Source organism: Sphingobacterium sp. UBA6317 (assembly GCF_002440385.1).
In the GTDB taxonomy this organism is placed as follows: domain Bacteria; phylum Bacteroidota; class Bacteroidia; order Sphingobacteriales; family Sphingobacteriaceae; genus Sphingobacterium; species Sphingobacterium multivorum.
Map to the genome: position 1 here is coordinate 37,098 of NZ_DJTD01000065.1, position 57,671 is coordinate 94,768.

Below are 57,671 nucleotides of genomic sequence, written 5' to 3' on the forward strand. Positions count from 1 at the left end.
CCTTCTCCTTCTCCTTCTCCTTATAAATTCACACATTTATCACCTCAAAAAACTGTATCAGGAAATTAATGACATCGATAGCAAAACCAGATTTCAGCTAAAAAAATTATTTTAGGTCTCGGTTTCAGGACATTTTTGTATATTAATATTCATATAAATGCCAAACTTTCGACGCAATGGACAATTTTTTAGCGACATGTATCAAGCAATTTCAATATTATAAATCTTTGGGTGATAAAACATTGGCACAGTTAAGCACTGAACAACTCTTTTGGCAACCCAATGATTCGAGCAATAGCATTGCATTAATTGTTAAACATTTAGGTGGAAATATGCTTTCCCGATGGACCGATTTCCTCACCACAGATGGCGAAAAACAAAATAGAAACCGCGACCAGGAGTTTGAGAACAGTTGGGTAGATCGCGATGAGCTTATTACCTATTGGAATGCTGGATGGTCCTGTCTGTTTCAAGCAATTGAATCCCTCGAAGAAGAAGATCTCGCTAAAATCATTTATATCCGTAATCAAGGACATACCGTCATGGAAGCGATCTTGCGGCAGCTAGCACATTATCCCTACCACATCGGTCAGATGCTCTATATTGGGAAAATATGTTTGGATGATAAATGGACCTCCTTATCAATACCCAAAGGTAGTTCAGCGTCCTATAATAGGGAGAAATTCAGCCATGAAAAACAGCAACAACATTTCACGTCGGAGTTTATAAAAGGGAATCAGGACAATTTGTCTTAAATAAGCTTTTTCACTTAGTTAACACAATAATTACTTGATTAGAAAGCATCGGATGCTAACCTAATTTCCGCAAACTTTTAAGTATATTTGTCATACATACAACTATTCCTTTTTTTTGATTTCATTGGTAAGTAGGTTGTCTTTAAAACTATGAAAAATTCGATTAAGATCATCAACAATTACGAGTACAAAAAGTTATTTTTACCGGATGTTTCTGAGCACAATTTATTCAATGAGAATAAAATTCAAGTCTATCGAATCGAGAATTACCTCCGCAGTATCCTGATGCCTGTCATCCCCTATCGTACGACGTTTAATTTTCTCATTTTTGTAACGAAGGGGTCCCTGACCCAACATCTCGAAAGCGCATCTTATACCTTAACCGAAAATCAAGTCATTAACATCAAACAAGGTAATATTACGGCTACGCTGGCAATCTCTGATGATGTAGAAGGTTTTTTCGTGGTTTATGAAAATGAAATTGTAACTGATATTGAGCTTGGCATAAACGATATTAAATTTTTCAATTCCCATCCTTTTACCACACTTAAACCACATGTAGCACATTGGATCCAGCAAATGTTGATGTTATTGGAACAGGAACTTTTTACCGAGGGCCGCGTAATGGAAGTCTGCATATCCATGATGCAGTGTATCCTATTGAAGGTGATAAAATCGGATATAGAGACTAAGGCGCCGATGAGCCGACAGCTCGATATTGCTTTCCGTTTCCGCGAATATGTACAAAAATTTCATATCGATCATAAAAACGTGTTATTCTACGCCAATTTATTGCATATTTCAGAAAACTACCTCAATAAATGTGTAAAGGAAGCGACAAATAAACCTCCGAAGCAATGGATTAGTGAAATAAGTATCTTACATAGTCAGATTCTGCTGCAGGATGCTACGAGAGATATTGCCGGTATAGCCTTTGAATTGAAATTTCAATCGCCCTCCTATTTCACCAGGCTATTCAAAAAAATCACTGGGTATTCACCCAGTGACTATCGGAAACATAAGTTTATGGCGGGCTAATGTTTTTTACGGTAAGGCAGATTCCAGATTAAATCTACGGCTAAATAATGAACCCCAAAATCCACTTTGTCATAGCCTTTAATTAAGTCGTTCATATAACCCAGATCCAATCGCAAAGGTGTCTTTGGAATATCTGTCATGTAATAAAAACCCAAACGGGTCTCTTTATAGCCAAAGCTAGACCAGGTACTAACAGGTTCGTAGAGCTTGCTGATTGCAAAAAGTCCTTCAGCGCTCAACGCCAATTCCTGCTTATTTTTAGCCGAAATTTTGAAATTTAGCTGCGACTTCAAGCGGGTCCTAAATTGAAAATTCTCTTCTGCCTTTTGAAAATCGGCTGTAAAGAACTTTCGGAACTCTTGCCTTAATGTATTTTTCCATTTCAAACGATCATTAAGGGTCAATGTATACGCATATCGTCCATACAACCTAAACTCTTGCTCAACACCTTCGTTATGATATGGGGCAGCCTCATCGTAAACGTTTTGGCGACGATAACTCAACGCATAACTATATTGTTGATTTTTAGCAAATTTATGATAGACCTCATGGTTTAACACCCAAATAGCCTGCTTGTGAAATGGATTTGAATCGTCGGGTGTACTTTTAGTTCCCAAACCAATATAGGTCAATGCTTCCTTCGTTCCAGCACTGTCTAACTTCCTACGCAAGCCCAAAACCGACCAAGATGCGGTCCTTGCTTTTCCTAATCCCGGCGGACTGACTTGTCCGTACACCGTATTTACATGAATTCCCAATAAGAGCATTATTGGGAATAGTTTTATTAAACGAAATTTAAACATACATAAAATTTTAGTTCACAAAAAAGGACTAGGAAGTCCCTTCAGCTGATGAAAACCTATTCACCAACCATTTATCGATAAGTTTGACAGGGTGCATAGCCCACATCGCAAAAACAAATGGAAAAGTCAATGTTGTCCATCCGTTGTGAATCAAAAAATGATCGAAATATGTTGCGATAATCGTTCCGATTAGAACATATACACCATCTCTAACGCGGGGGCCGCTTAGGGCAATCCCAACCAAAACTGCATTGAAGCTAAAAATGCCATTATTGGTCATATCTACAGATTCATGGCCATGGTGTGATATATAAACACTGATGATAACAGCAGCGAAACCGTAAAGTGCGCCCATAGGATTGCTCAGGAAAACCCCGATGAAAAAGATCAATCCAGCAATTAAACTACCCTGAAAAATAACCTGACCAAAGGCATGGCCTTCAATTAGGAAGTCATCCATTTCCTGAATATCAACAAAATGCTCGGGTACAGTCCGCAAGGCCAGTTCTGGAATACTCAACACATACAATGCGATCCAGGTAATTAAGATAAAAGGAAATGTAAATACCGGCAGATTCTTCTTTAATGCAAACCCCATCAAAATGGTGGTCAACGCAGATCCTACGATTAAGGCTCCCCATACCCAAACGTTTGTCTGGAAATAGAAAACCAAAGCAATACCGTAAAGCGTAGCATTAAATCCGAAAAGTCCATCATTGATATGATCCTCATCAAATTTCATCAACTTGGCCGTCAGTACGCCTACGATGTTAGCGAGAACCCCTGCAAAGCCCATAAGTGCCGAATCATAAATAATGGCTCCGATAAATAAGATACCCGTCCAAATGTTACCCTGTAACATAATCTGCCCAAATCCTTTAAAAAAAGCTTTTATAAAAGCTAGGATGTTATTTTTCATTGGAATATAATTAGTTGTTATTCAAAAATATGTTGTCCCATAGTGCGCTTTGCATTTCTTTAAAAAGAAGATAAAGCTGTTCGGCACCGTTACCTAAAACACGAACCATAAAACCGTCATGCTGCAATTCGCTAATCCCAAACGCGACGTCTTTGGTTTCCCCGTACTGTTCATGGAAAGCCTCGATCCAGTCGCTTGGATTCAAGCCGGCACTATTCAGATAGATCAACGTTCCCTGGTGCGTATAGCCTTCCAAAATACCCAGACCTTGTATAGGCATACGATCTGGCTGAAGCAATACATTATCCTTCACCACGAGCCTACCATTGACATAACATTCTGTCAGATTTTGAAAGTGATTGTACATAAACTCTTCACCGGACATTTTCCGGCCACAGGTCACGATTTCACTCAGCAATAAGTGACAATTTGAAGCAAGACGTACAATGTTATGGCTCAAAAAATGAGACGAATGCTGAGGTACGACGGGATGGGGTACATAAGAAAAAACAGCATTTTCGCCTACATTCACTTCCATCGTTTGGGACGATTGACCTTTCATATGAAACAAACGCTGATAAGCCTGCGTTTGTAACTGTAACTTAGACCCCGGAGCAATATCAACTTGAATACGATGGTCATCTCCATCCAACAAACCAGGCGATGAACTCATAATCATCAAGTACGCTGCATTGTCTTTTTGATATTGCCCAACAGGAACGATACGAAACGGTTGTGTCGCATATGCATCTTTTAAAAAGGATTTTCCTTCGCGATGTGCTATCTTAATAGCTAAAGAACAAATCATAATTAACGTAGTAAATTAGGCTCCTCAATATCTTGAAGGAGTGCGTATTTTTTAATCCAGCCTACGATCTCTTCCAAACCATCGCCGGTTTTTAGATTTGAAAACAGGAATGGAGAACCTTTACGCATTTTACGCGCATCATGTTCCATCACTTCTAGGCTTGCGCCCACATAGGGTGCCAAATCTTTTTTATTAATCAACAACAGGTCTGATCTTGTAATTGCCGGCCCACCTTTACGCGGCATTTTTTCACCTTCGGCAACATCAATGACAAAAATGGTGATATCGGCAAGATCCGGACTATAAGTAGAAGTCAGGTTATCACCGCCACTTTCAATTAAAATCAACTCCAAATCCGGGAAACGGCTAGCTAGTTCATCTACAGCTTCGAGATTCATACTCGCGTCTTCCCGTATCGCCGTATGGGGGCAACCGCCAGTTTCCACACCGATAATTCGTTCACGGGGAAGCAAACTATTTTTGGCCATATATTCCGCATCTTCCTTGGTATAAATATCATTCGTAATTACGGCAAGATCAATTTCATTCATCAACCGTCTGCTCAATCGTTCCAATAATGCTGTTTTACCAGACCCTACTGGACCACCAACCCCTATTTTAACATATTTTCTATTTTCCATTTTAATTGTTTTTTAAGAAATATAAACTCTAGAATATAATCGTTCGTGTTGCATGCAACGGATGTCAAATCCAATGTTGCATAAGCCCACTAAATTCCGTTCAACGGTTAAGGTCTCTTTGCAGAGATCAAGTATATCATCATGTAAACCAAAAAGTATATCTTGGCCATCCAACTGTCCTAATGGCACAAGTTTTACAGCGTTGGTCACCATCGTAATGGCGGCATTATAATAAAAGCCGTGTAATGCTTCTTCCAAAGGAATTTCTAAAAGTGACGCCAACATGCCATACATCAAACAGTAATGGCTATCTACTTCCTTCTTTTGGATTAATTCACCCCAGGATAGCATAAAATCCTGGTGTTGATAACGACTGAATATTTTATAAATACGTACACCCAGTTTTTTACTGGCATCGCGAATTTCTCTTGGGCTTTTTAATGCTGTACATTCTTGATCTAACGCGATCAATGCATCCATGTCCTGCGAAGAAGTTGCTTCATAGGCCAATTTCATCAAAGCAGCATCATTGTACTTCAGATTATACCAGAGGTTATGACGCACATAATTATCCGCCGTAACTTTATCACAGACCAAGCCCTGTTGCACATAAGTCTCCAGTCCATTTGAATGGGTAAACCCTCCAATTGGTAATGTAGGATCTGCTAGATGGAGTAACTTGCCTAGAAATGTATTTTTCATTGACATTATTTTTTTATTATAAGTATATATCTTCAAGGACCAACCCGCCCCTTGTGTAATCTTCTCTACCATTGGATATTAAAGCTGTACCAAGTTTTTCCTTTTATGAAAAGAAAGTACTGCTCTAATCCTTTTTATCTGATCCATCCCTTTTTCCTGATTCCTATTTTTTACATTATAGGATCAATGAGCTAGCTACGCTCGGTTATCGAGCAGAACGAAACTTCAGCCTCCCTTCATAGCTGTTGGCGCTTGCGAATTCATGAAGGCTTTGTCGTTGATCAAAAGCGGGATATTTTTAGTCGAAGACTTTATCTTCTGATGATGCTTGGGATCGACATTTGCATTGAGCTGACGTAAAAGTTGACGCTCGCCACGCTGCGGGTCAAATCCTTGTTTCTTTAGCCATTCGTACATTAACCGTTCATAAGGCATAAGCAATTCATTTGCCTCCACAAATAGAGGCAAATGTTTGTTTCCAATTTCGCTGCTTACAAAAGCAGTTCGCAGGAAATCAATTGCCATGACACGGATGACTTCACAAGGTTTGATCGTTACCACAACAATTTTCTCTTCATCTTCGTACAAGACATCACCATCCTGCAAGCTGGATGTATTACCCAACAATTTGACGGCAATATCCATTCCCTCCGCTGTACGTAAACGTTGAATACGTTTGGTCGACTCATACCATTCAATAGCAAGCAAATCCAGACGCTTAGTGATCTGCTCCCCCTGAATATTCCTTGTGATTTCCGTGATTATCATTTTTTAATTTTTAATAAATAGATTTTTAGACAAGCCTAAACCTACTGTAGATCCATTGATTCCCGTAATAACTTCGTGATCATTGGGAATAGCAGCATCTTTACTATTTTTCTTTTTATAAGACAGTTCTGCTACTTTAGCTTTTAATGCCCAGCCTTTTCCCAAGGCGATACCCACAAGCGGGTACACTCTGAATAGATAGCCATTGTATTTACCATCTACCATAGTACCACCGGTAGCGACATGTTGATCGCCCCACAAATAATGCACATCAACCTGGCCAATTAACATAAAATGCTCACTCAGGGGCCAAGTATTGCTATAGAAAGGTCCTATTTCATGCGAATGATCCGTAAAATCCAGTGCTTTATCCTTAGCAGAATTGAACCCATAGTTTAGCCCCGCATTCATATTGTCAGTGAAAAAATAAGCAGCACCCACCGGAGCGGCACTAAATTGATGCCCAGCTGTTGTTTCGTGGTAATTCAGTGACCCATAAACCATGATACCTCCCTTTTGCGCATAGGCCGATTGTATGGTTAAGCACGCCATTGCTATACAACAGCCTAAAAATGTCTTCAAATTTTTCATTAGCGTAAATCGTATTTTAGCTTAATGAAGCATCATGAGCAATCAGTATTCCCTCTCTTTTATGCGCTTTTGATAAGCCCATGATGATTTCATCAACCTATTGTTTTTCATAGCTTATGGCGTGACATCGGATCACGCCATAAAAAGTAGTTATAGGGTTAAAACAAGAAGTATCGTTGTCCCAACGAAACTGTATCAACAGGTTTTGACCGCAAGATCTCGCCGTCAAGACTTACCTCATAATTCTCTGGATTGACGATAATTTCAGGTGTGGCATCATTGTGGATCATATCTTTTTTGGAGATATTCCGACAATTTTCTACGGCAAGTAAGGTTCTTTCTAGTTTATACTCTTCTTTAATTCCCTTTTCCAATGAAATTTTAGAGACAAAGTCAAAACAAGTTTGGTGAACGGCTTTACCTAAACCGCCAAACATGGTTCTTAAGATGATAGGTTGTGGTGTAGGAATAGAAGCATTCGCATCCCCCATTTTTGAAGCGATAATCATCCCGCCTTTAATAATCATTTCTGGTTTTGCGCCAAATAAAGCTGGACGCCAGATAACCATATCGGCAATTTTACCAGGCTCGATAGAACCAACGTACTTCGAAATACCGTGGGCAATTGCTGGATTGATCGTGTATTTCGCGACATAGCGACGTGCACGGAAATTGTCGTTGTCCTTACCTTCATCTTCAGGCAATGGACCTACTTGTTTCTTCATCTTGTCTGCAGTCTGCCAAGTACGTGTGATGACTTCACCTACACGTCCCATTGCCTGCGAATCGGAACTCATGATACTGAATACACCGCGATCTTGTAGTACATCCTCAGCTGCAATCGTTTCTGGACGGATACGAGAATCGGCAAAAGCCACGTCTTCCGGAATTTCTTTGCTCAAGTGGTGACAAACCATCAGCATATCCAAGTGCTCGTCAATTGTATTTTTTGTAAATGGACGTGTTGGATTTGTCGATGCTGGCAATACATTTGGATACATCGCAGATTTGATGATATCCGGAGCGTGCCCACCGCCAGCACCTTCCGTATGGAATGTATGGATCACGCGTCCGTTGATTGCCTGGATCGTGTCTTCCAAGAAACCCGCTTCATTCAGCGTATCGGTATGGATAGCCACCTGCACATCATATTGATCAGCAACCGTCAACGCTCTGTCGATTGTTGCTGGTGTAGCACCCCAATCTTCGTGGATTTTAACACCCAAGGCACCAGCTTCAATTTGTTCAACAATAGGTTGTTCAGTACCAACGTTTCCTTTACCAAAAAAACCAAAGTTCATTGGAAGATCTTCAACAGCTTGTAACATGCGGCGTAAATTCCATTTACCCGGTGTTACTGTAGTTGCATTTGTTCCATCCGCTGGACCTGTACCGCCCCCGATCATTGTTGTAACACCACTATATAAGGCCGTTTCAACTTGTGTTGGACTGATATAGTGGATATGGGTATCAATACCACCTGGAGTTAAGATGTATCCTGATCCACCATGCACCTCCGTAGAAGCACCGATAATCATATTTGGTGTAATATTATCCATGGTATCCGGATTTCCAGCACGACCAACACCAACAATTTTACCATCCTTAATACCAATATCACCTTTCACGATACCCCAGTGGTCAATAACAATAGCATCAGTGATCACCATATCCAGTGTACCTTCATCACGTGTATGAACGGAAGATTGGCACATCCCGTCACGCACGGTCTTACCACCACCAAATTTGGCTTCATCGCCATAGTAAGCGTAGTCTTTTTCGACTTCAATAATGATATCTGTATCTCCTAAACGGATTTTATCTCCACTTGTAGGGCCAAAGATGGCGCTATAATTTAATTTGCTAACTTTTAAACTCATGACACTTTGTTTTTAAAGCCTTGTTCTTTTACTTTTTTCATTGCATTTGCTTTCGCAACTTCGGTTTCGGTATCTCCATTTGCCAAATCATTGTGGCCATAGATCCTTCTTGCACCTGCATACGGAACCAATTCGACCTCTTTTGATTCGCCTGGTTCAAAACGTACTGCAGTACTTGCGATAATATTTAAGCGCTTACCAAAAGCTTTCTCGCGATCAAACTCCATCATTTTGTTCACTTCAAAGAAGTGGAAATGTGAACCTACCTGAATGGGCCTATCACCTGTATTTGTCACAGTGATGGTTGTAACTTCTCTACCTTCATTGCAGATCACATAGCCATCTGCAATAAAAAATTCTCCTGGGATCATAGATTATATTTTTAACAATTAGCGAATCGGGTTATGAACAGTAACCAGTTTTGTACCATCTGGAAATGTTGCTTCTATCTGTACATCATGAATCATTTCGGGCACACCTTCCATAACATCTTCACGTGTCAACAATGTTGCACCAAACTGCATTAAATCGGCAACAGTACGCCCGTCACGAGCAGCTTCTAAAAGTTCACTACTGATCAATGCAATAGACTCCGGATAGTTTAATTTAAGTCCTCTAGCTTTACGTTTTTTCGCTAGTTCGCCGGCAAGATGAAGCAATAGCTTCTCTGTCTCTCTAGGTAATAAATGCATATAAATATTATTTAAATTGTTGTTATTCGAATTAAAAACAATTCACGGTGGGTACAGGTCACGACAAGGTCATACGACTTAAAAAAATCGTTCAAAATCGTGATGAATAGGACAGATTACACCCCTACACAGCGCAAGGTCTGTCTTTTCTCAACCCTTGTAAGAAATGGAAATTTTCACCCCAGAAATGGGATCTTTAAACTTTGGAAAAGAATATATTTTGGCGGAAGGATCAATCGATCCATATAAGGCCTTCTGTTATTCTGAATTTTGAGACGTACAGGATAACAGAATACAAAAAGACAAATTGAAAGCACGCCCCAATAGAGCAGCTTGCTCCATTCATCTTTGAGGTCCATCTGTTCGGTGATATCATAGACATCATGATCTTTAACCGCAGCTAACAGATTTTCCCGTTCTGACTGTCCTAAAGCTTTATCTACAGGAGAAGGAAATACAGACAGACTTAGGCGGACGAGGGGTAAATGCTGAACAGTAGAATGTGATGGCATAGCTATTCCTTTCATGAGCAGGGTGCTCAAAAGAAAAACTAAAAAGATTAAACTATACCTCATTCTTGCGTTCACAATACTATTATTTGTTGTTCAAATTTACAACCAAAGCGGGCTACTTGACTAGCACAAATCTTGAATTAAATAGTCCAAATTTGTTGAAAAAGCCCGCTTTGGCGGTTTTAGATTACTATTTCAGCATTAAAAAGAGTAACCCACTGATACCATGACATTTCGCGGTGCACCAGCAAAGGCTCTCGTGTAGTCAAAACCACCTAAAAAGTAATATTTATCGAATACATTGTTCAGATTTAAGGCCATTTTCATCGCACCAATGTGGTAATAGGCAGCAGCATTTACAGTGGTATACGAAGGCCATTGTCCCCAGAGTGCATTTCCTTCGCTATCCTTTCCGATACTGTTATCCATCCTTTTACGATCTACATAATAAACACCGGCACCAAAACCCAAACCTTTTAATGTACTAGCTGAAAACACATATTTCAACCAGGCACTCGCCATATTTTTAGGTGCTCCCGGTAGGGACTGCCCGATTTCAGAAGGAACAGAAGATGATTTTACCTCCGTATCATTATAGGTATAATTGGCCATAATCTGGAACTCCCTTGTCAACTGCCCACGCACATCGAGTTCGACACCCTGCGATAGCGCTTTGCCAGATTGTCTATACTCCGGCAACCCTGAATCGTTGATAGCCCCTGTGGCAATGAGCATATTCCGTCGTTCAATTCGGAATAAGGATAGATCAACTTGCAATTGCTCTTTAAAAAAACCGGCCTTCATCCCCGTTTCCACCTGGAAACTGCGCTCAGCATCAAAGGGTTTATCAGCTCCGTAATCTTTATAGTTCTGAATAAAATTGGCGCCCACAGGTACAAATCCTTGTGAATAACTTGCAAAATAGTTAATCTGGTTATTGATTCCATAGGTTACACCAAAACGAGGTAATAAGGCATTTTGCGTTGCATGAAAGCGATTTTGTCCGTCAAGTGTCTCAGAAGAATAATGCTCATGACGAAGACCTACAATAAGTTTCAATCGCTCGTCAATGCTGATTTGATCCTGAATATATTTACCCGTTGTTTTATAAGGGCTCAAAAAAGGATAAGCGACTCCCGTGCGCCACACATAATTCGTTAGATCATGCGTGGTATAAGTGGGATTGTTCAAATCAAAAGTCAACGGGACGACTTTGCCATCTACAGTTTGCTGCCGCGCCTCCCGCAATTGATTTTCTTTGTCGCCCCGATATTGTGCAAAATCAACTCCTGCAACAAAATGATGATCGACTCTATCGCCCAAAAGATCCCATTTAACATAACCCACAACATTATCTGTATAGTCACGTCCATGACGATCAAAAAAACGCATATTCATAATGGTATTATGTGGCGCATCAGCAAAGGTGTTCATTGTCCGATGTTCGTTGACATCCTCCTGATAGATGGATTTCATGTAGCTCAGATTCAAACTAACATGTTCTGCCAGACGCTGAGACAACCGGCCGCTTAACGAAAAAGTCTTGGAATTATAAAAATCGGAAGGCTGGCTCAACGTAAATGATCTTGGCAAAGCATAAAAGTTATTTTCCTTAATACCCATTCCCCGATCAAGATAACCGTTGAACTGATTATACACCATATCAATATCCACCACCGTGCCCTCAGCTGGTTTAAAGGTGAACGAAGGAGCCACCATGATTCGTTTCTGGCGATTTACATCGCGGAAAGTCTTTGTATCTTCGTAACCCGCATTAAAACGATATAAAATACGTTTGACACTGTCCAGAGGTCCACCGAGATCCACAGTTGTTCGCATCGTTTCAAAACTACCACCTGAAAAATTCACATGCCCTCTAAAATCTTCCAAAGGCTTCTTGGTCGTCATATTAATTGTACCACCCGGTACGATATCTCCAAACAAAGATGCTCCTGGCCCTTTCAAAACCTCGATATTTTCAAGATTGATTGTTAAGGGAGAATTATAATAACTGTTACCATAACCATACCCCGAGCGTAAGCCATTGACAAGCCGTACACCCGTTTCATAACCGCTTTTAAAGCCACGAATGACAACATCATCATAGGAAGATGCTTCGGTCACACCAGCCAAATCCTGAACCAATGCCCCTGTGGTGAATGCCTGCTTATCCTCTATAAATTCCTTACTTAAAACAGCAACAGATTGTGGAAGATCTTTTAATTTTCCAGCAAATTTTCCGCCCAACTCCATGTCGTTTGTCAGATAAGAATTGTTGCGTCTACCTGTTACCAATACCTCATCCAAGGTATTATCACCGGCCATCATCAGTAATCGAACTCCTTTTTTTGCATTCCAGCTAGCGGCGTTCAAATCCAGCAATACAGGCTTATACCCAATTGCATCTGCACGTAACTGTACAGGAAAGGAAATTATTCCGGTAAAACTAAATTCGCCCTGAGCATTAGAACTTGTCTGTTGTTGTCCATCGACTAAGGTCAGTGTAACCCCAGCGATGGGATCACCGTTTTCATCCTGAATTTTTCCAAATAATGCTACTCCTTGTTGTGCATATACGGCTCCCGGTACGGAAGCGCTTGTCAATAAAGCGAAAGCTAGCGCTTTCATCATGTTGTTCATTAGAATAATTTTTCTTTTTTTTGGATTACCCAAATCGGGTTTAAGCAATACGATCAACGAATAATTCCATGTGTATCGTTGGAAAATTCGATTCATTACAATAGTCCTTTAATTGAAAGCCTTGTTTTCCCCAAAACTCATAGGCTCCTGTCAAGAATGGATGCGTATGTAAATAAAGCCTTTCTATACTTTTCTCCTTAGCTACAGCGACCAAACTTTTGAACAAGGCTGTTCCTAAACCTGACCTACGGTAACTCGGATCCACAAAAAGCCGGGCAACTTCCACCGTTTTCCTTCTGTCTATATCCAAATGCGGAAAACGGTAGTCATAAGCCGACATACCAACCACGCCGATCAAATTACCCCGATGATCTTTTGCCTGCAAGAATGCAGCAGCTTCAGCCTCAAGATACACGGCTGAAAATGCGAGTAGATCCTTAGGAAGCTTATTGGAATCCAACATCGGAAACAACTGTTTCCGAAATTCAATGACATAAGGTAATACGACATCAATATCCTCCTCTTCAACACGAGATATGGTTATATTTTTCAACTGAGGTTGAGCGGGAAGAGATCCCTTACTCATCCGTTTATTTTCAATCAATATATGACCACTGTCTTTAAATATATTCATAGTGTTATCGCTATTTTAAAATAATCGCCCCGTAAACTGGGCATTTCACCTACAAACCATGATGTTTTTACAAAGGCGCTTACTCCACACTTCATCAGGGTGTATTCAGCTCAGTGACGGTTGCTGGACTATGTTCTGCCCCCTCAATGGGTTCAAATGCCGCAGCACCACTCAGCATCGGAACAAACATCCATTTCTTTTGATTTTCCAAACTAATCAAAGGAAGTTGATAGGTCTGTTCCAATAAATTTCTTACTTGTTCCCGATCCAGACCATGGAGGTCCACGAGCCTATTGTCTTTCATCAGATAAAACTGATCACCAAAAAGAAACGCCATGTTAGGGTCGTGCATTACACATAACACGGTTGTCCCCTCCTTGACCAGCTCTTTGGCGGTCTGCAGAACCGCAATCTGATATTTCAGATCCAAATGATTCGTAGGCTCATCAAGCAATAATAAATCAGGTTGCTGTACCAATACCCGACATAGTAACACCAATTGTCGCTCCCCTCCAGACAACGACGTATAGGGTTTGTCCTTTAAGTGTGTGAGGTTAAATTTATCCAAGATCTGTTCTACTGCCTCGAAGTCTTCTTTACTTGGTGAAAAACGAGAAAATGAAGCCCGTCCCGTCAGAATAACATCAACAACGCTAAAAGGAAATGTGGTCTGATGGAACTGGTTCAGAAAACCCAATTTCAATGAATTAGCCCGACCAACCTTCCAATCGCGACGCTCCGTTTCATTAATAAGAACCGATCCATCATATTTTTTTTCCAGCCCTGCAATAATATTAAATAGCGTGGATTTACCACTTCCATTCCGACCGAGAATAACAGAAAGCTTTCCTTTTGGGAATGACATGGTTACATCATTTAAAATGATATCCTTACCGTAGGCAAAAGAAAGGTTGTTGATATGAATCGAATTACTCATGAATTCCAGTTGATTTCATTACGACGCATCAGGTAAATAAACAAGGGAGCGCCAATAATCATTGTAAATACACCGATCGGAATTTCAAATGGCATGACCGCCCTAGAAAAATCATCGATCAGTAGAAGAAAAGTACCACCAATACTGATATTTGCCCACACAACAATATTGTTATTGGGGCCAAAGATCATCCGGCTGATATGTGGAACAATTAATCCAAATAGACTTATTACCCCTACAGCTGCAACGGCTGATGCTGTAATTAGTGTAGCTACAGCAATAAATCCCAGTTTCAATATTTTCGGATTGACGCCAACAGCAATTGCTTCTTGATCGCCCAAGGCTAAAAGATTCAGCTTCCAACGAAACAGGATCAGGATAGCCAATCCTATTGTTATCGGCAGAAAAGCATGCTGTACTTTCGACCAGGAGGCCGTATGCAGATTCCCCATTGTCCATTGTACAATAGCTTGTAATTTATAGGGATCACTGATGTATTGCAACAAGGTTAACATGGCTGTAAATACACCGGAAATAACCATTCCTGCCAATACCATCCCAATAATCGAGGTTTTCAAACCAGCATTTGAAACAAAATAAGTCAACCCCACAGCACATACACCAAACAAAAATGCGGATATATTGACCGGCAATAGCGGAAACAACATAGCCAATGCAGCCCCAAAAGCAGATCCCGAAGAAATACCCAATGTAAAGGGATCAACGATTGGATTCCTAAAAATGGCCTGCAAGATTCCGCCAGAAGACGCTAGAGCAGCTCCGACCATAAAGGTCAGCAGAATCCGTGGTAAACGTACCTGCCACAATATCGTATCCATATTATCCTTCAATACCGCAGTAGGGTGACCTAAATATCCCCCCACTTCCGATCCAATGCGTTGGCAGAGCTCAACAAAACCAATGTTCTGGCTTGAGCCCACCAATAGGGAAAACAATAAAACCAACAATGGCAGAACAACGAGCAATAACAGCTTTTTTAATTGATGCATCATTGAAGCAGTCCTGCTTTACCGTAAAGTTTTTCAAAAGCGATAGCCATATCCTGGTCAAGTTGCTGTTTCGTATAATCCGAAAAACACCAATGCCTTATCTGTTTGGCAAAAAGCATAAATTTGACGGTATGTGGGTCGAATGGAAACGACGGTGACATCACAAATACCTGTTTATTTCGCACTGCAGGTAAGGCCGCGAGTTCCTTTAAGTTATAGACGTCTGCCAATGTAGAATTCCAAAGAATAATGAGGTCCGGATTCCATTTATAAATTGTCTCTGCGCCGACATTTGGGGCTTCCATTTCCAACGGACAGGCGTTAGCTGCGCCCGAAAGGCGGATCGCCATATCAATCAAACTACCACGACCGGATGTCGAAAGTACCCGACCTTTAGACCAAGCGTAATAAACCTTCTTCTGTATTTGATCCTTGGGAGCAGTCATTTTTTTGATCTCCGCCGAAACAAACTGAACAATTTCTTCCGCTCGCGCTTTCTTTCCGAGTAATGCTCCCATCCCTGTCAGTTCATTAAAAATACTTTTTTCATCCTGCGAAGAAAAAGTGAACACTGGAATTCCAAGATCTTCTAGTTGGGAAATATTATCCTGATCGGTATTGAATGTCAAAACAAGGTCAGGGTTTAAGCTCACTATGCTTTCCACATTATTTGCCTGGCCTGCGAAAGTAGGTGTCGCCAGTGTTTTTTGTGCGATCCTATCATCCAATTTGGATAAAAACTTATAGGTATCTTCGACCTGATAAACCTGTTCAGGAATACCAACAAGGCTATTTTCAGCACCCAACATGTAGACTTCATCAACAAGGGACGGAAATAATACAACCACACGTTGTGCCATATGCGCTAATACCACTTCTTTTCCACGGCTGTCGACAGCTTTCACTTGATTGCTGACCGCACCTGCTTGCCGATTTTGGCAGGCGCTCACCAAACACAAACATGCCAAAAGCAATACAGGTATAATACGATTCACTTTCATCTACTTATTTTTTAGGATTTGCTTACGCGGATCAACATGTTCATCTGTTCCGCTTAAATCTGCTTTCTTTTTATTTCTCGCCTGCAGTCGAATCAAATTCTCGGATAACAGTAGGGCTTCCTCCAATTGAATCGAGGTTCCATACTTTGCCAGGACCTGCTCATAGAGCCGTCCATCGTAAGGAAGACGAAGTGATTGGGCATCTGTTACGTTGAATATGGGCAGATGTCTATTTCCAATAAAATAACCAAAATCTGCAAGCTGCACCAAATCTATTGGATTGAATCTTATGGTCAACGTAGGCTTGACAACCAGGATCGCCTGTAGCGTTTCCTGATGAAATAAAGCATCGCCATGATGCCATTCCGCACCTTGCTCCAATTGCATAAAGATTGTCTTTCCGCCCGTTGTATTGCGTGTTAGGCGCCTTTTGTGGACTTCATACCATTCAAGATACACTTGATCGACTTCACTAAGAGCAAACTCATGCTTTGCTACAATTTTATCTATTGGTACAGGTAGCTCATTCATATTGTAAACCTATCTTCTTCATTTCCTTAACGGCACTGACACAGTTTCGTTCTCCGTCAAATCTATTTCCTCTAAACACAAATAACATGTCAACATATACAGTATAACAATGAAGCGCGGATCATTGCTATACCACTCTTTTATCAATTGGCCGTTATTTTACTTCAAGCGCCTTATATTGATCTTTTTTCGCCTGAACTCTTTCTTTCAACCAATCACACCAGGTATCAAGACCGTCACCATTTAATGTACTGATTGTAATAACTTCCAAATTGGGGTTCACCTCGCGCGCATCTTTCGTTACCGCATCTACCGAGAAAGGTACATATGGCAGTAAATCAGCTTTGGAAACCAACATCAATTCGCTTGTTAAAAACATACGTGGGTATTTTTTCGGTTTATCGTCCCCTTCTGTGGTCGCCAATAATGTCACGCGGTAATCTTCACCCAAATCAAACGCTGATGGACACAATAAATTCCCGACGTTCTCAATAAACAACAGGTCTATTCCTTCGATATCGATATGATCCAGGGCTTGTAAGATCATTTGTGCCTCAATATGACACATTCCACCAGTGACAATCTGCAATGCATTAATGCCTACCTCACGCATACGAACCGCATCACGTTCGGTTTCCGGATCACCCACCAAAACAGCAATATTCAGATCTTTGGCCAAACGTTTTCCCGTTTCTTGCATCAAGGTGGTTTTACCCGAACCCGGAGAAGAACATACATTGATCACACAAACGTCTTTCAGTCTATCGCGGATGGCTTTTGCGACAAAATCATTTGCTTTTAATAAATGTAGCGTTGTATTTTCACATTGAACCGAACCTACACGGTTACCTAAACTTTTAGGATTTGAAGTATTGTCTGACATGATAAACGATTTTAGTCTTGTTTAAAAATTACTTTTGATATATAGAGTTCATTCCCTTGAACAATTGTACTAGAAGCTTGTCCGCAATCACATACAAATCGATGAAAATGAACCGGGAAGTTTTTCTGACAATGTTCACAATATGCAATGATATCGTTTACAACGACTTCCATTTCCATATCTTGGTATTGCGTATTTTCAGCAATAAAAGCATCAAATGCATTTTGGATTAATACAGGCTGGACGTTGGATAGCAATCCTGCTGTGACCTGAATTTTTTGAATATCATCTACCCTAGCCTCATAATGCGAGGTCAACGTATCAAAAATATCCTTTACTATACTTAGCTCGTGCATTGGTATATTTTAAGAAATAAATAAATTTAGAAAAGAAATGACAGTTCTCTTTGCCTGTATGATGTGAAGAAAAGCGTATGCTTTAGCATGGAATTTTGATTTGCTCAAACAGCAAAAATCGAGCGATGGGTATATGCTCTAGATCAAGGGTATGTTCATACCGATAATCTTTCTGTTGTGGGGATAGCAGAAGTTCATGCCATAGCAAATCAACCGTAACCAACCAACGCTCCATCATCCAATCTTGTGCCACTTCGGCGTCCAATTCCGCAACAATGGATTGAAGCGATGGGTAAAGCGAACAAAATTGACTATGATCTTTATGAAAATGGACGATGTGTGTATGGTCCGCATTGTTGGAAGGAATTTTTGCAGATAAAAACTGGGATTCGACACTTTCACTTTTCAGTACAAGACTGTTTGCATTTAAATTCTTAAATGATAACAACAGTGCTGCAAACAGAAAAATAAAGTGCTTCCACATAGCTTTAACCTAACAATGTATCAAAGATTCCTTTGAAACCATTACAAAGTTACTACCGATCAAAGAAGAAAAAGTAGCACAAATCTTGAATTTTATTTCACAAAATAGGAAACACCCAAAGAAAATTCCATAATTCTTCATATATTAAATTAAAATTTGGTTAAAGTGAGATTAAAATGATATTAGAGGCAAAAATTGGTTCTTTTTTGGCTGCTATTCTCATTAAATAAATTGGTCCATGTCGTAGACCATAGCGATAAATATTGGTCAGGTACATCATAAAAAATCTGAGCCAATCTTAGCGCCGGAGCAAAAGGTTAATTTCAGGGTTATCTGGATAAATCTAAAATATCAAGAAGCCAGGTTCGCCTTGGACCTGGCTTCTTGAAAAACTGATATTCTTAACAATTAGCGATGCAGATCAAAACGGTCTAACTCCATCACTTTAGTCCATGCCTTCACAAAATCTTGTACGAATTTATCTTTTGCATCGGCACTGCCATATATTTCAGCAACAGCTCTCAGTTCAGCGTTGGAACCAAAAATAAGATCTGCACGTCCGGCTTCCCATTTTTTAACACCAGATTTACGATCTGATCCTTCAAAAACTTCCCGGTCTGCAGAGATTGCTTTCCAAGCTGTTCCCATATCCAATAGATTGACAAAAAAATCATTCGTCAATTGGCCTGGCCTATCTGTCATCACTCCTAATGCAGAACCATCAAAATTTGCCTGAAGAACACGAAGTCCGCCGATCAATACCGTTAATTCCGGAACAGATAGCGTAAGTGATTGTGCTTTGTCGATCAATAATGATTCCGTAGACACGGTGTAAGCACCTTTACGGTAATTTCTAAATCCATCCGCAATTGGCTCAAGATAGCCCATGGATTCTACATCCGTCTGTTCCTGTGATGCATCCATACGCCCCGGATGGAACGGTACGTTGACAGCATGTCCAGCTGCACGAGCGGCCTGCTCTATCGCAGCAACACCACCTAAGACAATTAAGTCTGCCAAGGAAATCTTCTTTCCGCCCTGTTGCTTCCCATTAAAGTCCTGTTGAATTTGCTCAAGCGCAGTAAGAACTTTTTGCAATTGTGCTGGATTATTGACTTGCCAATAACGCTGCGGAGCCAACCGTATCCGCGCACCGTTTGCACCACCTCTCTTGTCAGACCCACGAAAAGTAGAAGCTGAAGCCCAAGCGGTCGTTACGAGCTCTGCAGTGCTGATCCCCGCGCTCAATAGGGTAGATTTCAATGTGTTAATATCATCAGCATCGACCAAAGCATGATCGACAGCAGGAATAGGATCTTGCCACAATAATTCCTCAGCAGGAACTTCGGCACCTAAATAACGCTCTCGTGGTCCCAAATCACGGTGCGTCAATTTAAACCAGGCGCGAGCGAATGCATCGGCAAATGCGTCTTGATCTTCGTAAAATTTACGCGAGATCTTTTCATAAATTGGATCAAAACGCAAGGACAAATCTGTCGTCAGCATCGTTGGCCTACGTTTTTTAGTTGGATCAAAAGGATCTGGAATAGTCGAATCAGCTCCTTTGGCTACCCATTGATGCGCTCCTGCAGGACTCTTTGTTAATTCCCATTCATTTTCGAAGAGATTTTTAAAAAAGAGATTGGTCCATTCTGTCGGTTTCTGTGTCCAAATAACCTCCAAGCCACTCGTGATCGCATCTGCTCCTACTCCACTGCCATAGGTACTTTTCCAACCAAGCCCTTGTTGTTCTATGCCGGCTGCTTCAGGTTCTTTTCCGACATTGTCGGCAGGACCTGCTCCGTGTGTTTTTCCAAACGTATGCCCTCCAGCAATCAAAGCGACAGTTTCCTCATCGTCCATCGCCATCCGACCAAAAGTATCCCGTATATCTTTTGCAGCCGCGATAGGATCTGGATTTCCATCTGGTCCTTCCGGATTAACATAAATTAATCCCATCTGTACCGCTGCCAACGGTTTTTCAAGATTGCGCGAATGTTGTTTACCATCTGCATCATCATCGGCAGATAATACACCGTGTGATTCCACTACGCCTTCTGAACCATGAGCATAGCGTACATCACCGCCCAACCATGTTTTTTCAGAACCCCAATAGACATCCAATTCAGGTTCAAAAGCATCCACACGTCCACCAGAATAACCAAAAGTCTTGAAGCCCATAGACTCTAAAGCAACATTCCCTGTTAAAATCAATAAATCTGCCCAGGAGATATTTTTACCATATTTTTGTTTGATAGGCCACAACAGGCGACGTGCTTTATCCAAACTCACATTATCAGGCCAGCTATTCAGTGGTGCAAAACGTTGTTGCCCAGACCCAGCTCCGCCTCGACCATCGCTTACCCGATAGGTTCCTGCACTATGCCAAGCCATCCGGATGAATAATGGTCCATAATGTCCAAAGTCAGCAGGCCACCAGTCCTGCGAATCGGTCATCAAGGCATGCAAATCTCTTTTTACGGCTTCTAAATCCAATTGTTTAAATGCTTCCGCATAATAAAAGCCCTCGCCCATCGGATTTGACTTGCTCGCGTGTTGTCTCAACAGATCTACACGAAGTCTATTTGGCCACCAGTCCTGATTTTGAGTTCCCCCTCCCGCAACGGCGTTGCGCATTGTACCATTATGAAATGGGCATTTGCTAATGTCTTTTTCGTTGTTGTCCATATGAAAAGAAAGTTTATTTATATAATATCTTAAGTGATCAAATTGTTTGACTCCCACTTTCATAAAATTACACAAATGAGATCCCACTTGTACATCGAATGATTCGATACACTATAATCAAAATCTATATACACAATATATAATTATATAAAATGCTAAAAATCATCTTTTAATGAGCAGCTAGAATATGACGATTTTTGGAAGTCTGAAAAACAAAAGCGATTCTTTTACTATTCTATAATTAGGTTGTATCAAAAATATTGACCATGAGTGAGCTATCCACATTTTTGGTAAGTGCTTTTATAGGCTTGAGTCTGGCTGCAGCTACCGGCTTCCGGGTTTTCATGCCGCTATTCTTATTGAGCCTTGGCTGTCGGCTTGAATTGTTGCAGGTTGGCAATGAATTGGCCTGGGCGGGCTCACCTATTGTTTTGGCAGCTACAAGCCTAGCCATGATCCTGGAAATAGCAGGATATTACATTCCTTTTATTGACAATATATTGGACAGCCTTTCAATTCCTCTCGCGACGATAGCAGGCACCTTACTTTTTGCCATACAGTTTACAGATATTTCACCGTTTTTCCGCTGGGCTATGGCAATCATCGCTGGTGGCGGTACCGCGGCGACCATCAGTACAGCGCTAGCTGGTACCCGTGCAGTCTCGTCTGTTGGGACGGCAGGTTTTGGCAATTTTATGATCTCGACCATGGAAACCATCGGTTCAACCATTTTGACCATACTCGCCATATTTGTGCCCTTTATGGCAATTATAGTTGTTATAGGCCTATTCTATTTCTTTTGGCGATTTGGCAAAGAACAACTCAATAAAAAACTTAAAAGAACGGAGTAGCTTTCACAACATAACATCTAAATAAACTTCACACAGTGCCATACGAGCTACAATAAAGCCAAGCCTCACCAGCACAGGCGTAAGCAAATTAGCTGATCTATAGCTGCGTAAACTCCAAATCCCTAACCTTTATACCTTTCAATCAAGCGAATACCTGGCAGGTATCATGTTATACCTTTCGACAGTGTTTATTCAGTGCTCGTTCAGTGCTTGTTCAGTGATCGCTCAGTGTAGACTGAATAAACAATGACTGAGTACTGTTTAAAAATTGATTAAAAATTGTTGTTACCTATAATCTGGTGTTAGTTCATTTCCGTTTTGAGATTATCTTGATCTAAGACCAAATAGGTTATTATGGCAATGATCAAAAATCGAGACAAATTCTGGGAATACTTAGAAAAGCAGTACGGATATAAGGACCATAGCGCCAAACAGCTATTCGAAATTCGTTTACTGTTCACTGCTTTTGGGCACCGGTTGGCGGTAAATTAAGAGACAGAAAAAGGACAGCAAAATTCGATGCTGTCCTTTTTCAACATCAGCTCTTACGCTGACTTAAGGCTACGCACATCAGCAGCCTTGATGTGCGCCCAGATCAAAACTGGTTTTTACTAATCAATAACAACCTCTTGTGGCCGTTTTACTTTTTCAAGATCTTTTGGAAGGATAACCGTCAATACCCCATCCTCGAAACTTGCATGCACATTATCTGTAAGTACTTGTTCATTTAATTGAAATTCACGTTCAAATGCCAATCCATCCTGCTCTTTATAGATATAATCTATGGCATTGTCCTGGGTGTTTTCTGTACATGAAATCTTCAGTATCCCGTCATTTATGCTGACTTGGAATTGTTCTTTCTTACGTCCAGCGGCAAAAAGCTGCACTTCATAGAACTCTTGATTTTCGGCAATATTTACAGGAACAGCTTGCTGTACGCCAGCATTGTGCCCGGCTTCACCATCAAAAAACTGTTGTTGGAATTTTTCAAAGCGGTCTTTGAAATGTTGTCCGCAAAATTTATTATGATTTGAATATCCGTTGGTATAATGATTTCTTTTCAACATGTCTTTAATTTTTAATATTGAATAATACGTGTAAACTGATGTGGGATGAATTTCCTCGTCTTGCAATTTTTAACCTTAGTAAACTGGAACTATTGTTGCTTTCTTAGCACGTTTTTGCCCTTGTAATGGAACAATTGCAACCACAGTGTTATAATGACGGTGAACGTTCGGATATACCGGAGCCCTATCCATTTTGAATGCTTGTCTATCTCTTCTACGCATTCTTGCCGCGGCAAAGCTTCCTATACCAAAGAGAATTGTCCCAAACAACAAGAGCTTAAAGATCGTCCCAATAATCAATGTTGCTAATCCTGCTATTGCCGTAAGCACAATAAGGCGTGGCAATATAAATCGAAGTTTATTTTTCATTTGAATACATTTTTTTAAAAATGATTGCGGATTATATCTATTTTCAGCACATTGCACATAGAATTTTCCTAGATCATTTGGTATTTGTAATTAACTATTTGTTTTATCCAACATCCCTGCTGACAGATCCTCGCGTTCTGTTACTTGTTTACCATCAGGATATCGGCATAAAAAAAGGCGCCTTTATAGAAGAAGACGCCCAACAACAGTTTTTACTTTAAAATTTTTATTCTTTTTTTCAGAACCCGCATCGTCCTCCAAAACGACGCTTCCATTCTTCGCGCAAACGTTCCCTTTCCTCATCGGAAAGATCTTCTCCTTTTTCCATCTGAGGCGGAAAATCCCGTCGGAATCGGCCACCTCCCGGTTTACCGAAGCCCCTGCCGAACAAGATTTTCGACAAGACAAAGAGTCCCAGCGCCTGCCAATAGGTAATTGCTTTCAGATTGAAAATATCAACCATTAATGTATTCCACAAATATTGTAGTAATGCTACCAACAAAAAAACACCAACGATGATAGCGACAACCATAAAAGCGAATTTACCTTTCCGCTGTCTTTTCATTCTTCCATTCATAGCTTAATCCTTTTAAAATTTTAATTCTTCATACAAACTTCGCAACCGTATTCTCAGGTGCTTCACTGCATACACTTTTCGGCTGATAATCGTCTTTAGGTTCTCATTTTCCATGACTGCAATTTCCTGAAGAGTTTTCTCTTCCAGTTCATTGAGCACAAAAACCCGACGTTGTTTTTCCTGCAATTCCTCCAATGCTTTCATCAGCTCATCCCAAAAAATATCCTTAAATAATTTTAGCTCAGGATTATTGGAGTCGTCAGCTAAAAGGAGCTGACGAATAGGAAACGTACTTTCGCTATCCTCGTCACCCGCTATAAGCTCATCAAGCGATTCACTTTTCTTTTTCCGGTAGCTGTCTGTAATCTTATTTCGTGTGACAGCATAGAGCCATGCTCCCGCATTCTCCAATTCGTCCATATTGGTCAAACGGCTAAATTGATACCAGACTTCCTGTAAGATATCTTCTGCATCCTCCGTTTTCTTTACCCTTCCCTTAACAAAACGTAGCAGCTGACTTCCATAAGTCTTAACGATATCCGTAAATGATCTGGAATTTTTTTCTGCCATATGATTTTGGTATGCAATGTCCATAGCAGCATAGACGAACTAGTCAAACTTTTACTTTAAATTATTTTCATGAATCTTTCTTCTTGCTGACTTCAACTTTCTGACCAATAAGCACACGTTCTCTACCGTCTTCTTTCGTATACGCTTTGTTAGGATAAAGATACGAGATAATCAGCTAATAGCTGATGCATTCAACCTACTGTATCGGGAATAAAACAAAACCTTCATGACTTAGCAGACACCAACAGCAATGAAAGCAAACTGAAGGTTCTTTCTGGCCAATAAGATCAGACACTTTCAGAAAAAAAATGATGCTGTGTGGTCTATTACTTCCACCGCTGCTGAATGACTTTACCTTTATCGGTAATAAAAATATAACGGTATGCTGGGAAACGCTGAATTAATTTTTTTCCTTCTTTCTCACCAAGTACCATGATTGAGGTACTGAGGGCATTTGCAATCTCGGCGGAAGGTCCATAAATCGTCACTGAAGTTAATCCCGTAGCTGGATAACCTGTCACTGGATTTATAATATGTGAATACCGTTTCCCATTGATCTCCGCGTATTTCTCATAGCTGCCTGAAGTGGCTACGGCCATTTCATTCAAATGAAGAACTTTGACCATTCGATGGGGTTTGAACGGATTGTTTACACCCACTTTCCAGGCGTCCCCCCGGGGTGGGTTTCCCCAAGCCGAAAGATCTCCGGAAGCATTAACTATACCTGCTTCAATTCCTTTTGCCTTCATTATGTCCCTGCCACGATCAGCAGCATAGCCCTTCCCGATCGAGCCGAAACCGATCTTCATACCGGGCAATTCCAGAAAAATTGTCGAAGATGCACTGTCGAGACGGATGTGTTGATAGCCCACCTTGGCGACAGACCTTTTAACCAGATCTTCCGTAGGCATCGTGGTCATACTACCATCAAATACCCAAACTTTATCCAAGGCAACAATACTAATATCAAAGGCTCCGCCTGAATTTTGAGCATACTGGATCGCTCGCTTTGTTAATTCAAAAACTTCCCGATCCACCTTAACGGGCTTAATCCCTGCATTGCGGTTCACCGCTGCTATTTGGGTTTGCGGACGCCATTCTGAAATCAGGTTTTCTATTCGATCTATTTCGGAGATGACTTCATCGATATGCTGATTTGTAATCGCGCTATCCCGATCTACCAAGCTGATTTCAAAAACAGAGCCCATAAGGGTAACCTGCCGCTTGACCAAGACCTGCGCAATCCCCGAAGTAATGGACACAAAGCAGAGCATTAAAAGCAGGACACATTGTTTATTGTTCTTCATGAGATTGATCCAAAAAGGAATTATAAAGTCGATCTATACCAAAAGTAGTCTTCGTGACGGGATTTACCATTGTACCATCAATTTACTAATAACAATCCGTTAAGATTTGTCCACTTTCTTTGTAGTCGGCAATAGTTTTGCCGACATGCGCCAGGAGAAGTTCATTTAAAGTATGTTCAACATCATGCTGCATACGCAATGCACCACAAAGCAATACACAACCTCCTTTTTCAAGCAATTCGACAAAATATAGCGCATCCCGACGGATCAGGTCCATGACATATTGTGGATTTTCCTCGCGCGAAAAAGCCAGTTCAAGCTGCTGCAGATGCCCTAATTTCAGCTGTTGATCAGCAAAATCCACATAGTGCGCAGTCATTTCATTTCGATGGCGAAAACCAGCATACAGACGCAAAGGCGTCCTACTTTCATTTTCTGAAATCATGCCAAGAAAGGGTGCTACCCCTGTACCATTCGCAATTAAAGCGACTGCATTTGCTGCTTTCGGGAAATGAAAACTTGGATTAACCATGACACGTGCCTGGAGGGTTTGATTCGGTTCCAATCGATAGAGGAAGCTAGAACCAAATCCATCAGGAAACAATTTCACCACGAGCTGCACCATTCCATCTTTGTAGCCGATCGAATAAAAACGTTCACGTTGATCTTGCGCGGGATAGATTGCCAATAAATCGCCCGATTGCATGTTAATTTTACTTGCAGGCTTCAGCACTAAAGTAAAGGTCGTGTTAGTCGCTGAAACAGCAGACTTCGCTACCACCTTAAATTTCGTCAGTCCGACAACTTTAGCACTATAAATAGCTGGTGCAGAAGCGAGTGCAATAGTGGCCTGCGAAGACCAGTCATGTATCCATGAAATAAGTTCATCAACATCCTTATCATTAACGGTACGTAAGTCTGTTAAACGCGAAGCCCAACCTTGTTTTTCTAGTAAACAATCAATTTCGCGCGCATAGGCACAAAAGTCAGGATAGGCTTTTGAACCAAAGCCGAGAACCGAAAATTGTACATCTTGTTTTTGTGGATGGCTATTGAGCTTTTGTTCAAATTGAAGTGCATTGGAGGGTGCTGTTCCCAGCCCGTATGTCGAAGTAAACACAAGCAAGTGTTTTGCCTTTGGAAAGCACTGATATTGGTTCATTCCGAGCAGCAACGATTTTTGCCCATCCGCCAAGAGCTGTTTATGGATCTGATTGGCGAAAAACAGCGTACTTCCATTTTCCGTTCCGAAAAGAATAACAATCTCCGCTTCTTCAGGTTTATATTTATTCTTGATTTTTGTACGCGTGCGCTTGAATGTAATGACGAACCCTGTATAAATAAAGAACACAATATTCAACGATGCGAGCCCCAGTACAATAGCCCATATAATATTGGTCTTACCCGTATGAAGGTCCAAAGACAACTCTTCGGCCAATGCAGTAAAGGGGTACTTGACTTCTTTATGCAAGCTTCCATTCAACTGGTTGATGGTCAATTCCCGATCGCGAAGCTTCAATACAAAATATTCGTCAGGATCGCCTTCCATAAACGGAAACTCCAAGGTCTTCAAATCAACAAGTTTTGTATTTTGGAATATTGAAAATTTTGCCACCTCCAATTCGATATCTTCCTTCATCTTATTGGGATATTCGATGGTTTGATTCGGCTTCTTTAAGATTTCAATACGTACCAGGAATAAATAGGTACCAGTTAGGGCCAATATCAAAATTGGTATCAAAAATAAACGTCCTGAAACAACGTGGAAGTACTGGGCAAAAAAGTCCCGATTGATTTTGGCAAAGAAGTGTCGAACGCCCTGTTGACGCTTAACAATCAGAACAATTCCTGAAATAGTAATAAGAAACAACAGAAATGAAACCACACCAATAATCACCCGGCCGGTCACTTTCAGAAAGAGCGAGCGGTGTAAAGCTGTAACCCATAGAATAAATTGAGACTTATTCAATTGGGGACCAAGCAGACGCCCGGTATTCGGATCAATATAACCCTTCACGGTATTGCCATCAGCGTCTATGGCATCAATACTCACAAATTGATTGTGATCTACCGAAATCGCTATGATTTCGGGATAAACCTTGCGCAAGGCTGTTACGGACTGCGCAAGGTTTAAAGTTTCAATATGTTCAACCCGATAAGGTGGAATTTTTTCGTTGACAGCGTCAACGGCCAATATTACGCCAGTTATCGATAATAAAAGTAAAAAGACAGAAGAAACAATAGCTAAGGCTAAATGTGCATACCTCCAAATAGATACCAGCATTTTTACCCCTCTTTTATTGTATTTTATTTAACTTGACAAGTTTGATGTATCCCTTGCCGTTCGCTTTTTCGGTAATGGCTTCTTTTGTTAAAGGGATTTCAACATCGGCAGTATGATATTTTTGTTCCTCTACAGCAGATTCAAAACGGAGTTTATACCCTTTGTTGAACTTCGATTCGTCAATATCCAATGTACGCATGGCACGGTCACCGCCACCAACTGACGCACCCGTCACCGCATTTAGCTTCTCTTTGGTCTTATTTTGAAACTTGTACCATTCCTTGATCGTATTATACCATTGCTTATCAGATCCCAATACGGCGAGTGTTTTTTCGTAAGCTCCACTAGGATTAATCAGTGAAATCACGACGTAGGCTTTCTCACCTTCGTAGGCATTCATTTGGATCATGCACTTATATTTAGCTGCCTGTGCGAAAGAGCTTAGGGCTGCCATTGAAAATAAAAGAGTGGCTATCGTTGTTTTAAATATGTTATTCATCTTCAATTGTATCTAATTTTAAGGTATCCGTAGTCCGTTCAGCGTTACCAATATTTCTATTATTTATCGGGATATTTCATCGATATGATTAGAAATACCACTGAAATACGATGTTGTCTTATTTCAAAAAGTCAAGCTGCACATTGGACTTAGCTAAGAAATCGTTCTCTTTCGCCAGGTCATAAGCTGTTTCATCGAATTCTGTTTTCAATTCCTTTTTTGCACCAAGCGAAACCAATGTTTTTAATATGGAATCGTCTTTAGCTAGGAGAGCTGCCTTATGTAGTGCCGTCGTTCCTTCTTTATCTTGTGCGTTAATGTCTACTCCAAGTTCGCTAGCTTTCTGGATAAGCTTCACATTCTCTTTGGCTACTGCCAAATGATACAATGTACTACCATTTTTTTGCGGAGCAATAACGTCCAATCCGTTCGTCTTAAGGATCGCTAATTTTTCTTTAAACTCATCCCCTTGTGACACATTTCCCTGACCACCTGGTCTGCCCCCCTGTGGCAATTCCTTGTAAGAATTAAACCAATAGACCGCTAAGTTATTGCCCTCCTTATCCAATACCTTGGTATCGGCTCCATTTTTAACCAATGCCGCAGCTACTTCGGGAGTTCCATTTGCTATTGCTTTAGTCAATGCAGATTCTCCTTTTTCATTTACAGCATTCACATTTTTTGCTTTAGTAAGCAGCAACTCGACCAATTTAGCATCTTTACCACTAGCAGCCACCATAAGTGCCGTATTTCCTTCGTTGTCAGCTTTTGCGACATCTACACCTTTATCCAAAAAATAATTGATCACATCCATATCTGGCCTACGAACCAAAGCATGCAGTACCGTAGCACCTTCCTTATTTACCGTCTTAGGATCCAATTTGAACTTTTCAACCAAATAGGTATAAACCGCCAAACCGTTAGAAGCTTGTCTAGAACCTTGAGTCGCAAAAAACAACGCATTGTTGGTCGGCTTTACACCACGGGCGATGAATTTCTCCATAAGCGCGGTATTTCCAAGTTTAGCAGCATAATCCGTTACCGTACGGCCCGACTCATCTTTATCTTGAATAGATAATCCTTTTTTTATGAAATAATCCGTCAATGCCAGGTCCTTGTCTGCCGACGCTGCAAGCATCATCAAAGTTGCACCACCTTCATATTTCTGTTTGGGATTCACACCTGCTTTAAACAAGGCATCATACACAGCAGTATTTGTATTTCCTGTTGAAGCTGCATAAGCGACAATTGGGTAACCATGGCTATCTTGGTAATTGACATCAGATCCCTTCGCTATTAAAAAATCGACCAATTCAGCATTTCCACTTGACGCTGCCCAGTGTAAATAACTACGGCTGTGATGTGTCTTCTTGGTTACACTATTCCCTTCTTGTTCGGTCATGAATTTGACGACATCAGTCGGAGCACCATTTAATATAGCCATAGTGACCGGATCAAAGGATGCCGCATTCGGCTGAGAAGGGCTATTTCCTTTGCTGATTTCTGCTTTAACAACGGTCAATGTAGGTTTGCCCTTCCAGAACTCGCCGTTCATCAACGAGTTTGTCTGCGCCTGTGCGTAAGATGCAGCGAATAATAAAGCTGCCAAAAGTGTCTTTTTCATTCTTTTATTTGTCTTTTGAAGGTGATGGAGCAACATAACCTATTCATTCCCTACTCAATTATTCTGCAAATTGAGCTTTAATTATACGATAACACGGGTCGGAATATATCGTGTTGGTTTCATCAGAATATGTGTAAACGCGTATATTTTTAGAACATGGATGCGTTCCGAATTCGATGTTTGCAACAATTTCTGCATACAGACAAGCCCATGTTTAAAATAGATCAGCTACTTTATTTAAATTAATTCTAAATTAATGCAAATCTAAAAAATATTCCCAAACCACAAAAATTAATCGTGCTAATTTTTATTGATCAATTGCCCTGAAAGGCTTTCGGCTTCATCCGAACAACATCTGAAAGAAGATTGTTAAACTTGTAAATGCACTAAAATTATCTTACTTTACTTAAAATAAAGTGGTATAATGAGCAAGGTAGTTTCCAATATTTATACAATCAGCGCAACGACTGAACCTGAACATAAAATTTTCTATCGTCTGTATGTACCCGACGACAATCAAATAGTGGCAACATTACTCTTGGTTCATGGCATGCAGGAACATAGTGGTCGGTACGAAGAATTGGCCAGTTATCTGACTACACAGAATTTTGCGGTTTTAAGCTACGATCAATTGGGCCATGGAAAAACGGCGCTACAGGTCGATCAATTGGGTTATTTTAAAAAGCATGGGGCTAAAGAACAACTTATTGATGACGCCATTACAATGAGTAACTTCTTACGTGAAACCTATCCGCAACTGCCTCAATTTATTTTAGGGCATTCCATGGGATCCTTTGTCACACGCTGTGTTTTGCAAAAAATTGGCTGGCAATTTAAGGGGGCCATTATCGTGGGGACAGGCCAACGTCAAAAAGGATCCATGGCCTTTCGCCTTTTACTCACTCTTCTCAATAGTATTGCCCCTAAAGGAAGAAGTAAATTGATCAATCGCATTTTTGACAGACGTAATAATGCTCGATTTAAGAACGAGCCTAACCAAAATAACAGCAATTGGTTAAGCGTAAGCAAGACAAACCGTATTTCATTTTTGGAAGATCCACTTTGTGGGGGATTGTTTACCAACAATGGGTTTCATACCGTATTAGACCTTTCTTTGCAAGCGACAGCTATCGAGGCTACCAAGAATATCCCAAAAAATCTACCAATTGTATTTATCAGCGGACAAGATGATCCAATTGGAGATTTTGGAATAGGCGTTGAAAAAAGTGCGGCACAGTTAAGGGCACAGGGACAGATTGATATAACCCTTAAATTATATGCAGGCATGCGGCATGAAATTCTTAATGAAGACTGCAAAATGGAGGTATTCCAGTTCATCAGTAGCTGGCTTCATCGCCATTTACTTTAGTTTCCGACTGTAATATTTCCGAATAGGCTCATCTAAATAGTTAAAGACTAATAAAGATAAAAAAATCAACAACAGCATTCCAATAACAATAATCACAGCCATTTGCTTATTCGATGGGTGATTAAGTTCTACATAGCTCATAAAAATCCAGATAAATGGATAATGAATGATATAGAGCGGATAGGAGATATCACCTAAAAACTTGCATAACTTCTTGACCCCTCCAAACACAGGCTGCCCTCCTATCCCCAGTAAGAGTAATAAAGGAAAATAGAAGATAACGACAATAGGATCAATGTATTTACCATAAGCTTCAGAAAATGGAATAAAAAATACGGCGGCAAGTAGACCTAGAACACCGAAAAAAGGAAGCTTGTTGGAAATGGTCCAGTTCGATCTAAAAATAAGTAGTCCCATTGAAAACGAAAACCATAAACGAATTCCACCAGCCCAAAAGTTGTCTGCTCCAAAACCGACAGCTAAATAGCCCGAACGAAATGATTCGGCACATAGCGCTGCTGCACCAAGGAGCACTATCCCCCAAAGAAACTTTTTTGAAATCCGTACCAGTACCAAAGCATAGGCTATATTGGCGATATACTCCCAAAATAGCGACCATGTAGGTGGGTTTAAATGAAAAAGATTAAAATAGCGTTCTGGTACAACCGGGTATGGAATCAACGTTATCCCACTAATAAACATCCCCATCTTTTGCAAAACAGAAAATGAGCCAGCCAAACTGCTGAATGGATCGTAAATAAATGCGAATAAACCAATCAACGTACCGATGATAACCAATGGGTGCAATCGCAGCAAACGCAAGAGAAAGAATCGTTTTAGACCGATTGTGGCCAGCTTCTGATCGTAGGCATAGGCAATGACAAAACCCGATAAACAAAAGAAAAAATCAACGGCTAAATAGCTATGTGGAATAAAACTATTGCGATAATCCGGTTGTGCAATTTCCATAAAGTGAAACAGGACGACTGCGATTGCGGCTACCCCACGCATGGCGTCAAGAAGTTCAAAATGTTTCTTCGTTTGATGTACCATATTTTTTATCGGCAGCGAAAATTAAGACCGACGAAGATCGAAGATCCGCTGCTAGCTATTGCAAATGCTATTTAAAATTAAACGTTGGTGCTGGTTGTGGCGCAACACTGCTGGTTGTCCCTTCAATTTTTGGCCAGTCCTTATCCCAGACGATCTGATCCAACAATAGCATCCGGCGATTTCCCCCCGTAGCAACACGAGGCTGTTTTGGATCGATACCATGATAGAGTATCCAATCTTTTCCCTTGTCGTCTGTAATAATGCGCGAAGTATGGCCCGTCCCCACAAATTGATCATTTCCTTTTAACAACAGTGTTCCACTCCCCCGCTGTGTAAGGTTGCGGCCTTCTTGATCCACATAGGGTCCTTTCAGATGGCGAGAGCGCCCCACAAGAACATGATAACTGCTTTTTTCTCCTTCACAACAGGAGCCTTTGGACCCGACAAAGTAATAGTACCCTTTCCGTTTATGAATCACAACGGCTTCAAAATCTCCTGCGGCAACTTTAAATTTTTTATTTAAATCGGGTACCACTGTCCCATTTTTATCCAGTTCAACACCATATGTACCCTGCGTGCTCGCATCGCTAAAACTGCCCCAGAATAGATAGTTCTGCCCATTTTCAGTAAAAAAATAAGGATCTATTGAATTAGGCACATCGATCTCCTTGCTATCAAAAAGTTTACCTTGATCGATAAAGGGGCCTTCCGGTCTAGCTGCTAGGGCTACACCGATGCCGGGATTGGGATCACCCCATGTGGAATAGGCATAATATAAAAGATACTTACCATTTAACTGCACCACATCGGGGGCCCAGATTCCGCCTTCTGCTTTCCAACCCGGTTTTGAGCTGAAGGCCGTACCAATCCAAGTCCAATGAGCAAGATCAGCCGATTGTAGAATAGACACCAAACGTTGCCCCTTTCCGTCGCCCCAATTGTCGGCTGTCCCGTACGCATAGAACATTTTGCTCTGTGGGTCTCTAACGACTGTAGGATCAGCAAGTATGGGCTCAAAAACCGGATTGCTATAGGTCTTATTCTGGGTCGTAGTATTTGTTATTTGTCCCGACGGCTTCACTGAACCTGTAACGCTTCCACAAGAGCTCAACAGGTTCAGTACGACAACTCCGCCAATCCAATATCTGAACAACATTGCATTCAACATCTTATTATTCTATTTATATTATTTTCTATATCATAGGAAAAGCTATTTTGCTTTTCCCAATTTCTCTTCCAACATTTTGATAAAATACCCGCCAACAACAGATCGTGCTTTAAATCCAGCTCTTTTAGGACGGTCTGTATAGGTCCAATCCGACATGGGAACGCGATCGGTTGTTTCGTTCATAAAACGGTAGACTGGCTTCAAAAATGCCTCAAAGGTAGGCTTATCATCTGCCATGGTCGCCGTCCAAATAATCCAATCGGTTTTGGTGTAAGGCTGACGGCTGTCCAGGGGAAGTCCGTATTTATTTTGTTTGCTGAGATAGTATTTAATTTCAGTTTCACGGATAGAAGGGTCAAAAATATCCATCTTAAGCAATTTATCCCAGACCATATTATACTTTTGACTCCAGGTTCCACTTTTATCAAAAGTTAACTTGTAGTGATCCCCATCTTCGGCCATCTTTTTCCATTTCATCGCCATTGCTTTTGCTTCGGTCAAATACTTTTTCGCCGTAGCCTCTTCACCAAGCATTTGGGCCAGATACCCGTAAGATGCAATACCCAAAATAGCTTTAATGGATAAATTGGCATTATGCGCAAAATGGCCTGCAAAATCATCTGTACACAACTGATTTTCGGGGTCAAGACCTTTATCGACTAGATAATCTACCCAGGTAGACAACACTTTCCAATGTTTTTTGGCATAAGCGGCATTGCCTTCCACCTTTGCTAAAGCATAAGTTAATAGCAGCATATTTCCCGATTCTTCGACAGGCATATCTCCACCGTAAGTTTGGCCATTCGCTAAAGGATAGGTCCCAACATCATGCGCAGCAAAAGGTTTTGTCCACTTATTGCTTTCACTATAATAAAAAATGGCGTTCATTAGTGCTTTTGCCAGTTCTGGATTATAGTAAAGGAAAATCGGAGCCGAAGGATAGGTTACATCAACTGTTCCTATTGACCCATTGCTGTCATTTTCCTTGGACAGTAAAAGCAGATCGCCATTGGGTGCTTTTACAAGTTTATGAGCGGCGATTGCCTGTCTATAGGCCAAGGCACATAATGCAGCATAGTCCTCACCTCCGTTGCGCAAAGCTGTACCCCATAATTCTGCATCAAATTTATCAGCAGCCTTTTTGAGAACAGTATACTCTTTGTCGGCCAGTTCAAATTGTTTCTCAATGGAACTATTTCCATTGGTATTCCAATAAGGTCGTAAATTTTGTCCAAAATATTGGATCGAGTACAGGTCATCATAGCCCAACAAGATCTTATCCTGGTAGCTTGATGAGACATCAAAAGTTTGCATCAGTGCCAATTGTTGCCCTCCATTTGAAGAAGAGCTATTTTCACTCTTCAGAAAATTAGAGCGTAATTGATGGCTACTTCCGACCGCGGACTTTGTCTTTGATTTTGCACCTGCCATATAGAAATACCCCCAATCTATCCGTAGGTCGTCACCTTTCTTTCCTAGAACCTGCTGGCTTTTGCTTCCTGTCTTTACAAATTGGAGATTTCCGGAAATAAAGGAACTGCTTGTCGCATCTTGAAGAGGAGAATTCAGTGCCCAATTTGGTGCCGCCTCCAAATAAAGTTGTACCTGGTGTTTCTTGCCATCCTTCGCATGGACTGTATAGGAAAGATAATTTACGGGTCTAGCCATTAAGTCCAATTTATCCAAAAACATCGGCGCAGTAAATGTAATATTTAATTCCACGGGCCCGCAGTTAAACGAATAATGTGTTTGTGTTGCCTGCACATTGGAAGTGATCTGATTCGCTTCATTGTCGAATTGAATACTACCTTCTTTTTCTGTAAAGAGTCCAAAATCAAAATATCCATTCGCTACCCTATTATAGCAATAACCCGCGAGTATATTTTTTCCTTTCTTCAATGTTTTTACGACATGTTCGGGCAGCTTGACCCGACTATTTTTACCTGTCGAATTGCCTGTATTAGCAACCTCAATACCGTTGACGTACAAAATAGCGTCATCGTCATGTGTAAATTCGATATATACGGATTTGCCCGTAAGATCCTCAGTCAGTTCAACTTCCCTTCTAACCCAAATTTTAGGTTCCTGCCAATCAGTCTCCACATTGGGTTCTTTGTCCTTGGTACCGAATGGCGCTGCCCCCATTTTCCATTGCCGTGCATCAAATGAAGGTTTCATCCAGTCTGAGGCAGGTTCGCTGACAACGTAACTTCCCGTCCAAGCCGCATGTTCGCCCATCCGGGCCAAAGGCAAGAGTTCAGCTTCTTCTTTACCTAAAAAGCGATAGGATTTCCCATCTACCTTAAGGACACCTAATAAAGGGAAGGATTTTCCGGTCCAATGGCGTACAACATCTGCATTCAATTCGTTGCTATAGGACCAGGCACTTGTATTCGGGTCAATTGTTACTAAAGGATAGGCAGGCGCGCGAAGATCATTCTTAAGGACTTGTTTTTGTGCAAACGACGATACCGATTGACATACAATAGCCGTTGCAATTAGTAATTTTAATTTCATTGATTTCGTATAAAATAGGTTTAGGTTGACCGGTATATTTTCAGCGATAAATTTAGGCCGCAACCCGTGTTGCGGCCATATCGCTATCAATTATTTGGTAGGTGCATTATAAAGCGCCTGATGTGCAGCCTTCAATTCTGCTTCAGGCATTTTTACAACTTTGCGATCATAAGTCATCAAACCATTTGTTTCTACTTCCACATCTGTTGTCTGTGTATAAACAGCGGCCGACAATCCCATCGGAATTAGACGTGTCAAATCATGGATAAGACGTTTGTAACGCTCCAATAATTCCGTTTTATTCTTGAAACTTTGGTATCCCCAGTTGTCTTTCTGTTGCCAAGAATGTCCGTCTATCGGTAATCCCAGACCACCGAATTCACCCAATGCAAGCACTTGTTTAGCACCAAACAAATTTGGATCAGGCATGGCTGCATCCGGATAATTATGGATATCCAAGATATGTCCAGTTTCCATAAAGTTACCACCACTGGCGCTATTTACGAGTCTTGACGGGTCATTAGCCACGGTCCATTCCGTAATTTCCTTCGTTTTGAATTGCCCCCAAGCCTCATTGAAAGGCACCCAGATGACAATACTTGGATAGTTGTGCAACACCTCCATAATGGTTTTCCACTCTTTCCGGTAGTAATTCTCAGATTCCTGTGAACGTACTTTATCCCGATTGCCACCTGAAATCTTTCCCGGTTGCATATCCCAATGATTTCCACCAAGATCGCCGCTAGGCATATCTTGCCAGACAAGCATACCTATACTATCACAGTACCGATACCAACGTGCCGGTTCTACCTTGATATGCTTACGGATCATATTGAATCCCATTTCCTTTGTTTTGACGACATCAAACTTCAGCGCTTCATCCGTTGGCGCGGTATGTAGACCATCCGGCCACCAGCCTTGATCCAATGGACCATATTGGAAAGTAAACTTATTGTTTAACATTAAACGTTGAACGCCGTTTTCATCTTTCTGCATGGCTATCTTCCGCATGGCGAAATAGCTTTTCGCCTGGTCTACGATTTTTCCTTTTCGAATCAGCTGAATTTCCAGATCATAGAGTTTAGGGTTACTCGGCGACCAGGGCTCCAGATTGGGTACCGAAAGATCAAAGGATGTATTGGGTTGTCCTATTTGTTCTTTAATAAGCTTTCCTCCATCCAATGCACGCACCTTTATTTCGTCGCCGGCTTGGCTTCCCTCTACGGAAGCTTGAAAGGCCAAGACAGCATCGTCCAATCGCGGCGTCTGTTTGGTACTTACAATGTAAGTTTGTGGAACACTTTCTAACCAAACGGTCTGCCAAATTCCCGTCACTGGTGTATACCATATTCCATTCGGCTTGTTCACCTGTTTACCCCGTGGTTGTGGACCATCATCAGTCGGATCCCATACCCGAATGGCTATTTCCTGTTTCGCTCCTTTCTTTAGGAAGCTTGTCACATCCATCGAAAATGGATCAAAACCACCTTCATGTCTTCCGACCAATTGATTATTTACATACACATCACACTGCCAATCTACGGCACCGAAATGCAACAGGACCTTATTTTTATGGACAGACTTGTCCAATGTTATGGTATTGTTATACCATAAGGCTTTATCTTTTCCAACCTCTTTACCAACACCGGACAATGCCGATTCAATAGCAAAAGGAACAAGGATGTTGCCGTCCCATTGCCGAGGAATCTCTTTAGTACCTACCGGAGTGACAGCATATTTCCATAGTCCATTTAAATTCTGCCAGTTATTGGTTCTGATTAATTGTGGCCTAGGGTATTCAGGATGTGGCTTTTGGGCCGTTACTTTCTCGCCCCAGGGGGTTAATATATGTGATCCGGCGGGTTTCCAATCCTGAGCAAAGTTCAATTGTGCTGCCATCATCAAACTGGCAAAAAATAAGGTTTTCTTCATCATAAAAAATCGTTAAGTCATTTATTTATATCGTATTTATATTATTTCACCGTGGGAAAAGCAGCAATGCGCAAACGTGCTGCTCCCATTGGAATTAGTTCAACTTCCTGTACCTCGCTTTTGCTTTCCACGGGGCTCAGAGGCAATACCCCCGTTAACCCGTTTTCATCAATTTTCCACCCATCGATACGTTTCGCTTTCACAAGAATCGAAATAGGTACTGCTTCTGCGTCGAAAGGAAATGCATCTTTAGGCCATGGTCGTTTGACCACTTTTAGGTGGTTAACAGCTTGCAATTGATTTTGTACAAGTCCGTAATTCCAATCACTTGCAGGAAGGATTTCATAGGATGGCCACTTGGATGGATCTGCAGTCTCCTGCCATTTGGAATCTCCTATTGCCGAAGCCTTACTATCTTTTTTCACATAATTCTCTTTGATTTTAAGGGCATAGGTCAATGGTCCACGCTGGATACTCACTGAATTTTTATTGGCTGTCCATGTTTTCAGATCTATGGTCATTGGTAAGGAAAGTTCGACCTTGTCGCCGTCTTTCCACTGCCGTTGAATCCGAATATATTTTGCACCAGCTTCCACAGCTTGGCTTTTACCATTAACCGTTACTTTCGCTTGTTTCGCCCAGGCTGGAATACGGAGATAAAAGGGAAAATCAACCGTTTTACCATGTGTTCCTATTTCAAATCGTAGCGATTCTTCAAAAGGATAATTGGACTCTTGCCGGATCTGAATAGCCTGCTTGTTTCCGACGTTGATTTCAGCCTTTGATGCGGCATATAGTACTGCCGCAACACCGTTATCATTCGTTGCCATATACAAATGCTCAGCATAATATGGCCAGCCCTGACTGTGATTATGCTGACAACAGCGTGAACTGAAGGGATTCATCATTAAAAATGGCCCGTTATTATCAATTCCAGGAGCATGATTATGGCTGTCGCTGATGGTCATATTTGGACTTGTAATATACCTTAAGGCCTTGAAATCTGCTGTTACGGCTGCTGGATAGGTATTGAAAGCGACTTCCTCCGCATGATCTGCCCAAAATGGGTCGCCTGTTATCCCAAGAAGGATTTCATTGGAGGCCATCTGTTCGACCATACCACAGGTTTCCACCCCTTGACGGGGATCGGTATATCCTGGACGTGCATTTTCATCGGCACCGAACATACCGCCTGGAACCTGACCAAATACCTGCCTGACAAAATGAAAATTAGCGTAGGTCGCATTCAGGTCTTCACTCGATTGGCTTTTCAGATAATAGGTTGCCGGCTCTCTGAAACACTGCGCTACATTAACATTATGCCAATTCGGCAAATCATCTTTCTGGCGCCAATTGGCGGTATTTCGATGGATTTTATCCGCTAAATCCATCAGCCATTCATTCCCCTGTGTTCTATTATAGAGCCAATAAACCGAGAGCAGATTGTCACCACCCCGACTATTTTCCCAATAGTCTTTAAGAAAAAAACTATCCGGCAAATTGGCCTGCCATTTAAAATAATTGGTCATCAAGGTTAAGACACGTTGGTCACCGCTATATTCATAATAAGATCGCAGGCACCACAACATCAACATATTCCCCCAAAGATCTGGTTTGTTGTTACGCAGCATCAATGGCCCAAAATATCCATCAGGACGCTGGCTTTTTAGTGCGGCTTCCAACCATATCTTTGACTCCGCTAGGATTGTAGGATCTTTTAAGATGTAGCCCAGATTAGCATAACCTTTTAGCCAATAAGGAACTTCTTCCCAGCCATAATCTCCTTTCCCATCCGTACTTAACCAAGCATTATTTTTTTTGGACAACCAGGCACTAATTTCGCCCAAATGACCTGTAAGACCATCTTTTTGCAATGCTAGGTACTTCCCTAACCAGCCTTCAGGCACTATACTGCCTACCGGCAATTTCAGCAAGGCATTTTGTCTCAGCGGAGCCCTATTGTTCACGTATTGTGTATTCTTACCTGTCAACGGCAATTGGTTTACGGAAGTTGCTATTCCTGATTGAGCCGACGTAGCTAAGCCAAACCCCAACAATAAGCTTAAAAAGCCAATTCTTTTAATCATTTTTATTTTAGTTTCTTTGGTTCACTATCGTACAGCGCCTCGGTAATCCCATTTACCCGTAACCCTACGCGCGCATACACCGCTGCACTCTTGGTCAAAATATCTTTGATATCCAGTTCCAATTCGACATGGCCGGCATTTAATCCAGTTTTTTCCATCTTATATGTATATTGGCCCAAATCCACAAATTTTGTATCATTGACCAATAAGGTGACTAAATCAATCGTTCTTGAAGCATCTATTGTCTTGACGTCAAAAGAAGCTTTCAGCATATTCCCTTGAACATTATAGGTAATATTACTTATGGTATAATAAGGTTTAACCGGGTACTCGATGCTTGTATTGCCCCGCACATCAACCAGCACTGTATCCGCACTATTCAGCCAGGGGCCATTTCCGCTGGTTGCCACCAATTTGTACCGCCCGTCGAAGAGTTTTGCCGCAAATGAACCGTCCTGCGTCACATACACATTAATAGCAGATCGAAGCGGAAAACCATCTTGCCATAGCTGAAGTGAAACGGACTGGTTTGATCCTCTTACTCCTAGAGGTTCTGAATTGTAGGTTACACGACCGTTCAGTGTACTTTTAGGGGCATCATAGTTATCTTTGCCACAAGCAAATACACCTACGATCAAACACAAACTGACTATTAATTTACAAAAAAAAGTTTTCATAAGGATAATGCTATTGATAAGGATTTCGAACTAACTTCGGATTATTATTAATCCAAACTTGATCTATGAAATTATAATAGTTCTGATATTTAAAATTTCGTGGATAGAGCGTATGACTCGATTTCTGTTTCTCAAAAACCCATTTACCATCGTTCGGATCCCCAGGAGCATATATTCTGTAAGGAAATAGCGCATAGTGTACCGCATTGTAATTATCAGCACTTCCGTTCCAGATTTCGTGTGCAATCCGCAAACGCTTCAGATCCCAATAACGATGATCTTCGAAGGCAAATTCAACGCGGCGTTCCTGAATGATATCATTCAAAGAAATAGTCGTTAATGGCTGTATCCCCGCGCGCTCCCTGATCTTGTTGACATATCCCGTCAGCTCGGCTTGTGATTTACCAAGTTCAAGTCCTGCCTCTGCGGCAATCAGCAGAAATTCGGCATAACGAAAACGAACAAACCAAATATCCGAACCGCGACCACGGGTAGAAGCATCTTTGTTTTCGTCAATAAACTTCCGGATATTAAATCCCGTCTTATTGATATACATATCGTTAGAAGTCGTGGGGCCATCTTTACTTGTAATAATTCCTCCGAATTTGGAATCTGAAGTACCGGGTATTGCGGTCATCGTCTTCCAAACACCTCCTTCTTTATATCTAACGCCTGCTTGGTAAGTGATTTTGGTACCAGCAAAATCAGCACCAGAATAGATTACAGTACCATACAGGCGCGCGTCTTTATGGGCAAATAACTCTTCGGGATTATTGTAGTAAATGTAATCTCCGGTAGCAGTCTTCGTTTTCAAAGCTCCATTTCGATCATCTGTATATTCAAATGCTTCCACCAAATTTAAAACAGGCGTAACAAAATTGGCATCAATATCTCCACGGACGGATGAGGCAATGTTATTGTTGGTGAAAAAATGTGTTTCACCTGGATACGCATAATCCTTGGCCCAAATAACTTCATTGCTACTTGATTTTGAACTTACAGCAAGATAGAAGTTCTTTCCTTTATCGGCATTTCCATTATAGAGGGCATAAGGGCTATTGTTGATAATATCCAATGCGGATTCGTAAGCAATCTGGTAATATTTATTGGCTTCCGCTGCCGGAATCCCCACCTCGTTACCTGCTGTTTTCACGTCTGGCGTTTTATAGTTATACTTCGCTATTGAGGCGGCGTATAGACTGGCCCGAGCCTTAAGTGCCAAAGCTGTCCATTTATTAGCTCGCGCGGAACTTATTGTTTTCTCTATACCGAGCATTTTAGCCGCTTCGGTACATTCGCTAATCACATAATTATAACTTTCTGCTTCTGTTGATCGAGGTATCTGCAATTCTGCCGGATCCATACCACCCGTATAATCATAGATCTTATCCCCCACTAAGGGAACTCCCCCCAAACGCTTGATCATATTAAAATAAGTCCAAGCACGAATAAATCTGGCCTCACCTTCAATGCTCTTTTTATTATTTTCGTCCAATGATGACTGACGAACACCTACGATAAATTGATTCAGATTTCGAATAAGTTCGTAGTCGTACATACGCCAAAAGTCATTCGGAAATTCCTGCATTGTATTGGGACCACCGCTTGAAAATCCGGCCTCATCTAACATCGCAAAAGATCCATTGTCACCAAATTGCTGTCCCCAGCTAATCCGCCCATAATAATTCGCTAGCACAGATTTTATCATATTCTGATCCGAAAATATCTGATCGTCCGTAAAAATAGCCTGTGATTCCCGTTCCAAAAATTTATTGCAGCTTGAAAATGCACATATTAAACATACACCCAATAAAATAACTTTCTTATTTATCATCATATTAAAAAGTTAAAGTAACACCAACGTTTATAACTCTATTTGTTGGGTACTGAACGCCCGAATCACTTGTGATTTCTGGATCGATCTTCATATCACCCAAATTATCTATGCTAAATAGATTCTGCATCATGGTATATATCCTCAATTTCTGAATCCCTCGAGGTTTCATCCATTTTTCTGGTAAAGTATATCCGATCTGCAGGTTTCTTAATTTCAAATAGTTGACATTGGTAAGCCAGAAGTCACTATGCCAATAATTACTATGATCTCTATTTCCTTTAATTAATGTAGGGTACTTTCCTGGGATCAAGGCACTATTTGGATCCGTAATATCGCTCAGCATCCACTGGTTTTCCATATAGTATTGCGGATTGTTGCCGCCATCATGGAAAGGGAAAACGGCCTCATAACTCGGATTAAAGGAAGCAAAAGCTGCTCCGGTGAAATCCATCGCCAAATCAAATCCCTTGAATTGACCGCCAAGGTTAATTCCGTAATTGAAATAAGGAAGACCACCTTGGCGATATCCAATTGGCCGTTCATCCAGCTCATTGATTACTTTATCGCCATTAATATCTTCATACTTAATATCCCCCGGGCGTAATGATGAGTTACCTTTACGGTCATTGTCTACATCATAATTTGCAATTTCTTCCCACGACTGGAATTGTCCAATGGAATGTAATCCCCAATTGAGAAAGGCATAACGGTCATAGATTGATTTTCGATACTGATCCAAAGAGTTTCCAAAACGTGGTTTATATTGTTCGCCGTCTGTTTGCCGGGCGAAAGTGAAATTACCGCCTACGAAATAGTTAAATCCATTGACGCTACTCCGCCACATCAATGATCCATCGATACCTTGGTGAATATCTGAATTCAGGTTTTCATAAGGTAAACTAAAACCTACTTCATTCGGTATCAATACATCTTCTCGCTTGGCGGGCAGCCCTGTTCTTTTTCGACGGAAGATATCTACCGAACCTGTTAATTTACCTTTTAGTGTGCTAAAGTCCAAACCAACATTTAGCATATGGGCCTGAATCCAAGAAAGCGTTTTAACCGGAAGACCACGAGCCTGAGAACCAATAACATATTTTCCGTCAATTGTTGAACCCACGATATTTTGATAGCCATCACGGACTGGTTTTCGGAAATAATTATATCCACTTAAATAACCAAAAGCGAAATATTCCCAGGCATCCAAATTATCATCGCCCAATACACCGTAAGATCCCCTTAACTTCACATCGTCAAATACTTTTCTCATACCTTCAGACCAGAACTTCTCAGATGAAACACGCCAGCCTGCAGATACCGAAGGAAAAAAGCCCCATCGGCTGCCTGGCGCGAATTTCCATGAACCGTCATAGCGCGAAGAAAGTTCCAAAAGATATTTCTGATCATAATCATAATTGACCCTGCCTGCAAAACCGGCTCTCGCTTGCGTATTCACCCCCGTATCATTGTAAGTGTCCATCGTCTGAAAATAGATCAAACTCAACGCATTGGAGGCTGGACGATCGTGTACATACACATCTGGATTATCTCTTTTTATGGACTCAGCAGCAAGCACAGCATTGATTCCATGTTTACCGAATCGCTTGTTATAATTTAAGGTAAATTGGGTTGAGATTTCTTCAACCTGCGAAATAGATCTCTCCCGCCAGGGGTTATCCATACTAAAAGTTACTGGGTAAGTATCTGTCTTCTCATCATAGCCATATAGCTTATAGGTAAACTCCTGATTATCCATCCATTTATTCGCCAGATAATAGCCTACTGTTCCCTTAGCGATCAAATCATTTGTGATCTTATATTCCGCATTAAAATTTAACTGCATCACCCGCCATTTTTCCTGAAATGTACCAGACAGATCATAATTCAGCATCGCAAAGTTGGTTTCCGCATTGGGTGATGTCTGCGTTGGATATAAAGGATTGTCGTTGGCAAAAGGCCGTGCAGTGGGCAAGTTGCGATATATCGCAAATAAAGCTTGCCAAGTATCGTCAGCACCAGGTACTCCCGGTTGTTTACGTTGTTCGATCCGACCATTCAAATTGGCCCCAATCTTTAATCGTTTTGATACATTCGCGTCAATATTCATCTGCACATTGGTACGATTGAAGCCGCCGTAATTACGGATGATGGATTGCTGGTCTAAATGTCCCACACTCAGGTAATAATTGATTTTTTCGGACCCACCACTGACATTACCCGAAATATAGGTTTGTGGGCTGGTTTTAAGAATATAATCATACCAATCAAAGGGACGATACCCTTTCTCTGTACCCTGTTGCCACTTTTCGAGATCTGCCAACGTAAATTGTGGATGCTCAGTTCCGAGAATAGCATCAGACTGAATATAGCTTTTGATATAAGTACTGGCATCGGCTGGCTTGGGAAAACGAAACATACTCTGCCAGCCATAATACGAATTGATATTAAAGGTATTGTTATCGCCCCGCTTCCCCTTCTTTGTCGTCACCACAACAACACCGTTGGCCGCACGTACTCCATAAATAGCAGCAGACGCATCCTTTAATACCGAAACCGATTCAATATCATTGAAATCTAAATTATTAAATTGTCCTTCATCCTTTTGAACACCGTCGATCACATATAAGGGTGTCCCCATATTACGGATACTGATTCCTGTTGGAGCTCCCGGACGCCCATCCGACATCCGGCTGTTAACACCGGCGATCTTCCCGACTAAGGCTCCGGAAGTTGTTGTAGCAACAGATCTGGAAATATCCTGAGAAGAAATTGCGGTGATTGCACCAGTGACAGATTCTTTCTTTTGCGTACCATACCCCACTACGACAACTTCGTCTATACGTGCATTTTCATCTTCCAAAGTGATTGCCAAGTCAGCGATTGCCATCACTTCTTTGGAAAGGTAGCCTACAGATCTTACGGTCAAAAGTTCACCGACATTGACACCTGTCAGGTTAAAATTACCTTTGGCATCTGTTGAAACTGCAGTACTGGGCTTGGATTTCAATGCGACTGTCGCTCCTACAATCGGATTGCCATCCTTATCCTTAACAACCCCTTTTATTGCTTTTTGCAACTCGATCCCCTCTGAAGAACCTGGAATTAAATTAGCTCCCTTTGCTGAGGGGATAAAACTGCTCGCACAGCAGAGCAATGTAGCAGATAGTGGCAGACATTTAAGACCCTTAAACATACCTAGATTGATTAGTTTGTATAATTGATTTGTCCAAAATTAAGGTATATTCAATCGTATGGACTTTCGTTTTTTCTCAAAAAACTGCCTATTTGTATCAAATAAATAAAATAGACCTAAAACGTTTTAAAGTCTATTAAAAAGAGAAAGTACACCTCTTTTCAGTGGTGTACTTTCAAACCAATCATTATTAAATATGTATTATTTTATCGAAAAACGATACAGGGATTTCGTTTGATAAACTTGCCCGGGGTTTAGGACAGTTGTTGGAAAATTAGGTTGGTTTGGGGCATCCGGAAAATGCTGCGGTTCAAGACAAAAAGCTGTGCGAAAGGAGTCTTTTTTCCCATTCTTCAATTGCACTTGTTCGTTCATAAAATTACCGCTATAAAATTGAATACCAGGTTCGGTCGTCAGAATATCCATGACCACTCCTGATTTATCACCGATCATATGTGCCGCTTTAAACCAGTCGCCATCTTTCTCTTTACTTAAGACAAAATTGTGGTCATAGCCCTTTCCAAAACTAAGCTGCTGGTCATTGGCATTAATATGTTTTCCTATCGGTTTCAAGGTTGTAAAATCAAAAGCTGTTCCCTTTACCGGTGCTAATTGCCCTGTGGGTATTAGTGTACTATCTACTGGTGTGTATTCATTGGCAAACAATTGAAGTTGATGATCCAGAATGGTACCACTTCCTTCACCGTTTAAATTAAAGTAAGCATGGTTGGTCAAATTGATCACCGTCTTTTTATCGGAAGTAGCACGATAAGCTATCATCAATTCATTATTATCGTTCAGCGTATAAGTCACCTCCATTTGGATGTTTCCTGGAAAACCCTCGTGTCCGTCAGGTAAGGTGTAAGCAAATGTAAGGGATGATTTATCTGACGATTTTAATGTCCAATTGGCAAAATGCACACCTTTAAAACCGCCATGCAGCGTATTAGGACCGTTATTTACCGCCAATGTATAGGTTTTATCATCCAACTTAAATTTGCCTTTGGCGATCCGATTACCAAAAGGCCCTACAATAGTACCAAAAAATGGTTCTTTGGGATTATTATAATCAGCCGCTTTAGAAAAACCCAAAACCACATCGCATAACTCACCCTTATTGTCAGGCACCCATAATCCCACTAAACGTGCACCAAAATTGGTAAAATAAGCTTGTACGCCATTTTTATTGCTCAGTTCATATAGATACGCCTGTTTTTGATCAATAGTTCCGCTAAACTGCGCGGTATCCATGAAGGCCGATAAAGAATCTGCTTTGGGAGTTTTAGAACCAGTCGGCTGCTGGCAAGACACACTAAAAGCAAGTATTGCAGAAAGACCCAGCAAGGTCAATTTTCCTCTCATTCGTAATATTTTAAAGGGTTTATAATCTTTGTTTAGATAGAACTTACGTCCTTTTCTAGATTTTTTATAATTTTAACGATTACAATCTATAAGCTAAAGTCTTAAATTTTTTAGAAATTTTAAGATTAAATTGTTTCATTTTAGCTCTATTTTGTATCAATAACCAAAAAATGATCATGATCAACCTGAAGCCTTTACGATTGCTATTTATCCTGTTACTCCCTTCCTTGCTATATGCGCAGCCCTACTATTTCAATCATTATCAAATCAATGAAGGTTTGTCAAACAATGCTGTCATTTGTAGCATGCAAGATAGTCAGGGTTTTCTTTGGTTCGGTACAAAGGATGGATTAAATCGCTTTGACGGTAACAATTTCAAACATTTTGATGCCACCCAATCTGGGAAAAACAGCTTGGGTGGTAATAATATCATCTCCTTGAAAGAGGACTTTCGAAAAAGAATTTGGATTGGAACAGATCAGGGAATCTATTGCTACGACCCCGTCGACGAGCAATTTAGATTACTGAGCAAAAAATTTGAAAATGCGGACGTACCCGTCATTGTTACCGATCAACGCAAAAGGATCTGGTTTATATCCAATGGAATGCTCTATTGCCATGATTTGGTTAGTCAAGCAATTCAACAATTTACAAAATCGGACCTCTATATTACGTCGATCAGCTGCACAAAAAATGGAACTGTATTTTTTGGAACTCCTGAAGGTAAGATCTTCCAGATAGGTTCTTCTGGAAAACCCGCACTCATGCTTGACTTTCAAGCAAAATATGGTCCTAAAGACTGGTTTAGTATTGAGAAAATAATGGAAAACCGCGATGGAGACTTATTGATTGGCACGTCGAAAACTGGGGTTTATAGCTACAATTTTAAAAACAAGTCCCTGAAGTCAATTCTTGGTCCGGACAAGCTGCATCAATTTCTCTATGTAAGAGATATTATACAGCCAAACGATCATGAATATTGGTTTGCAACCGAATCTGGCCTCTTCATTTACCAAATAGCGAGCGGAAATTACATCAACATTCAGAAAGAACAAGAAAACCCTTGGGGGATATCTGACAATGCCATTTATAATATCCTACAAGATAAGGATGAGGGTATTTGGCTGGGAACCTACTTTGGTGGGATTAACTATTATCACAAGAATAATAGTATAATCGAAAAATTCCTCCCACAGGATCGCCCCGGGAGCTTAAAAGGCTCTGTCGTTCGGATTATCAAAAAAGACATCAACCACGATATATGGATAGGCACCGAAAACGGAGGTCTATCTAAATTGGATCCTAAATCGGGTTATATCCAGAACTTCTCCGATAAACAGGGGAATCTGGCAAATAACAATATTCACGGTATTCTCCCTATTGGCGACAAACTATTGATTGGTACTTTCGTCAATGGTCTGGACATTTTTTCGCCAAAGCTTCAAAAAGTTATCTATCACATCGATCGTAACAGCAATGTATCAACATCCGATCTCCAAAGTAATTTTCTTTTTTATCTCTATAAAACTCGAAAAGGAGAAATCATGGCTGCATCCACACGCGGCCTATACCGCTTTGATCTAGAAAAAAAATCTTTCCACCTTATTGATAATGTCCCAGAATACATGTTTTATACAAGCATTTTGGAAGATAAAAAGGGGAATATCTGGGTCGGAACGTGGCGTGATGGACTATTCTGTTATCATCCTAAAACAAAGTATTTCAAGCATTTTACCCATAGCCAGAACGATCCCAATTCTTTGCCTAACAATAGGGTCAATAGCCTATTTGAGGATTCAAAAAATCAAATTTGGATCGCTACCGAAGGTGGAATGGCTAAGAAAAAATCAAAGCAGGACAGTTTTGAAAACATTGGTCTGGAAGAAGGAATGCCCAGTAACGTAACGCTCGCATTTTTAGAAGACAAACAAAAGAACCTGTGGGTGAGTACCTCTAAAGGGCTTGTGCGTTATCATCTTCCTAATGGTAAAAAAAGGATCTTTAACCTGGAGTCAGGTCTACCGACGATTCAATTCAATTACAATTCATCTTTTGACGACGACAACGGAAACTTCTATTTCGGTACCATCAATGGCCTTATACGTTTCAACCCCGCAAAGCTAAACCAAATCAACTACAAGAATCAAATACCGATTTATATCACTAATTTTTACATCAACAATAGAGCGATCAATCAATATACCGATCCAAATATTCTATCTAAATCAATCTTATTTACTAAGAATATTAAACTAAAACACGACGAATCATCCTTCAGTCTTGATTTCGCAGCATTGCACTACCAAGCCCCCCACTCTATCCATTATAGTTATAAAATGGACGGTCTTGACGACAATTGGATAGACATCACAAGTAATCAACGTGCTTATTTCACCAAGTTAGCTCCTGGTAATTATATTTTTACTGTAAAAGCAGAAGATCCAAATGGTAACACAATACCCACCTTTGCTAGTCTTAAAATCACGATTCTCCCTCCCATTTGGGCAAGTATACCAGCCTTTGTTTGTTATGCATTGATACTTTCTGGACTTATTATATTTATTATTCATCATTTCAATGAAAAGATCAAACAACGCAATCGACAACACCTTCTAACCGTACAAAATCTACGCGAGCAAGAACTCTATCGTTCAAAAATCAATTTTTACACCGATGTTGCCCATGAAATACGCACACCGTTGACATTGATCAAAGCCCCCTTAGAGAAGCTTATGGATAAGGTAGATCACAATCCTGTAACAGACAAGCTGTTATTGACCATGCAGAACAATACGGAGAAGTTGATTGCACTTAGCAATCAGTTACTGGATTTTAGACAGGTCGAGACGGAAGGATTCAAATTACACTTTGAGTCAGAAAACATAAGCCAAACGGTTCAGGAAATCATCAACAATTTTACGGTCACACTCCAGGCGCAGGGAAAGCAGATGGTCTCGCATATTATGCCAAATATCATAGGTCAGGTCGATATCGACGCTTTCGACAAGATTTGTTACAACTTATTGAATAATGCCCTTAAATATTCCTCATCCTATATTGAAGTGAATTTGAATATGGATAAACAGAAAAATATCTTTATATTGACCGTGAAAAACGACGGAGCTTTAATTCCTTCAGAAGAAAGGGAAAGAATTTTTGAACCATTCAATCGTTTAAAGCAAAATAAGAATGTTCCCGGAAGTGGTCTAGGCTTGGCATTGACAAGATCCCTAACCTTAAAACACCAAGGTACCTTGTTATATAGTACAAACGACCTCCAATTGAACGTATTTAGCTTGACGTTACCTTTGAATCACAATACAAACCCATAATTATGAATGCCAAATCCAATTTATTATTAGTAGATGATCATACCGAACTGCTTGAATTTATTGCGGATGATCTCAATGAGGATTATCAGATAACGACGAGCTCTAATGGAAGAGAAGCCCTAGATTTATTAGCCTCTGAATATTTCGACCTGATCGTCAGTGATGTAATGATGCCAGAAATGGATGGTTTTGAGCTCTGTCAAAAAATTAAGGAAGATATCGCTTATGCACATATTCCAGTTATACTTTTGACGGCAAAAAATAGTATTGAATCAAAAATTCAGGGTTTAGAATTTGGTGCTGACGCTTACATTGAAAAACCTTTTTCGCCCGCTTTTTTAAGGGCACAAATAGCCAGTTTATTAAAGAATAGAGTTAAGGTCAAGGAGTTTTTTATTAAAAATCCGATGTCACAAATTCAACATATCGGGCAAAATCAAAGTGAACAAGAGTTCTTGCTGAAGATTGAAGAAATCATCATGCAACATCTCGATGATCCACAGTTCAATGTCGATAGAATGGCCGATATTCTCTGCATGAGCAGGCCCACGCTCTATCGCAAAATCAATGTGGTATCCAGCCTATCACCCAATGAACTGATTAATTTAACGCGACTTCGAAAAGCCGCTGAACTCCTCATTCAAAAGCAGCATAAAGTTTACGAAATTTCCAATCTACTGGGCTACAGTTCTGCTACTCATTTCTCACGTAATTTTCAAAAGCAGTTTGGACAGAGCCCTACCGAATTTCAGGACGCTCAAACTGCTTTATCTAAATCTTGACCGAGCAAATAGTCATATCCGAATAAAAATAGGTGTCCGTCTAGGGCGCACACCTATTTTGTTGATTCAACTTGCGCTAATGTTGCATACTGTGCTGCATATGTAAACATGAACATTCCTTCCAAATCATTCTTACTTTTATCAGCTGCCCAGCCTCCAAGCAAATCATTCGGCAGAAATCCATCTTTCAAGAAGTGGGTATAGCCATAATCCAAGTTATCCTGAAAAGATTTTGCATAGACTCCAGCTTTGCTATAATTCGGATATATAGCAGTATATCCTCTTAATAATACGCCGTTAAACCAATTATTAAAACCATCTGTCGCATAGGTATAGTGCTCAGGAATCTGCTGTCCTAACTTTCCAAAATAAGTAAAAGTCGCATCGGCTAGTTTCTTGCCATCTTCTAAATAGCTTTTTGCTTTCGTAACACGATATAAGTCGGCTGCTCCGGAAATCATCGTTCCACTGTTATAGGAAAATGCTGTTCCAACTGCTTTTCTGAGCTCGGTATTTTTTCGGTATTGTACACCGTTGACCGTTTCATAAGCTATCGAACAATCTGGGAAACAATCCCCCATCATATCCGCATAAACACCCTTTTCGTTAAGAAGATATGCCTTTTGCCAGTCATAAATCCTTTTAGCATAACGAAGGTAAAAATCGCTCTTCCTCTCTTTTTTAGAAATACGAGTTAATTTATCTTTCGGATCAATGGAATGCGCGACGATTTGATCACCTTTCTTTTTATAGATTTCATACAATGTAACAAGCGGACTAATAATCGGTGCATTACTACAGGCATGCTTAGTTACATATCCTGGCCCCCATGGGATTCCACCATGCTCATTCCCTTTCTCATCCAAAGTACAATCCCAACCATCAAGCACATAAGCAGTAAGGTATTCAGCTTCTTGCAAATAGCGTTCTTGCCCAGTCAAGTGATAAGCTTCCAATAATTCCCGGACCAGCCACATCTGATCATCGTAGACATTCAGTACTCCAGTTACATTTGCTTTTCCTTTTTCCCGGACGCGATCGACAGCATACACCGTCCATTCTTTATGTTGTGTAAAAGATGTTAGCGTAAATGTCCCTAAATAATAAGCTGCATTTGCATGAAGCTTGGCCAATAAATCCACATAGCGGGAGTAATACTTTCCGTAAAGCTCGTTATTACCCGCCTTTTGTTGCTTTTTCAAGCCGCTCAACACAGCGTTTACAGCTTCTATGGACGCAGAGTACATCCATACACTCGCTTTTTCTTCCGATCTAGCCTGCGTAAATGGATTATAAAAACGATGCATTTTGAAATCGTCACCGGAGAAATAAACTTCCATTGACCGATCAATTAACTGGATCGCCCGTAAAAGATTTTGTTGGCTTTTATGTTGATCATGTACTGATCTTTGGCTGTGCAATTCTTGCGCACACACCTGTTTTACACAGAGGGGTGATACTGACAGGGAAATTAGAGAGAGTGCCCAAAAAGGCCGGATGGAAAAGAATTTGATCATGACGTGGTTTTAAATTGATTAAGTAGTCTTTCATACGCTTTGGTAGAGCGTGATAACCGAAGTTGAAGATAAGCATTTTTCGGACAAAAAAAATCGCATTTTTTGAAATGCGATTAAAAAATATTTGCCCTTTTGCTTAGTTAACCAAGAACTTTCTCGGTCAACTAAGCTGCCACTGGCTGGCGATGACGATTCACAAATTGCTTTTTTAATAAATACAATTTGTAATGGTCGTACAAACCAATGATTAAAAGAACAAAACAAACCACGTAAAATGTCTTATTCGATAAATAGGTGAATGAAATACCGCTCACAAGCCCTCCCATGACATAGGCTCCCACGATACTCAGCAATAAATGGAATTTGTCGACCAACGCCTTATTGCTTCGGTTGGACTCCTTTGTGAACATCGAAATCAATATTGCTAAATCTGTCGTTAGTCCTGTCAAGTGTGTCGTTTTCACAACAGAATTCGATATGCTCGCTGTCAAACCATTTTGTAATCCCATTGCAAACAGCAACGCACCGACAAGTATCTCTGTTTCTTTCAAAGAATCTTCATAAAATACATCAAGATATATCCCGACAAATAATATACTCAGTATTTCCAATGCCAAGGGAATGGAATGTGTCAGATAGGAGCTAAAACGTCCTTTACCATGAATGATGATAAGATTCGAAAGCATACTCCCGACTAAAAAAAGTAAAATCCAAAAAAGCACCACAGCACCTTGATACCAATTTCCTTTCGCTAGCTCCTGCGCAAAGACAGCATAATATCCCGTAACATTAGAGGTAAACGAGAAAAAGACAATGACAGATGCGACATTGACCATTCCTGCAGAAAATGCAGTTATTCCCCCTAATTTGATATTATCTTGAATCGTCCTATGGTTACTATATTTTCTCAGCATACTTCTCTTTTCCTCCTTTCTTCAGCACAATACGTGCAATTCCTTTCGTCTGCATATCCAAATTGAGATGCAGCACCAATTGGTTTTTATTTAATTTCTGTATGACAAAGCTCTCTATAAGCTTATCATTTTTCCGAAGCTCAAGGATATGTCCTCGTCCTTTCAAAAACCAATTGTATTGTTTGTCCTCATGATGGGCGATAAAATTTTTGTCACCCATTTTTTCAAAATGCCATAACCCATCCTGCAAGGGTGGAAGGTGAGCGATTGCAGCATCTTTTATTCCCTCATGGATAACCGCCTGTTTTTTGAACGTTGGAGACTTCTCCACTTTCTCAAAGTACCAACCTTGCTCTTCCCACTCCCCTTCTAAAAGCCGCTCGGGGTTTTCATAAAACATAACCATCGAACTAGCTCCTAAAAGCAAAAAGGACAACAACACGAAGTTGAACCTTGCCAATATTTTTCTCTTAATAGTTAACATCCCATTTCTTGTTAAAAAATAAATCCGCTAAGACATTTCCCCCTGTTTTGCTTGTCCCAGGTCTCGCTACAATCGATACATTCTTCTGTTTACTTTTACTCAAGTGAAGCAAAGCCTGTCCGACGTCGAAAAAATGCCGTGTTCTTTTTTCAAATTCATAATCTGTGGGAACTTTGACTTCATCAATCCGAGCTCCGCGCAAATAATGTTGTAAATAATTGAGATTGTCAGAGCCGATGATATCGGTGTAGATATTTAGCTTACGGTTTTCATAACGATGACAGATCATCTGGCAGGCCTTCAAAAAGTCCTCCGATTGAAGATTACTGAGTTGGTCATCCAATGTGATTCCCAATAGTTCGCTGATCGATGTACTGCTCTTATTACCATAGACAAGAATGATATCAAGTGCTTCAGCTGTCGATTGCTCTATACTATGAATCACAAAAAAAAGTGAATCAATCGTAAAATCGCTTGGAATCAATACACGCATTGCCTTTGCCATATCCAATTATTTTTATACAAAATTAATAGGTCATCATGGCAACCGAATGAATCTGGAATTAACTTTCTATTAGAATTTTAGGACTTATATTAAAATGAGATTAAAAATAAAATGCAGATTAAAATGGGATTAAAATTTAGTTCCGGCTTTGTAATATAATTCCGCTAGTGCCTTTCTGTAGTCCGTAACAAGCTTCTCTTGCTTGATACGCATTTCGATCAGCTTATTTTCCCTACTATTAACAACAAACAAGGTGGATTCCCCCAGTTCAAACTTATTTAATTCACCCCTAAGAAGCAGTTCCTGATTACTTATATTGATCGATTGAAGTTCAATCTGTTTACTGTAAGCATTTAAATCATTATACTTTTTAACGACTTCATTGTAAATATTTCTCTCGGTCGCAACCTGTTCAAATCGTAGCTGATCTTGCTTAATCCGTACTTCTTTGAGCTTCCCGCGTTCGGCGCGAATAAAAAGTGGAAAAGCAAATTCAAAACCTACTTTATAATTCTGCCAATTAAAATCATACTGCGGTGGTACAAAGTCATTAAAACCGTGACGGCTAGAAATGAGCGTGCCTGACACATTAAATTTAGGTTTAAGCATTTCTTTTCGATAACGTTCCTCAAATAGAAGTTGTTGATTTTTACTCGCCAACTTGATCATTTCGGGATGAGCAATTTTCGCCGAATCAAGAAGGGCCTCGATCACACTATTATCTGGCAAAATAACAGGATCTTCGAGCTTAAGCGGTATGGCATGATCGGGAAGTTCTACCGGAAATTGTTGGTCATTCCACAGATGATTTGACAATACAATTTTCGCGTTTTTAAGTTCAACTTCATACTTTGAAAGTTCGATCCGTCGTTCTTTTACAACGACCGAAGCTTCGATGGAATCAATTACAGGTTTATCTCCCAGCATAGTCTGCTCACTGATTGCGCTAAACCGCTGATCCGCTAATTTAACGCCCTCTAATAAAAGTTGGTATTGCTGGTAAGCAAAATACCAGTTCCAATAATCTGAAAGTGCCTGAAACCAAATGGCATTAATTTGCTTGATCTTTTCGCCTTCCAGATAGCTGATCATCGCCTTTGCCTGCTGTAACGTATTCCTTCGGCTATCGACGATTAAACCTTGCCCCAAAGGAATACTTAAACCGATTGCAGAGAGCCCCGCATTATTCGTTCGGGATTGTGGGTTTGTATAATCCCCTACATTTCGATCATAAGCTATTTTCAGATCTGCTCCTGCTAACCAAAGTGGGATTTTCAACTCGCTATTCCACTCATTGTAATAATCCGTATGACCGAAATGCTTATTTTTAAAGCTCGAATTTAGTGTTGGATCAAACTTCCCTAACGCTTGTGTTACTTGGGCTTTTGCAGTTTCACTCAGTAGATTTACTTGTTTAACAATGGGATGATTGGCCATTAAAAGCTCTTCCATGTCATCAACTGTAAAAGTCTTCGGTGCTCCATATTCCTTTTCCTGAGCCAAAAGATGGGAATAGAAAAAAAAGCAGAACATGATAAAAATAAAATTCAATTTATTCATATAACAATTACTTTTTTTCACTTTCTTTTGGTTCTCGTTCCAAACTCGGGGGAAAACCATTCAACTGTCGCCATATCTCATACCACAAAGGTACTTTGTTTAAAATAACCCTTCCATAAGCACCTGAACCTTGGTTTAACTGGATTGGCCAAGGCTCGTCACCCTCAGGAACCGGATCGGTCGCGCGTATCAAAATCCTAAATCGACCATTCGTACTGCTCACTTTATCGATGACTGAAACTTTTCCGGCAAAGGTACCCACCGCGACAGAAGGCCATCCGGAAAATTGGATCGATGGCCAGCCATCAAATTGCAGCCTTACATCACTCTCCGGCTCAATCAATGGTACATCCATCGCGTTTACATAAAGCTCTACGGCCAGCAGTGGTTTTTTAGGTTGCAATGTCGCAACGGACTCCCCTTCCTTCATATTTTCACCGATTCCAGCTTTAAAGGTTTTTACAATAAAACCATCTTGTGGAGCTCTCACGACATATAATCCTCGTCGGACATCGATATTGGAGATCTCATTTCTCAGTTTAGCGATATCGCCCTGTACTGAGGCCTTGGAAGAAAAAGCGGAACTTAAATCAGACTGCGCTTTCGCTAATGACTCATTATACTTTGCACGGATGTTGTTTAATTCGATGCTCGCATTTGTTAGTGATTGTCTTGAATTTGATAATTTGTTATCCGCACTTACTACTTTAGCTCGATCATTTTGTAGATTTAAGCGTCTTGTCTCAATATCCGTTAACGAAAATAAGCCATCACGATACCCTTCTTCGTACCGTTTAAGCCGCTTTTCACTGGTCTCAAAAAAGCTCATAACAGCGACAAGTTCTGCACTATCTATTTTTACCACATTTTGTGCTTGAACCACCTTATTTTTAGCTGATGCAAGCTGAAAATCCAGCCCATTTTTCAATGCTTCAATCTGTGCTTGGGTAGCTTGCATCTT

General features: G+C 40.6%; 49 protein-coding genes and 1 pseudogene (1 of these 50 only partly in view). 6 read left to right on the top strand and 44 right to left on the bottom strand.

Going from position 1 to position 57,671, the window contains the following annotated elements:
• The first annotated feature begins 176 nt into the window (after positions 1-176).
• Complete coding sequence (locus tag B3E92_RS21080) at positions 177-755, top strand: DUF1572 family protein (protein WP_159333065.1); 579 nt, start codon at positions 177-179, stop codon at positions 753-755.
• Positions 756-905: 150 nt separating this feature from the next.
• Positions 906-1,793 (top strand): helix-turn-helix domain-containing protein, encoded by an 888-nt coding sequence (locus B3E92_RS21085; RefSeq protein ID WP_286898152.1) that lies wholly within the window; start codon positions 906-908, stop codon positions 1,791-1,793.
• On the opposite strand, the gene B3E92_RS21090 is transcribed toward B3E92_RS21085, so the two are convergent.
• The 21 genes and pseudogenes from B3E92_RS21090 to katG all read right to left on the bottom strand — a co-directional run bounded on the left by B3E92_RS21090 (position 1,790) and on the right by katG (position 21,273).
• Positions 1,790-2,596 carry a DUF2490 domain-containing protein gene (locus B3E92_RS21090; protein WP_286767941.1) on the bottom strand — a complete coding sequence of 269 codons (807 nt, stop codon included), beginning with the start codon at positions 2,594-2,596 and terminating at the stop codon, positions 1,790-1,792. The genes B3E92_RS21085 and B3E92_RS21090 overlap by 4 nt on opposite strands.
• 28 nt (positions 2,597-2,624) lie before the next feature.
• Positions 2,625-3,515, bottom strand: a complete 891-nt coding sequence (locus B3E92_RS21095; RefSeq protein WP_201638982.1) for an urea transporter — start codon at positions 3,513-3,515, stop codon at positions 2,625-2,627.
• A gap of 10 nt (positions 3,516-3,525) precedes the next feature.
• Positions 3,526-4,323 (bottom strand): urease accessory protein UreD, encoded by a 798-nt coding sequence (locus B3E92_RS21100; protein ID WP_286898155.1) that lies wholly within the window; start codon positions 4,321-4,323, stop codon positions 3,526-3,528.
• A 2-nt stretch (positions 4,324-4,325) separates the two neighbouring features.
• Positions 4,326-4,964 carry an urease accessory protein UreG gene (ureG, locus tag B3E92_RS21105; protein WP_046675418.1) on the bottom strand — a complete coding sequence of 213 codons (639 nt, stop codon included), beginning with the start codon at positions 4,962-4,964 and terminating at the stop codon, positions 4,326-4,328.
• 12 nt (positions 4,965-4,976) lie between these two features.
• Positions 4,977-5,666 (bottom strand): urease accessory protein UreF, encoded by a 690-nt coding sequence (locus tag B3E92_RS21110; protein WP_286898158.1) that lies wholly within the window; start codon positions 5,664-5,666, stop codon positions 4,977-4,979.
• Positions 5,667-5,891: 225 nt separating this feature from the next.
• The gene (locus B3E92_RS21115) at positions 5,892-6,434 is read right to left on the bottom strand and encodes an urease accessory protein UreE (protein ID WP_286898161.1); all 543 of its coding nucleotides are present in this window, start codon (positions 6,432-6,434) and stop codon (positions 5,892-5,894) included.
• A 3-nt stretch (positions 6,435-6,437) separates the two neighbouring features.
• Positions 6,438-7,025, bottom strand: a complete 588-nt coding sequence (locus tag B3E92_RS21120; RefSeq protein WP_146753183.1) for a hypothetical protein — start codon at positions 7,023-7,025, stop codon at positions 6,438-6,440.
• Positions 7,026-7,183: 158 nt separating this feature from the next.
• Positions 7,184-8,905: an urease subunit alpha gene (gene ureC / locus B3E92_RS21125; RefSeq protein WP_070567879.1), complete on the bottom strand. Its 1,722-nt coding sequence runs from the start codon at positions 8,903-8,905 to the stop codon at positions 7,184-7,186.
• Between the two features lie 65 nt (positions 8,906-8,970).
• A pseudogene (ureB, locus tag B3E92_RS21130) lies at positions 8,971-9,276 on the bottom strand (urease subunit beta); the annotation flags it as partial.
• Between the two features lie 18 nt (positions 9,277-9,294).
• Positions 9,295-9,597, bottom strand: a complete 303-nt coding sequence (gene ureA, locus B3E92_RS21135) for an urease subunit gamma (protein WP_070567883.1) — start codon at positions 9,595-9,597, stop codon at positions 9,295-9,297.
• A 176-nt stretch (positions 9,598-9,773) separates the two neighbouring features.
• Positions 9,774-10,124, bottom strand: coding sequence for a hypothetical protein (locus tag B3E92_RS21140; protein WP_286898163.1), 351 nt, complete (start codon positions 10,122-10,124; stop codon positions 9,774-9,776).
• Between the two features lie 186 nt (positions 10,125-10,310).
• Positions 10,311-12,845 carry a TonB-dependent receptor gene (locus tag B3E92_RS21145; protein ID WP_286898165.1) on the bottom strand — a complete coding sequence of 845 codons (2,535 nt, stop codon included), beginning with the start codon at positions 12,843-12,845 and terminating at the stop codon, positions 10,311-10,313.
• Positions 12,790-13,383, bottom strand: coding sequence for a GNAT family N-acetyltransferase (locus B3E92_RS21150; RefSeq protein WP_236560238.1), 594 nt, complete (start codon positions 13,381-13,383; stop codon positions 12,790-12,792). The genes B3E92_RS21145 and B3E92_RS21150 overlap by 56 nt, the downstream gene beginning before the upstream one ends.
• 94 nt (positions 13,384-13,477) lie before the next feature.
• Positions 13,478-14,320, bottom strand: a complete 843-nt coding sequence (locus B3E92_RS21155) for an ABC transporter ATP-binding protein (protein ID WP_159333073.1) — start codon at positions 14,318-14,320, stop codon at positions 13,478-13,480.
• Complete coding sequence (locus B3E92_RS21160) at positions 14,317-15,333, bottom strand: FecCD family ABC transporter permease (protein ID WP_236586027.1); 1,017 nt, start codon at positions 15,331-15,333, stop codon at positions 14,317-14,319. The genes B3E92_RS21155 and B3E92_RS21160 overlap by 4 nt, the downstream gene beginning before the upstream one ends.
• Positions 15,330-16,331, bottom strand: a complete 1,002-nt coding sequence (locus tag B3E92_RS21165) for an ABC transporter substrate-binding protein (protein ID WP_286898170.1) — start codon at positions 16,329-16,331, stop codon at positions 15,330-15,332. Before B3E92_RS21165 ends, B3E92_RS21160 begins: the two co-directional genes overlap by 4 nt.
• Positions 16,332-16,862 carry an urease accessory protein UreE gene (locus tag B3E92_RS21170; protein WP_112376083.1) on the bottom strand — a complete coding sequence of 177 codons (531 nt, stop codon included), beginning with the start codon at positions 16,860-16,862 and terminating at the stop codon, positions 16,332-16,334. It lies immediately after the preceding gene.
• Between the two features lie 154 nt (positions 16,863-17,016).
• A complete protein-coding gene (gene hypB, locus B3E92_RS21175; protein ID WP_112376082.1) occupies positions 17,017-17,745 on the bottom strand; it encodes a hydrogenase nickel incorporation protein HypB in 729 nt (242 codons plus the stop codon).
• A gap of 11 nt (positions 17,746-17,756) precedes the next feature.
• Positions 17,757-18,101, bottom strand: coding sequence for a hydrogenase maturation nickel metallochaperone HypA (locus tag B3E92_RS21180; protein WP_046675411.1), 345 nt, complete (start codon positions 18,099-18,101; stop codon positions 17,757-17,759).
• 82 nt (positions 18,102-18,183) lie between these two features.
• A complete protein-coding gene (locus tag B3E92_RS21185) occupies positions 18,184-18,585 on the bottom strand; it encodes a hypothetical protein (RefSeq protein ID WP_286898173.1) in 402 nt (133 codons plus the stop codon).
• 408 nt (positions 18,586-18,993) lie between these two features.
• Entirely contained in the window at positions 18,994-21,273 is a 2,280-nt protein-coding gene (gene katG / locus B3E92_RS21190) for a catalase/peroxidase HPI (protein ID WP_286898175.1), read from the bottom strand.
• A gap of 266 nt (positions 21,274-21,539) precedes the next feature.
• Here katG and B3E92_RS21195 point away from each other — a divergent pair, with 266 nt between their 5' ends.
• Positions 21,540-22,124, top strand: a complete 585-nt coding sequence (locus tag B3E92_RS21195) for a DUF4126 domain-containing protein (RefSeq protein ID WP_286898178.1) — start codon at positions 21,540-21,542, stop codon at positions 22,122-22,124.
• A gap of 611 nt (positions 22,125-22,735) precedes the next feature.
• Here the strand turns inward: B3E92_RS21195 and B3E92_RS21200 are convergent.
• From B3E92_RS21200 to B3E92_RS21235, 8 genes are all read right to left on the bottom strand, one after another.
• A complete protein-coding gene (locus tag B3E92_RS21200; protein WP_286898179.1) occupies positions 22,736-23,191 on the bottom strand; it encodes an Hsp20/alpha crystallin family protein in 456 nt (151 codons plus the stop codon).
• Between the two features lie 75 nt (positions 23,192-23,266).
• On the bottom strand, positions 23,267-23,560 hold the full coding sequence (locus tag B3E92_RS21205) for a hypothetical protein (protein WP_070567901.1): 294 nt from the start codon (positions 23,558-23,560) through the stop codon (positions 23,267-23,269).
• Between the two features lie 238 nt (positions 23,561-23,798).
• Positions 23,799-24,137: a hypothetical protein gene (locus B3E92_RS21210; protein ID WP_046675405.1), complete on the bottom strand. Its 339-nt coding sequence runs from the start codon at positions 24,135-24,137 to the stop codon at positions 23,799-23,801.
• Between the two features lie 12 nt (positions 24,138-24,149).
• Positions 24,150-24,707: an RNA polymerase sigma factor gene (locus B3E92_RS21215; RefSeq protein WP_286898180.1), complete on the bottom strand. Its 558-nt coding sequence runs from the start codon at positions 24,705-24,707 to the stop codon at positions 24,150-24,152.
• 326 nt (positions 24,708-25,033) lie between these two features.
• Positions 25,034-26,014 carry an FAD:protein FMN transferase gene (locus B3E92_RS21220; protein WP_046675403.1) on the bottom strand — a complete coding sequence of 327 codons (981 nt, stop codon included), beginning with the start codon at positions 26,012-26,014 and terminating at the stop codon, positions 25,034-25,036.
• An 85-nt stretch (positions 26,015-26,099) separates the two neighbouring features.
• On the bottom strand, positions 26,100-28,298 hold the full coding sequence (locus B3E92_RS21225; protein WP_286898182.1) for a PepSY domain-containing protein: 2,199 nt from the start codon (positions 28,296-28,298) through the stop codon (positions 26,100-26,102).
• A gap of 13 nt (positions 28,299-28,311) precedes the next feature.
• Positions 28,312-28,797, bottom strand: a complete 486-nt coding sequence (locus B3E92_RS21230; RefSeq protein ID WP_070567915.1) for a DUF2271 domain-containing protein — start codon at positions 28,795-28,797, stop codon at positions 28,312-28,314.
• A 118-nt stretch (positions 28,798-28,915) separates the two neighbouring features.
• Positions 28,916-30,421: an ankyrin repeat domain-containing protein gene (locus tag B3E92_RS21235; RefSeq protein ID WP_286898185.1), complete on the bottom strand. Its 1,506-nt coding sequence runs from the start codon at positions 30,419-30,421 to the stop codon at positions 28,916-28,918.
• Between the two features lie 424 nt (positions 30,422-30,845).
• On the opposite strand from B3E92_RS21235, the gene B3E92_RS21240 reads away from it, so the two are divergent.
• Positions 30,846-31,790 (top strand): alpha/beta fold hydrolase, encoded by a 945-nt coding sequence (locus B3E92_RS21240; RefSeq protein WP_286898188.1) that lies wholly within the window; start codon positions 30,846-30,848, stop codon positions 31,788-31,790.
• On the opposite strand, the gene B3E92_RS21245 is transcribed toward B3E92_RS21240, so the two are convergent.
• The 9 genes from B3E92_RS21245 to B3E92_RS21285 form a co-directional block, all read right to left on the bottom strand.
• A complete protein-coding gene (locus tag B3E92_RS21245) occupies positions 31,782-32,843 on the bottom strand; it encodes an acyltransferase family protein (protein WP_286898190.1) in 1,062 nt (353 codons plus the stop codon). The two genes, B3E92_RS21240 and B3E92_RS21245, sit on opposite strands and share 9 nt — an antisense overlap.
• 67 nt (positions 32,844-32,910) lie before the next feature.
• On the bottom strand, positions 32,911-34,011 hold the full coding sequence (locus B3E92_RS21250) for a family 43 glycosylhydrolase (RefSeq protein ID WP_286898193.1): 1,101 nt from the start codon (positions 34,009-34,011) through the stop codon (positions 32,911-32,913).
• 42 nt (positions 34,012-34,053) lie between these two features.
• A complete protein-coding gene (locus B3E92_RS21255; RefSeq protein WP_286898194.1) occupies positions 34,054-36,528 on the bottom strand; it encodes a glutaminase family protein in 2,475 nt (824 codons plus the stop codon).
• A 90-nt stretch (positions 36,529-36,618) separates the two neighbouring features.
• Complete coding sequence (locus B3E92_RS21260) at positions 36,619-38,463, bottom strand: glycoside hydrolase family 2 protein (protein ID WP_239468833.1); 1,845 nt, start codon at positions 38,461-38,463, stop codon at positions 36,619-36,621.
• A 38-nt stretch (positions 38,464-38,501) separates the two neighbouring features.
• Complete coding sequence (locus tag B3E92_RS21265) at positions 38,502-40,547, bottom strand: beta-L-arabinofuranosidase domain-containing protein (protein WP_286898197.1); 2,046 nt, start codon at positions 40,545-40,547, stop codon at positions 38,502-38,504.
• Between the two features lie 2 nt (positions 40,548-40,549).
• Complete coding sequence (locus B3E92_RS21270; protein WP_286898198.1) at positions 40,550-41,224, bottom strand: DUF3823 domain-containing protein; 675 nt, start codon at positions 41,222-41,224, stop codon at positions 40,550-40,552.
• Positions 41,225-41,234: 10 nt separating this feature from the next.
• On the bottom strand, positions 41,235-43,061 hold the full coding sequence (locus tag B3E92_RS21275) for a RagB/SusD family nutrient uptake outer membrane protein (RefSeq protein ID WP_286898199.1): 1,827 nt from the start codon (positions 43,059-43,061) through the stop codon (positions 41,235-41,237).
• 1 nt (position 43,062) lies between these two features.
• Positions 43,063-46,254 carry a SusC/RagA family TonB-linked outer membrane protein gene (locus tag B3E92_RS21280; protein WP_286898202.1) on the bottom strand — a complete coding sequence of 1,064 codons (3,192 nt, stop codon included), beginning with the start codon at positions 46,252-46,254 and terminating at the stop codon, positions 43,063-43,065.
• Between the two features lie 201 nt (positions 46,255-46,455).
• Positions 46,456-47,616, bottom strand: coding sequence for an aldose epimerase family protein (locus tag B3E92_RS21285; protein ID WP_286898205.1), 1,161 nt, complete (start codon positions 47,614-47,616; stop codon positions 46,456-46,458).
• A 176-nt stretch (positions 47,617-47,792) separates the two neighbouring features.
• Here B3E92_RS21285 and B3E92_RS21290 point away from each other — a divergent pair, with 176 nt between their 5' ends.
• Complete coding sequence (locus B3E92_RS21290; protein WP_286898207.1) at positions 47,793-50,948, top strand: sensor histidine kinase; 3,156 nt, start codon at positions 47,793-47,795, stop codon at positions 50,946-50,948.
• Positions 50,949-50,950: 2 nt separating this feature from the next.
• Positions 50,951-51,730, top strand: a complete 780-nt coding sequence (locus B3E92_RS21295) for a response regulator transcription factor (protein ID WP_286898210.1) — start codon at positions 50,951-50,953, stop codon at positions 51,728-51,730.
• A 53-nt stretch (positions 51,731-51,783) separates the two neighbouring features.
• On the opposite strand, the gene B3E92_RS21300 is transcribed toward B3E92_RS21295, so the two are convergent.
• The 6 genes from B3E92_RS21300 to B3E92_RS21325 all read right to left on the bottom strand — a co-directional run.
• A complete protein-coding gene (locus tag B3E92_RS21300; protein ID WP_286898211.1) occupies positions 51,784-53,247 on the bottom strand; it encodes a glycoside hydrolase family 76 protein in 1,464 nt (487 codons plus the stop codon).
• A 164-nt stretch (positions 53,248-53,411) separates the two neighbouring features.
• Positions 53,412-54,161, bottom strand: a complete 750-nt coding sequence (locus tag B3E92_RS21305; protein ID WP_286898213.1) for a YoaK family protein — start codon at positions 54,159-54,161, stop codon at positions 53,412-53,414.
• Entirely contained in the window at positions 54,145-54,645 is a 501-nt protein-coding gene (locus B3E92_RS21310) for a hypothetical protein (protein WP_248932018.1), read from the bottom strand. Before B3E92_RS21310 ends, B3E92_RS21305 begins: the two co-directional genes overlap by 17 nt.
• Positions 54,632-55,150 carry a hypothetical protein gene (locus B3E92_RS21315; protein ID WP_286898217.1) on the bottom strand — a complete coding sequence of 173 codons (519 nt, stop codon included), beginning with the start codon at positions 55,148-55,150 and terminating at the stop codon, positions 54,632-54,634. The genes B3E92_RS21310 and B3E92_RS21315 overlap by 14 nt, the downstream gene beginning before the upstream one ends.
• A gap of 129 nt (positions 55,151-55,279) precedes the next feature.
• Positions 55,280-56,710 (bottom strand): TolC family protein, encoded by a 1,431-nt coding sequence (locus tag B3E92_RS21320; RefSeq protein WP_286898219.1) that lies wholly within the window; start codon positions 56,708-56,710, stop codon positions 55,280-55,282.
• Between the two features lie 7 nt (positions 56,711-56,717).
• Positions 56,718-57,671, bottom strand: the 3' portion of a protein-coding gene (locus B3E92_RS21325) for an HlyD family secretion protein (RefSeq protein ID WP_112376063.1). Its footprint extends 408 nt past the window's final position; 954 of the gene's 1,362 nt are visible here — the last part of the coding sequence; its start codon lies off the right edge, out of view; it ends in the stop codon at positions 56,718-56,720.

Bases quoted from the DNA above. Each gene is read 5' to 3' on its own strand.
- B3E92_RS21080 (WP_159333065.1), top strand. From the start codon at position 177: ATGGACAATTTTTTAGCGACATGTATCAAGCAATTTCAATATTATAAA.
- B3E92_RS21085 (WP_286898152.1), top strand. From the start codon at position 906: ATGAAAAATTCGATTAAGATCATCAACAATTACGAGTACAAAAAGTTA.
- B3E92_RS21090 (WP_286767941.1), bottom strand. From the start codon at position 2,596: ATGTTTAAATTTCGTTTAATAAAACTATTCCCAATAATGCTCTTATTG.
- B3E92_RS21095 (WP_201638982.1), bottom strand. From the start codon at position 3,515: ATGAAAAATAACATCCTAGCTTTTATAAAAGCTTTTTTTAAAGGATTT.
- B3E92_RS21100 (WP_286898155.1), bottom strand. From the start codon at position 4,323: ATGATTTGTTCTTTAGCTATTAAGATAGCACATCGCGAAGGAAAATCC.
- ureG (WP_046675418.1), bottom strand. From the start codon at position 4,964: ATGGAAAATAGAAAATATGTTAAAATAGGGGTTGGTGGTCCAGTAGGG.
- B3E92_RS21110 (WP_286898158.1), bottom strand. From the start codon at position 5,666: ATGAAAAATACATTTCTAGGCAAGTTACTCCATCTAGCAGATCCTACA.
- B3E92_RS21115 (WP_286898161.1), bottom strand. From the start codon at position 6,434: ATGATAATCACGGAAATCACAAGGAATATTCAGGGGGAGCAGATCACT.
- B3E92_RS21120 (WP_146753183.1), bottom strand. From the start codon at position 7,025: ATGAAAAATTTGAAGACATTTTTAGGCTGTTGTATAGCAATGGCGTGC.
- ureC (WP_070567879.1), bottom strand. From the start codon at position 8,905: ATGAGTTTAAAAGTTAGCAAATTAAATTATAGCGCCATCTTTGGCCCT.
- ureA (WP_070567883.1), bottom strand. From the start codon at position 9,597: ATGCATTTATTACCTAGAGAGACAGAGAAGCTATTGCTTCATCTTGCC.
- B3E92_RS21140 (WP_286898163.1), bottom strand. From the start codon at position 10,124: ATGAAAGGAATAGCTATGCCATCACATTCTACTGTTCAGCATTTACCC.
- B3E92_RS21145 (WP_286898165.1), bottom strand. From the start codon at position 12,845: ATGAATCGAATTTTCCAACGATACACATGGAATTATTCGTTGATCGTA.
- B3E92_RS21150 (WP_236560238.1), bottom strand. From the start codon at position 13,383: ATGAATATATTTAAAGACAGTGGTCATATATTGATTGAAAATAAACGG.
- B3E92_RS21155 (WP_159333073.1), bottom strand. From the start codon at position 14,320: ATGAGTAATTCGATTCATATCAACAACCTTTCTTTTGCCTACGGTAAG.
- B3E92_RS21160 (WP_236586027.1), bottom strand. From the start codon at position 15,333: ATGATGCATCAATTAAAAAAGCTGTTATTGCTCGTTGTTCTGCCATTG.
- B3E92_RS21165 (WP_286898170.1), bottom strand. From the start codon at position 16,331: ATGAAAGTGAATCGTATTATACCTGTATTGCTTTTGGCATGTTTGTGT.
- B3E92_RS21170 (WP_112376083.1), bottom strand. From the start codon at position 16,862: ATGAATGAGCTACCTGTACCAATAGATAAAATTGTAGCAAAGCATGAG.
- hypB (WP_112376082.1), bottom strand. From the start codon at position 17,745: ATGTCAGACAATACTTCAAATCCTAAAAGTTTAGGTAACCGTGTAGGT.
- B3E92_RS21180 (WP_046675411.1), bottom strand. From the start codon at position 18,101: ATGCACGAGCTAAGTATAGTAAAGGATATTTTTGATACGTTGACCTCG.
- B3E92_RS21185 (WP_286898173.1), bottom strand. From the start codon at position 18,585: ATGTGGAAGCACTTTATTTTTCTGTTTGCAGCACTGTTGTTATCATTT.
- katG (WP_286898175.1), bottom strand. From the start codon at position 21,273: ATGGACAACAACGAAAAAGACATTAGCAAATGCCCATTTCATAATGGT.
- B3E92_RS21195 (WP_286898178.1), top strand. From the start codon at position 21,540: ATGAGTGAGCTATCCACATTTTTGGTAAGTGCTTTTATAGGCTTGAGT.
- B3E92_RS21200 (WP_286898179.1), bottom strand. From the start codon at position 23,191: ATGTTGAAAAGAAATCATTATACCAACGGATATTCAAATCATAATAAA.
- B3E92_RS21205 (WP_070567901.1), bottom strand. From the start codon at position 23,560: ATGAAAAATAAACTTCGATTTATATTGCCACGCCTTATTGTGCTTACG.
- B3E92_RS21210 (WP_046675405.1), bottom strand. From the start codon at position 24,137: ATGAATGGAAGAATGAAAAGACAGCGGAAAGGTAAATTCGCTTTTATG.
- B3E92_RS21215 (WP_286898180.1), bottom strand. From the start codon at position 24,707: ATGGCAGAAAAAAATTCCAGATCATTTACGGATATCGTTAAGACTTAT.
- B3E92_RS21220 (WP_046675403.1), bottom strand. From the start codon at position 26,014: ATGAAGAACAATAAACAATGTGTCCTGCTTTTAATGCTCTGCTTTGTG.
- B3E92_RS21225 (WP_286898182.1), bottom strand. From the start codon at position 28,298: ATGCTGGTATCTATTTGGAGGTATGCACATTTAGCCTTAGCTATTGTT.
- B3E92_RS21230 (WP_070567915.1), bottom strand. From the start codon at position 28,797: ATGAATAACATATTTAAAACAACGATAGCCACTCTTTTATTTTCAATG.
- B3E92_RS21235 (WP_286898185.1), bottom strand. From the start codon at position 30,421: ATGAAAAAGACACTTTTGGCAGCTTTATTATTCGCTGCATCTTACGCA.
- B3E92_RS21240 (WP_286898188.1), top strand. From the start codon at position 30,846: ATGAGCAAGGTAGTTTCCAATATTTATACAATCAGCGCAACGACTGAA.
- B3E92_RS21245 (WP_286898190.1), bottom strand. From the start codon at position 32,843: ATGGTACATCAAACGAAGAAACATTTTGAACTTCTTGACGCCATGCGT.
- B3E92_RS21250 (WP_286898193.1), bottom strand. From the start codon at position 34,011: ATGTTGAATGCAATGTTGTTCAGATATTGGATTGGCGGAGTTGTCGTA.
- B3E92_RS21255 (WP_286898194.1), bottom strand. From the start codon at position 36,528: ATGAAATTAAAATTACTAATTGCAACGGCTATTGTATGTCAATCGGTA.
- B3E92_RS21260 (WP_239468833.1), bottom strand. From the start codon at position 38,463: ATGATGAAGAAAACCTTATTTTTTGCCAGTTTGATGATGGCAGCACAA.
- B3E92_RS21265 (WP_286898197.1), bottom strand. From the start codon at position 40,547: ATGATTAAAAGAATTGGCTTTTTAAGCTTATTGTTGGGGTTTGGCTTA.
- B3E92_RS21270 (WP_286898198.1), bottom strand. From the start codon at position 41,224: ATGAAAACTTTTTTTTGTAAATTAATAGTCAGTTTGTGTTTGATCGTA.
- B3E92_RS21275 (WP_286898199.1), bottom strand. From the start codon at position 43,061: ATGATGATAAATAAGAAAGTTATTTTATTGGGTGTATGTTTAATATGT.
- B3E92_RS21280 (WP_286898202.1), bottom strand. From the start codon at position 46,254: ATGTTTAAGGGTCTTAAATGTCTGCCACTATCTGCTACATTGCTCTGC.
- B3E92_RS21285 (WP_286898205.1), bottom strand. From the start codon at position 47,616: ATGAGAGGAAAATTGACCTTGCTGGGTCTTTCTGCAATACTTGCTTTT.
- B3E92_RS21290 (WP_286898207.1), top strand. From the start codon at position 47,793: ATGATCAACCTGAAGCCTTTACGATTGCTATTTATCCTGTTACTCCCT.
- B3E92_RS21295 (WP_286898210.1), top strand. From the start codon at position 50,951: ATGAATGCCAAATCCAATTTATTATTAGTAGATGATCATACCGAACTG.
- B3E92_RS21300 (WP_286898211.1), bottom strand. From the start codon at position 53,247: ATGATCAAATTCTTTTCCATCCGGCCTTTTTGGGCACTCTCTCTAATT.
- B3E92_RS21305 (WP_286898213.1), bottom strand. From the start codon at position 54,161: ATGCTGAGAAAATATAGTAACCATAGGACGATTCAAGATAATATCAAA.
- B3E92_RS21310 (WP_248932018.1), bottom strand. From the start codon at position 54,645: ATGTTAACTATTAAGAGAAAAATATTGGCAAGGTTCAACTTCGTGTTG.
- B3E92_RS21315 (WP_286898217.1), bottom strand. From the start codon at position 55,150: ATGGCAAAGGCAATGCGTGTATTGATTCCAAGCGATTTTACGATTGAT.
- B3E92_RS21320 (WP_286898219.1), bottom strand. From the start codon at position 56,710: ATGAATAAATTGAATTTTATTTTTATCATGTTCTGCTTTTTTTTCTAT.